This is a genomic window from Methylobacterium sp. E-012 (genome assembly GCF_057836545.1).
The window spans coordinates 3,772,077-3,827,601 of the sequence record NZ_JBYQEY010000001.1 but is presented as its reverse complement, the minus strand read 5'-3'; the positions used below and the strand labels follow the sequence as shown (position 1 = coordinate 3,827,601).

At 72.4% G+C, this 55,525-nt stretch carries 51 protein-coding genes and 1 pseudogene (1 of these 52 running past the window's edge); 30 read left to right on the top strand and 22 right to left on the bottom strand.

Going from position 1 to position 55,525, the window contains the following annotated elements:
• Positions 1–661 precede the first annotated feature (661 nt).
• From AC3IF1_RS18515 to tmk, 3 genes are all read left to right on the top strand, one after another.
• Positions 662–2,002, top strand: coding sequence for a septal ring lytic transglycosylase RlpA family protein (locus AC3IF1_RS18515; RefSeq protein ID WP_489218780.1), 1,341 nt, complete (start codon positions 662–664; stop codon positions 2,000–2,002).
• 169 nt (positions 2,003–2,171) lie between these two features.
• Positions 2,172–3,404 (top strand): D-alanyl-D-alanine carboxypeptidase family protein, encoded by a 1,233-nt coding sequence (locus tag AC3IF1_RS18510; RefSeq protein WP_489218779.1) that lies wholly within the window; start codon positions 2,172–2,174, stop codon positions 3,402–3,404.
• A 10-nt stretch (positions 3,405–3,414) separates the two neighbouring features.
• Positions 3,415–4,119: a dTMP kinase gene (gene tmk, locus AC3IF1_RS18505; protein WP_489218778.1), complete on the top strand. Its 705-nt coding sequence runs from the start codon at positions 3,415–3,417 to the stop codon at positions 4,117–4,119.
• 125 nt (positions 4,120–4,244) lie between these two features.
• On the opposite strand, the gene mfd is transcribed toward tmk, so the two are convergent.
• Positions 4,245–7,853, bottom strand: a complete 3,609-nt coding sequence (gene mfd / locus AC3IF1_RS18500) for a transcription-repair coupling factor (protein WP_489218777.1) — start codon at positions 7,851–7,853, stop codon at positions 4,245–4,247.
• A 325-nt stretch (positions 7,854–8,178) separates the two neighbouring features.
• Here mfd and AC3IF1_RS18495 point away from each other — a divergent pair.
• Positions 8,179–8,292 (top strand): annotated as a pseudogene (locus tag AC3IF1_RS18495) (BrnA antitoxin family protein); the annotation flags it as partial.
• 3 nt (positions 8,293–8,295) lie between these two features.
• Here AC3IF1_RS18495 and AC3IF1_RS18490 read toward each other — a convergent pair.
• Together AC3IF1_RS18490 and AC3IF1_RS18485 are read right to left on the bottom strand one after the other, a co-directional pair.
• Positions 8,296–8,526, bottom strand: a complete 231-nt coding sequence (locus AC3IF1_RS18490) for a hypothetical protein (RefSeq protein ID WP_243970999.1) — start codon at positions 8,524–8,526, stop codon at positions 8,296–8,298.
• Positions 8,527–8,538: 12 nt separating this feature from the next.
• The gene (locus AC3IF1_RS18485) at positions 8,539–8,835 is read right to left on the bottom strand and encodes an FAD assembly factor SdhE (protein ID WP_243970997.1); all 297 of its coding nucleotides are present in this window, start codon (positions 8,833–8,835) and stop codon (positions 8,539–8,541) included.
• A 189-nt stretch (positions 8,836–9,024) separates the two neighbouring features.
• Here AC3IF1_RS18485 and AC3IF1_RS18480 point away from each other — a divergent pair, with 189 nt between their 5' ends.
• The 3 genes from AC3IF1_RS18480 to AC3IF1_RS18470 all read left to right on the top strand — a co-directional run bounded on the left by AC3IF1_RS18480 (position 9,025) and on the right by AC3IF1_RS18470 (position 10,939).
• A complete protein-coding gene (locus AC3IF1_RS18480; RefSeq protein WP_489218776.1) occupies positions 9,025–10,002 on the top strand; it encodes a quinone oxidoreductase family protein in 978 nt (325 codons plus the stop codon).
• A 10-nt stretch (positions 10,003–10,012) separates the two neighbouring features.
• Positions 10,013–10,639: a bifunctional nicotinamidase/pyrazinamidase gene (gene pncA / locus AC3IF1_RS18475; protein ID WP_489218775.1), complete on the top strand. Its 627-nt coding sequence runs from the start codon at positions 10,013–10,015 to the stop codon at positions 10,637–10,639.
• Positions 10,640–10,738: 99 nt separating this feature from the next.
• Positions 10,739–10,939 (top strand): hypothetical protein, encoded by a 201-nt coding sequence (locus AC3IF1_RS18470; RefSeq protein WP_243970991.1) that lies wholly within the window; start codon positions 10,739–10,741, stop codon positions 10,937–10,939.
• Positions 10,940–11,012: 73 nt separating this feature from the next.
• Here AC3IF1_RS18470 and AC3IF1_RS18465 read toward each other — a convergent pair whose 3' ends face one another.
• From AC3IF1_RS18465 to rimO, 3 genes are all read right to left on the bottom strand, one after another.
• Complete coding sequence (locus AC3IF1_RS18465) at positions 11,013–11,270, bottom strand: hypothetical protein (protein WP_489218774.1); 258 nt, start codon at positions 11,268–11,270, stop codon at positions 11,013–11,015.
• A 154-nt stretch (positions 11,271–11,424) separates the two neighbouring features.
• On the bottom strand, positions 11,425–12,507 hold the full coding sequence (gene dinB / locus AC3IF1_RS18460; protein WP_489218773.1) for a DNA polymerase IV: 1,083 nt from the start codon (positions 12,505–12,507) through the stop codon (positions 11,425–11,427).
• A gap of 117 nt (positions 12,508–12,624) precedes the next feature.
• A complete protein-coding gene (gene rimO / locus AC3IF1_RS18455; RefSeq protein ID WP_489218772.1) occupies positions 12,625–13,980 on the bottom strand; it encodes a 30S ribosomal protein S12 methylthiotransferase RimO in 1,356 nt (451 codons plus the stop codon).
• Between the two features lie 727 nt (positions 13,981–14,707).
• Between rimO and pabB the strand changes: the two genes are divergently transcribed.
• From pabB to AC3IF1_RS18425, 6 genes are all read left to right on the top strand, one after another.
• Positions 14,708–16,084: an aminodeoxychorismate synthase component I gene (gene pabB, locus AC3IF1_RS18450; protein ID WP_489218770.1), complete on the top strand. Its 1,377-nt coding sequence runs from the start codon at positions 14,708–14,710 to the stop codon at positions 16,082–16,084.
• The gene (locus AC3IF1_RS18445; protein ID WP_489218768.1) at positions 16,081–16,695 is read left to right on the top strand and encodes an anthranilate synthase component II; all 615 of its coding nucleotides are present in this window, start codon (positions 16,081–16,083) and stop codon (positions 16,693–16,695) included. The genes pabB and AC3IF1_RS18445 overlap by 4 nt, the downstream gene beginning before the upstream one ends.
• The gene (locus AC3IF1_RS18440; RefSeq protein WP_243970981.1) at positions 16,682–17,545 is read left to right on the top strand and encodes an aminotransferase class IV; all 864 of its coding nucleotides are present in this window, start codon (positions 16,682–16,684) and stop codon (positions 17,543–17,545) included. Before AC3IF1_RS18445 ends, AC3IF1_RS18440 begins: the two co-directional genes overlap by 14 nt.
• Positions 17,542–17,982 (top strand): DoxX family protein, encoded by a 441-nt coding sequence (locus tag AC3IF1_RS18435; RefSeq protein WP_243970979.1) that lies wholly within the window; start codon positions 17,542–17,544, stop codon positions 17,980–17,982. The genes AC3IF1_RS18440 and AC3IF1_RS18435 overlap by 4 nt, the downstream gene beginning before the upstream one ends.
• Positions 17,983–18,169: 187 nt before the next feature.
• Positions 18,170–18,718: a YciE/YciF ferroxidase family protein gene (locus AC3IF1_RS18430; protein WP_243970977.1), complete on the top strand. Its 549-nt coding sequence runs from the start codon at positions 18,170–18,172 to the stop codon at positions 18,716–18,718.
• Positions 18,719–19,208: 490 nt separating this feature from the next.
• A complete protein-coding gene (locus AC3IF1_RS18425; protein ID WP_489218767.1) occupies positions 19,209–20,906 on the top strand; it encodes a methyl-accepting chemotaxis protein in 1,698 nt (565 codons plus the stop codon).
• A gap of 26 nt (positions 20,907–20,932) precedes the next feature.
• Here the strand turns inward: AC3IF1_RS18425 and AC3IF1_RS18420 are convergent, their stop codons facing one another.
• From AC3IF1_RS18420 to AC3IF1_RS18405, 4 genes are all read right to left on the bottom strand, one after another.
• The gene (locus AC3IF1_RS18420) at positions 20,933–21,262 is read right to left on the bottom strand and encodes a hypothetical protein (protein WP_243968231.1); all 330 of its coding nucleotides are present in this window, start codon (positions 21,260–21,262) and stop codon (positions 20,933–20,935) included.
• A gap of 191 nt (positions 21,263–21,453) precedes the next feature.
• On the bottom strand, positions 21,454–22,350 hold the full coding sequence (gene mazG / locus AC3IF1_RS18415) for a nucleoside triphosphate pyrophosphohydrolase (protein WP_489218766.1): 897 nt from the start codon (positions 22,348–22,350) through the stop codon (positions 21,454–21,456).
• 112 nt (positions 22,351–22,462) lie between these two features.
• Positions 22,463–22,696 (bottom strand): hypothetical protein, encoded by a 234-nt coding sequence (locus AC3IF1_RS18410; protein WP_243968234.1) that lies wholly within the window; start codon positions 22,694–22,696, stop codon positions 22,463–22,465.
• 123 nt (positions 22,697–22,819) lie between these two features.
• Positions 22,820–24,742 carry a glycosyltransferase family 2 protein gene (locus AC3IF1_RS18405; protein ID WP_489218765.1) on the bottom strand — a complete coding sequence of 641 codons (1,923 nt, stop codon included), beginning with the start codon at positions 24,740–24,742 and terminating at the stop codon, positions 22,820–22,822.
• 44 nt (positions 24,743–24,786) lie between these two features.
• Between AC3IF1_RS18405 and AC3IF1_RS18400 the strand changes: the two genes are divergently transcribed.
• The 5 genes from AC3IF1_RS18400 (at position 24,787) to AC3IF1_RS18380 (ending at position 28,694) form a co-directional block, all read left to right on the top strand.
• A complete protein-coding gene (locus AC3IF1_RS18400) occupies positions 24,787–25,743 on the top strand; it encodes a transporter substrate-binding domain-containing protein (RefSeq protein ID WP_489218763.1) in 957 nt (318 codons plus the stop codon).
• A 63-nt stretch (positions 25,744–25,806) separates the two neighbouring features.
• Positions 25,807–26,034 carry a hypothetical protein gene (locus tag AC3IF1_RS18395; RefSeq protein WP_243968237.1) on the top strand — a complete coding sequence of 76 codons (228 nt, stop codon included), beginning with the start codon at positions 25,807–25,809 and terminating at the stop codon, positions 26,032–26,034.
• Positions 26,031–26,162 (top strand): hypothetical protein, encoded by a 132-nt coding sequence (locus tag AC3IF1_RS18390; protein ID WP_279598349.1) that lies wholly within the window; start codon positions 26,031–26,033, stop codon positions 26,160–26,162. The genes AC3IF1_RS18395 and AC3IF1_RS18390 overlap by 4 nt, the downstream gene beginning before the upstream one ends.
• Before the next feature lie 214 nt (positions 26,163–26,376).
• The gene (locus tag AC3IF1_RS18385) at positions 26,377–28,077 is read left to right on the top strand and encodes a lysine--tRNA ligase (RefSeq protein WP_243968238.1); all 1,701 of its coding nucleotides are present in this window, start codon (positions 26,377–26,379) and stop codon (positions 28,075–28,077) included.
• 5 nt (positions 28,078–28,082) lie between these two features.
• A complete protein-coding gene (locus AC3IF1_RS18380) occupies positions 28,083–28,694 on the top strand; it encodes a pyridoxamine 5'-phosphate oxidase family protein (protein ID WP_243968273.1) in 612 nt (203 codons plus the stop codon).
• A 25-nt stretch (positions 28,695–28,719) separates the two neighbouring features.
• Here AC3IF1_RS18380 and AC3IF1_RS18375 read toward each other — a convergent pair whose 3' ends face one another.
• From AC3IF1_RS18375 to AC3IF1_RS18355, 5 genes are all read right to left on the bottom strand, one after another.
• Positions 28,720–29,043: a type II toxin-antitoxin system PemK/MazF family toxin gene (locus AC3IF1_RS18375; protein WP_243968239.1), complete on the bottom strand. Its 324-nt coding sequence runs from the start codon at positions 29,041–29,043 to the stop codon at positions 28,720–28,722.
• Positions 29,040–29,264, bottom strand: a complete 225-nt coding sequence (locus AC3IF1_RS18370; protein ID WP_243968240.1) for an antitoxin MazE family protein — start codon at positions 29,262–29,264, stop codon at positions 29,040–29,042. Before AC3IF1_RS18370 ends, AC3IF1_RS18375 begins: the two co-directional genes overlap by 4 nt.
• A gap of 109 nt (positions 29,265–29,373) precedes the next feature.
• Positions 29,374–30,273, bottom strand: coding sequence for a transglutaminase family protein (locus tag AC3IF1_RS18365; RefSeq protein ID WP_489218762.1), 900 nt, complete (start codon positions 30,271–30,273; stop codon positions 29,374–29,376).
• A 70-nt stretch (positions 30,274–30,343) separates the two neighbouring features.
• The gene (locus AC3IF1_RS18360; RefSeq protein WP_489220416.1) at positions 30,344–32,881 is read right to left on the bottom strand and encodes a circularly permuted type 2 ATP-grasp protein; all 2,538 of its coding nucleotides are present in this window, start codon (positions 32,879–32,881) and stop codon (positions 30,344–30,346) included.
• Positions 32,882–33,245: 364 nt separating this feature from the next.
• A complete protein-coding gene (locus AC3IF1_RS18355) occupies positions 33,246–36,524 on the bottom strand; it encodes a transglutaminase family protein (protein ID WP_489218761.1) in 3,279 nt (1,092 codons plus the stop codon).
• Between the two features lie 215 nt (positions 36,525–36,739).
• Between AC3IF1_RS18355 and AC3IF1_RS18350 the strand changes: the two genes are divergently transcribed.
• Entirely contained in the window at positions 36,740–37,924 is a 1,185-nt protein-coding gene (locus AC3IF1_RS18350) for a zinc-binding metallopeptidase family protein (protein ID WP_243968243.1), read from the top strand.
• Positions 37,925–37,940: 16 nt separating this feature from the next.
• On the opposite strand, the gene AC3IF1_RS18345 is transcribed toward AC3IF1_RS18350, so the two are convergent.
• From AC3IF1_RS18345 to mntR, 3 genes are all read right to left on the bottom strand, one after another.
• Positions 37,941–38,303 (bottom strand): DUF6883 domain-containing protein, encoded by a 363-nt coding sequence (locus tag AC3IF1_RS18345; protein ID WP_489218760.1) that lies wholly within the window; start codon positions 38,301–38,303, stop codon positions 37,941–37,943.
• A complete protein-coding gene (locus tag AC3IF1_RS18340; RefSeq protein ID WP_489218759.1) occupies positions 38,300–38,536 on the bottom strand; it encodes a DUF4926 domain-containing protein in 237 nt (78 codons plus the stop codon). Before AC3IF1_RS18340 ends, AC3IF1_RS18345 begins: the two co-directional genes overlap by 4 nt.
• A 78-nt stretch (positions 38,537–38,614) precedes the next feature.
• Positions 38,615–39,076, bottom strand: coding sequence for a manganese-binding transcriptional regulator MntR (mntR, locus tag AC3IF1_RS18335; RefSeq protein WP_243968246.1), 462 nt, complete (start codon positions 39,074–39,076; stop codon positions 38,615–38,617).
• Positions 39,077–39,231: 155 nt separating this feature from the next.
• Here mntR and AC3IF1_RS18330 point away from each other — a divergent pair, with 155 nt between their 5' ends.
• Entirely contained in the window at positions 39,232–40,560 is a 1,329-nt protein-coding gene (locus tag AC3IF1_RS18330; protein ID WP_489218757.1) for an Nramp family divalent metal transporter, read from the top strand.
• Between the two features lie 7 nt (positions 40,561–40,567).
• Here the strand turns inward: AC3IF1_RS18330 and AC3IF1_RS18325 are convergent, their stop codons facing one another.
• Positions 40,568–42,256: a thiamine pyrophosphate-binding protein gene (locus AC3IF1_RS18325; RefSeq protein WP_489218756.1), complete on the bottom strand. Its 1,689-nt coding sequence runs from the start codon at positions 42,254–42,256 to the stop codon at positions 40,568–40,570.
• Positions 42,257–42,601: 345 nt separating this feature from the next.
• On the opposite strand from AC3IF1_RS18325, the gene AC3IF1_RS18320 reads away from it, so the two are divergent.
• From AC3IF1_RS18320 to AC3IF1_RS18305, 4 genes are all read left to right on the top strand, one after another.
• The gene (locus AC3IF1_RS18320; protein WP_489218755.1) at positions 42,602–43,750 is read left to right on the top strand and encodes an acyl-CoA dehydrogenase family protein; all 1,149 of its coding nucleotides are present in this window, start codon (positions 42,602–42,604) and stop codon (positions 43,748–43,750) included.
• Complete coding sequence (locus tag AC3IF1_RS18315; protein WP_243968252.1) at positions 43,747–44,322, top strand: cytochrome b; 576 nt, start codon at positions 43,747–43,749, stop codon at positions 44,320–44,322. Before AC3IF1_RS18320 ends, AC3IF1_RS18315 begins: the two co-directional genes overlap by 4 nt.
• Positions 44,323–44,339: 17 nt before the next feature.
• Positions 44,340–44,762 carry an RNA polymerase sigma factor region1.1 domain-containing protein gene (locus AC3IF1_RS18310; protein ID WP_243968253.1) on the top strand — a complete coding sequence of 141 codons (423 nt, stop codon included), beginning with the start codon at positions 44,340–44,342 and terminating at the stop codon, positions 44,760–44,762.
• A gap of 133 nt (positions 44,763–44,895) precedes the next feature.
• The gene (locus AC3IF1_RS18305) at positions 44,896–45,285 is read left to right on the top strand and encodes a phage holin family protein (RefSeq protein WP_243968254.1); all 390 of its coding nucleotides are present in this window, start codon (positions 44,896–44,898) and stop codon (positions 45,283–45,285) included.
• 15 nt (positions 45,286–45,300) lie between these two features.
• Here AC3IF1_RS18305 and AC3IF1_RS18300 read toward each other — a convergent pair whose 3' ends face one another.
• Positions 45,301–45,519, bottom strand: a complete 219-nt coding sequence (locus tag AC3IF1_RS18300; protein WP_243968255.1) for a hypothetical protein — start codon at positions 45,517–45,519, stop codon at positions 45,301–45,303.
• Between the two features lie 264 nt (positions 45,520–45,783).
• On the opposite strand from AC3IF1_RS18300, the gene AC3IF1_RS18295 reads away from it, so the two are divergent.
• The 3 genes from AC3IF1_RS18295 to AC3IF1_RS18285 are packed head-to-tail and all read left to right on the top strand — an operon-like array spanning position 45,784 to position 49,495.
• Positions 45,784–47,031, top strand: a complete 1,248-nt coding sequence (locus AC3IF1_RS18295) for an MFS transporter (protein ID WP_243968256.1) — start codon at positions 45,784–45,786, stop codon at positions 47,029–47,031.
• Complete coding sequence (gene fhuF / locus AC3IF1_RS18290; RefSeq protein WP_243968257.1) at positions 47,028–47,771, top strand: siderophore-iron reductase FhuF; 744 nt, start codon at positions 47,028–47,030, stop codon at positions 47,769–47,771. The genes AC3IF1_RS18295 and fhuF overlap by 4 nt, the downstream gene beginning before the upstream one ends.
• Positions 47,765–49,495 (top strand): ABC transporter ATP-binding protein, encoded by a 1,731-nt coding sequence (locus AC3IF1_RS18285; protein ID WP_243968259.1) that lies wholly within the window; start codon positions 47,765–47,767, stop codon positions 49,493–49,495. The genes fhuF and AC3IF1_RS18285 overlap by 7 nt, the downstream gene beginning before the upstream one ends.
• Positions 49,496–49,687: 192 nt before the next feature.
• Here AC3IF1_RS18285 and AC3IF1_RS18280 read toward each other — a convergent pair whose 3' ends face one another.
• The gene (locus AC3IF1_RS18280) at positions 49,688–50,551 is read right to left on the bottom strand and encodes an SMP-30/gluconolactonase/LRE family protein (protein ID WP_489218754.1); all 864 of its coding nucleotides are present in this window, start codon (positions 50,549–50,551) and stop codon (positions 49,688–49,690) included.
• Positions 50,552–50,567: 16 nt separating this feature from the next.
• The gene (locus tag AC3IF1_RS18275; protein WP_489218753.1) at positions 50,568–51,872 is read right to left on the bottom strand and encodes a sugar MFS transporter; all 1,305 of its coding nucleotides are present in this window, start codon (positions 51,870–51,872) and stop codon (positions 50,568–50,570) included.
• A gap of 275 nt (positions 51,873–52,147) precedes the next feature.
• Between AC3IF1_RS18275 and AC3IF1_RS18270 the strand changes: the two genes are divergently transcribed.
• From AC3IF1_RS18270 to AC3IF1_RS18260, 3 genes are all read left to right on the top strand, one after another.
• Positions 52,148–52,363 carry a hypothetical protein gene (locus tag AC3IF1_RS18270; protein ID WP_489218752.1) on the top strand — a complete coding sequence of 72 codons (216 nt, stop codon included), beginning with the start codon at positions 52,148–52,150 and terminating at the stop codon, positions 52,361–52,363.
• Positions 52,364–52,599: 236 nt separating this feature from the next.
• Positions 52,600–53,751, top strand: a complete 1,152-nt coding sequence (locus AC3IF1_RS18265) for an aldose epimerase family protein (protein WP_489218751.1) — start codon at positions 52,600–52,602, stop codon at positions 53,749–53,751.
• A protein-coding gene (locus AC3IF1_RS18260; protein ID WP_489218750.1) for an IlvD/Edd family dehydratase crosses the window boundary here: on the top strand, positions 53,748–55,525 show its 5' portion. Its footprint extends 22 nt past the window's final position; the window shows 1,778 of its 1,800 coding nt (coding positions 1–1,778); it begins with the start codon at positions 53,748–53,750; its stop codon lies off the right edge, out of view. The genes AC3IF1_RS18265 and AC3IF1_RS18260 overlap by 4 nt, the downstream gene beginning before the upstream one ends.

The window sequence follows — 55,525 nt, the reverse complement described above, 5'->3', positions numbered from 1 at the left end:
CGGGGGAGGGTGGCCCCCGAAGGGGGTCGGGAGAGGGGCAGCGCGACGGTGCAGAATTGGGCCGTGCCCGTCATGCGGGTCGCGCAATTTCCTGAAGCCGCGCTCCCCTCTCCCGACCCCTGCTGAAGCAGGGGCCACCCTCCCCCGCAGAGGGGGGAGGGAGGGCGCGTGGGAAGTCGGGACCGCCCCTTCGAGAGACCGAACGATGGCCCCCGAGCCAGCTATGTGACTCCGCAGACCGGCACGGGAGAGTGCCCCCGTGCCTCCTCAAGCGGACAGGCGAGCCCGCTCAAACCTGTGTCGCCCATAGCCCTGCGGGCCGGGGAAAGGCGCGCTTTTCTCCAAGTGCTGGTGCCACACCGGGACGTGTGAATCCGATAGCCTCAGCGGGGAAAGATGTCCGCAGAGGCGGAAGGCACGCGCGCTGCACCGTGTCAATTTTTTTCCTTCCAAGATGAAGACTTGTCCGTCGATCTTGAGATCGCGCGCGAAGCGTTCGGCACCGCCGCGCCCCCCCCCTGAACCCCCGCCGCCGGCAGCGTTCAGGCTTCCTTTACGCGATCGCTACAATTCTGGGTGGACCCGGTCGCGAGCCTCTTGGCGCGGCCGGGTTCGGTCCGGTCCGGACCCCGGTCACGCGTAGAGTTTGGTGAAGTCCACGATGGTGCGCACGACCCTTTCCCGGCCTGCGCGCGTCGCCCTGCGGCTGCTGGCCGTCTCGGGCGTGGCCCTGGCCACGGCCAATTGCGCCACCGCGCCCCAGCAGAAGCTCGCAGCCGGCAACGGGGTCGACCCGAAATACGGGGTCAAGGCGAGCCCGCGCCTCTACAACGAGGGCGACGTCATCCCGAAGGGCGGCGGCCGCCGCTACACCGGCAAGCCCTACGTGGTCGCCGGCCAGACCTACGTACCCAAGGAGAACCCGCAGGGCTACGTGCGCGAGGGCCTCGCCTCCTGGTACGGCTCCGCCTTCCACGGGCGCATGACCGCCAACGGCGAGGTGTTCGACCGCCACTCGATCGCGGCCGCCCACCCGACCCTGCCGCTGCCCAGCTACGCCCGGGTGACCAACCTCGACAACGGCTCCTCGATGGTGGTGCGCGTCAACGACCGCGGCCCCTACCATGCGGGCCGGGTCATGGACGTGTCGGAGGAGGCCGCCGACGCGCTGGGCTTCCACCGCCAGGGCACCGCGCATGTCCGCGTCGAGTATGTCGGCAAGGCCTCGGTCGCCGGCAGCGACGACCGCAAGCTGCTGGCCAGCCTGCGCACCGACGGGCGCCCGGCCGGCCGCTCGGCCGTGATGATGGCCGATCTCGGCCCCTCCGAGGAGCCGGAGCGCTACGAACGCTCCGCCCCCGCGCCCCTCGCCTTCAAGCCCGCCCCCGAGCCCGAGGAGCCCGCCGCGTCTCCGGCGCCGCGGCCCGCGCCGGTCCGGGCCCCGATCGTGCTCGCCGCGGCCGCCGTGACGGTCCCGGCGGCGGTGCAGCCCACGGCCCCGCGGGTGCGGGAGTTCCACCCGGCCCCGATCGCCGCCAGAGGCGCGAACCTGAAGGTCGCGGGGCTCAACCCGGCCGCCATCGAGGCCGCCCCGCAGGCGGCCGGGCATGGCGCCTCCCCGAAGGCCGCGGCACCGGGCCGCCTCGCCCTGGCCGAGGCCGGCCGGCGGCCGTCCGCGGTCTCCGGCCCGGCCCGGACCCCGGTTCCGACGCGGCTCGCCCAGGCGGCACCGGCGGCGATGCCGGGTCCGGCCAAGCAGGCCATGGCACGCCTCGCCTCCGCGGCGGCGCCGGGCAAGGGTACGACCGTCAAGATCGCGATGGTGAAGGACGCGGCGGTCAAGGCCGGCGCGGCGCCGCGCGGGGCGGCGGTGCATGCGGCCGCCCCGCAGGCCGCCCCGGCCGTCAAGGCGGCGGCGATCAAAGCCACGCCGGCCAACACGGCGCCGACCCGGACGGCCGCCGCCGGAACCCGGCCGTCCCGGATGGCCGGGATCTACTGACGCCCCGGCGGCGTCCGACCGCCCGGGGGAGGAGCCCGGGGGCGGATCCGGCCGCCGATGAGACATTTCGCATTCGATCCGGCGCCGAAACCGTAATATGGTTACGCTTGTTATTGGGATAGGGCCGGGGTCTCCTCCGGCCGGACGACAGGCGCGGGACGGAGCGGCGATGCGCAGGACCCTTCTCACCCTTCTCGCGGCCGCCTGCGCGCTCGGCGCGGGCCTCGCCGGCGCCGCCGCGCAGGGCTTCCAGACCGCGGCCCCGCACGCGATCCTGATCGACGCGGATTCCGGCTCGGTCCTGTTCGAGAAGGCCGCCGACGAGCGGTTCTCGCCGGCCAGCATGGCCAAGCTGATGACCACCGACATCGTGTTCGAGGCGCTGAAATCCGGCCGCCTGTCGATGGACACGGAGTTCACCGTCACCGAGGACGCGTGGAAGCGCGGCGGGGCCGGGGGCGGCGGCTCGTCGATGTTCGCGCAGGTCAACAGCCGCATCAGGATGTCGGACCTGCTGCGCGGCCTGATCGTGCAGTCGGGCAACGACGCGGCGATCACCATCGCCGAGAACATGGCCGGCTCCGAGGAGGCGTTCTCTGGGCTGATGAACCAGCGCGCCAAGGAGATCGGGCTGACCAACTCGACCTTCCGCAACGCCACCGGCTACGCGGCCCCCGACCAGAAGGTCACGGCCCGGGACATGGCCAAGCTCGCGCTGCACATCATCGACACCTACCCGGACTACTACAAGATTTTCTCCGAGAAGGAGTTCACCTGGAACAAGATCCGCCAGCAGAACCGGAACCCGCTGCTGACCCTCGACATCGGCGCGGACGGGCTCAAGACCGGCTACCTGGAGGAATCCGGCTACGCGCTCACGGGCTCGGCGGTGCAGAACGGCCAGCGGCTGGTGCTGGTGGTGTCGGGCCTCAAGACCGCCCGGGACCGCGCCTCCGAGGCGCGCAAGCTGATGGAATGGGGTTTCCGCGCGTTCGAGACGCGGCAGATCTTCGGGGCCGGCGAGACCGTGGCCGAGGCCTCCGTGTATGGCGGCCAGGCGGGCTCCGTGCCGCTGGTGGCGAAGAAGCCGGTGCGGGTGCTGCTGCCCCGCGGCTCCAGCGACCGGGTCAGCGCCAAGGCGATCTATACCGGGCCGCTCGTCGCCCCCGTGGCGGAGGGCCAGCCGGTCGGCGCCCTGCGCATCCAGCGCGGGGACACGGTCGCCCTCGACCAGCCGCTCTACGCCGGGGCGGCGGTGGAGCCCGGCACGCTGCCGCAGCGGGCCATGGACGCCGCGCTGGAATTCGGCACCGGCCTCGTGCGCAAGGCCCTCGACCGGGCCGGCAAGGGTGGCGACAAGAGCAGCGACAAGGCCGGGGCCGGGGCCGCCAACCCGTCGTGACCGCGCAGCCGTGATCGTGCCACGCTTCGGGGATCCCGCGGAGGCGCGGGGCGCCTTCGTCACCTTCGAGGGCGGGGAGGGGGCCGGCAAGTCGACCCAGATCGCCCGCCTCGCCGAGACCCTGCGGGCGCGGTCCGGACGGGGCGTCTGCGTGACCCGCGAGCCGGGGGGCTCGCCCCGGGCGGAGGAGATCCGCGCCGCCCTGCTCGGCGGCGTCGCCAAGCCCTACGGCCCCTTCGCCGAGGCCCTTTTATTCTGCGCCGCCCGGATCGACCACCTCGACCGGCTGATCCGCCCCGCGCTCCAGCGGGGCGAGACGGTGCTGTGCGACCGGTTCATCGACTCGACCCGGGCCTATCAGGGCGCGGCCGGGGGCCTCGATCCGGACGTCCTCACCGCCCTGGAGCGGGTCGTGGTCGGCCCGACCCGGCCGGACCTGACCCTGATCCTCGACCTGCCCCCCGAGGTCGGGCTCGCCCGGGCGGCGGTGCGCGGCGGCGGGCAGGGGGCCGACCGGTTCGAGGCCGAGGCCCTCGACTTCCACGTCCGGCTGCGGGAGGCCTTTCTGGCCATCGCCCGGGCGGAGCCCGAGCGCTGCGCGGTGATCGACGCGGCCCGCGACCCCGACGCGGTGGAGGCCGCGATCCGCGCCGCCGTCGCGACCCGGCTGCCGGACCTGCTCCCGGGGGAGGGCAGCCGCGGCGATGCGGCGTGAGGGCGCCGCCGAGGTCAGGGCTCCCGGGGATCGCGCGATCCCTGGAGGCCTCCTTCGCGGCGGCTTCGCCGCACTTCAGGAGGAGGGGGATTGTCGGGCGGGATGTTGCACCGCCCCCCGCCCCCTCAGGCGGCCTTCTTCCCCCGCTCGGCGATCTTGACCAGGCTGCGCAGCACCTCGGTGGCGGTCTTGAGCCGGGCCGGGACCGTGGTCAGCTCGCGCACGAACACCACGCTCATGTCGGGCCGCACCTTCGCGAAGGAGGCCTGCTCGGCGACGTAGGCCACCAGCCCCTGCGGGTTGGCGTAGGACCGGTCGCGGAAATGGACCACCACGCCCTTCGGCCCGGCCTCGACCTTCTCGACATTGGCCTTGCGGCACAGGATCTTGATCGTGCCGATCTTGAGGAGCTGCTCCACCTCCGGCGGCAGCGGCCCGAACCGGTCGATCAGCTCGGCCCCGAAGCTCTCCATTTCGGCGTCGTCCTGGAGGGTGGCGAGCCGCCGGTACAGGGCGAGGCGCACGCCCAGATCCTCGACGTAATCCTCCGGGATGGTGACCGGCGCGCCGAGCGCGATGGTCGGCGACCACGCCTCCTCGGGCAGGTCCTCGATGCCGGCCTTCAGCGCGGTGACCGCGTCCTCCAGCATCTGCTGGTAGAGCTCGTAGCCGACCTCCTTGATGTGGCCGGACTGGGCGTCGCCCAAGAGGTTGCCGGCGCCGCGGATGTCGAGGTCGTGGGAGGCGAGCTGGAAGCCCGCCCCCAGGGTGTCGAGGCTCTGCAGCACCTTGAGCCGCTGCTCGGCCTGGGCGGTGAGCTGGCGGTTGGCCGGCGTCGTGAACAGGGCGTAGGCCCGGGCCTTGGAGCGCCCGACCCGGCCGCGCAGCTGGTAGAGCTGGGCCAGCCCGAACATGTCGGCCCGGTGCACGATCAGCGTGTTGGCGGTGGGGATGTCGAGGCCCGATTCCACGATCGTGGTCGAGAGCAGCACGTCGAACTTGCCCTCGTAGAAGGCCGTCATCACGTCCTCCAGCTGCCCGGCCGCCATCTGGCCGTGGGCCACCGCGACCTTGATCTCCGGCATCTCGGCGTCGAGGAATTTCTTGACCTCGGCCAGGTCCTCGATCCGGGGCACCACGTAGAAGGCCTGGCCGCCGCGGTAGCGCTCGCGCAGCAGGGCCTCCCGGATGGTCAGCGGGTCGAACGGCGTCACGAAGGTGCGCACCACCAGCCGGTCCACCGGGGGCGTGGCGATGATCGAGAGCTCGCGCACCCCCGTCATGGCGAGCTGGAGCGTGCGCGGGATCGGGGTCGCCGAGAGGGTCAGTACGTGGACGTCGGCCTGGAGCGCCTTCAGCCGCTCCTTGTGGGCCACGCCGAAATGCTGCTCCTCGTCCACGATGATCAGGCCGAGATCCTTGAAGGCGATGTTCTTGGCGAGCAGCGCGTGGGTGCCGACCACGATGTCGAGGGTCCCGTCGGCCAGACCCGCGCGGGCCTGCTTCATCTCCCCGGCGCTGGCGAAGCGCGAGAGCTGGGCGACCTGAACCGGCAGCCCCTTGAACCGCTCGGCGAAGGTCCGGAAATGCTGGCGGGCGAGCAGGGTGGTGGGCACGATCACCGCCACCTGCTTGCCGGAGATCGCCGCCGCGAAGGCCGCGCGGAGCGCCACCTCGGTCTTGCCGAAGCCGACATCGCCGCAGACCAGCCGGTCCATCGGCCGGCCGGCATTGAGGTCGTCCAGCACCGCGTCGATGGCGTTGGCCTGGTCCTCGGTCTCCTCGAACGGGAAGCGGGCGGCGAATTCTTCGTACAGGCCCTCGGGCGCCTTGAGGGACGGGGCCTTCCGGACGAAGCGCTGGGCCGCGACCTTGATCAATTCGCCCGCCATCTCGAGGATGCGGCGCTTCATCTTGGCCTTGCGGGCCTGCCACGATCCGCCGCCGAGCCGGTCGAGGGCGACCTCCGAATCCTCCGAGCCGTAGCGGGTCAGGAGCTCGATGTTCTCCACCGGCAGGAGCAGCAGGCCGCCGGTATAGGCGAGTTCCAGGCAATCGTGCGGGGCGCCGGCGGCGTGGATCGTCTTCAGGCCGGAGAACCGGCCGATGCCGTGGTCGGCGTGGACCACGAGGTCGCCGGGCTGGAGCGCCTGGACCTCCAGGATCACGTCCTGGGGCCGCTTGGCCTTGCGCTTCTGGCGCACCAGCCGGTCGCCCAGGATGTCGCCCTCGGACACCACCGCGAGGTCGCCCGCGACGAAACCCGCCTCCAGGCCCCAGACCGCCACGGCCGAATCCGCGCCGCGCTTCAGCGCGTAGACGTCGGTCAGCCGGGTGATCGCCACGGGCTTCCTGAGGCCGTGATCGGTGAGCACGCCGCAGAGCCGGTCGCGGGAGCCGTCGGACCAGGCTCCCAGGATCACGTGATGACCGGATCCCTGGAGGTCGCGGATATGGGCCACCGCCGCGTCGAACACGCTGGCGTTCTCGTCGGCCCGCTCCGGCGCAAAAGTCCGTCCGGCCCTGGCGCCGCAATCGATCACCGCGCGCTCAGGCGATTCGGGCTGCGCGAAGGGCGTCAGCCGCGCCACGGTGGCGGTGCCGATCCGCTCCTTCAGCTCGTTCGGCGTCAGGTAGAGGGCCCGGGGCGGCAGCGGCTTGTAGGGGGCGACGCCCGATTGCGGCGTCTTCATCGCGCCCTCGCGGGCCTGGTAATAGTCCTGGACCAAGCTGATCCGCTCGGCGGCGGCGTCCTCCACCTGCGGATCGAACACCAGCGGCACGCCGGGCAGATAGTCGAACAGCGTGTCGAGGTGGTCGTAGAACAGCGGCATCCAGTGCTCGAGGCCGGCGTAGCGCCGCCCCTCGCTCACGGTCTCGTAGAGCCGGTCGTCCCGGGTCGCGGCGCCGAAACTCTGGATGTAGCCCTGGCGGAAGCGCCGGATCGTCTCGGTGGTGAGCTGGACCTCGCTCATGGGCATCAGGTCGAGCGAGCGGAGCTGGCCGGTGGTGCGCTGCGTCTCCGGGTCGAAGGCGCGGATCGATTCCAGCGTGTCACCGAAGAAGTCGAGGCGGATCGGCGCCGGCAGGCCCGGCGGCGACAGGTCGAGGATGCCGCCGCGGACCGCGTACTCGCCGGTGTCCCGCACCGTCCCCGTGCGCAGGAAGCCGTTGGCCTCCACCCAGGCGACCACGTCGTCCATGGCGATGACGTTGCCGATCGCCGCCGAGAGCGCCTCCCGGGCGATGTGGGCCCGGGGCGGCACCCGCTGCACCAGGGCGTTGACCGTGGTGCAGAGGATGCGCGGGCGGTCCTCGGCGGAGCGGGTCCGGGCCAGGCGGGCCAGAGCGGTCATCCGGGCGGCGGCCGTGGCCGTGGTCGGCGAGACCCGGTCGTAGGGCTGGCAGTCCCAGGCCGGCAGGTTCATCACGTCCATCTCGGGCGCGACGAAGCCGAGCGCCGCCTGGAACGACGCCGAGCGCCCGGAATCCCGGGCGACGTGGACCAGCACCGCGGGGGCGTCGACGGTCGGCGCCAGGGCGCGGGCGAGGTCGGCCAGCGCCAGGGCGTCGAACCCTTCGGGGGCGCTCGCCAGGACCGGGCTGTCGCCGCGCTTCAGGGCGTCGATCGCCTGGGCGAGCGCCGAGGATTTCGGGAGGGCGAAGCGCGCGACCTGCGGCTTGGCGGCGGGGGCAGGGGGCTTCGGGGACGATTTCGGCTGGGGCTTGGCCATCGGGTCTTTCGCGGGGAGTCCCGCCGGGCACAGGGAGGGCTGACGCGGGCCGGCGTTAGCCCATTGAGCCGTCGTGATAAAGCATCCCGCCGGCGGCGTTGGGGTGGCTGACGGTGCCCTATATGGCGGCGACGCTCCAGCATGGAACGCGTGTTTGGCTGCAATTCGGGACAGCGTGCGCTGCTGCTGGAGGCGCGGCACTTCGACCTGTTGGATATGGCCGAGGTTTTCGCCGACGACGCGCGGCTCGATCTGTTGGACGATCGACGCGAGTACGGCGGGGAACGCCGCGTGACCGTCGGCCGGGCGCTGGGAAGCCGTCTCGCTCAAGCTCGACAGCGACGTGCTACAGGACTTCCGAAAAGCCGGCCGCGGCTATCAGGCCCGGATCAACGCCGTGCTGCGGCACCACATGCGGGCGGCCGGCAAGGGGCGCTGAGCCCTACGCGTCGGGCCCGACGATCTCGGCCAGCGCCGCCTCGACCCGGCCGCGGAAGAAATCCGCGTTGGGCATGTGCGCGGTCATCGCGGCGGCCCGGTCGGTCGCCTGCCGCAGGATCGCGCCGCGCAGCGCCGGATCCGAGCGCTCCATCATCTCCAGCATGATGCGCACCACAAGCTCGGTGGCGATCGAACGGGCGGGGTGGTCGTAATTGGGCTTCGGTTCGTCCATGGCCGCCTCGCGTCAGGAATGGATCGGCGCGTCGTGCCGGTGGAACGCCCGCACGCGCTGCCAGACCGACGTGTCGTAGTTCGAGGGCGTCTCGGCCTCGCCGGTGAGCCACTTGAACAGGTCGCGGTCCGGCACCTCGATCAGCGCCTCGAACTGGTCGAGTTCCGTCTCCGTCAGGGTGCCGATCTCGGCATCGGCGAAGCGGCCCATGATCAGGTCCATCTCGCGGATGCCCCGGTGCCAGGACCGGAAGAGCAGGCGGCGGCGGCGCGGATCGAGATCGGCGCTGGTGCGGGTGGTGCCGGACATTGTTTGGGGCTTTTGCGTCGGAGGGGCGGGCAGGACCAAGATAGGCGGCCGGGGGCGCGGGATCCAGGATCCGGGCCCGGATCGGGCCACAACCGCAGGGCGAACGGCAAAAAGAAATTGCCTCCGGCGGCCGCTCCGTTATCTGCGGCTGCAACGCCCCCGAACGGGGCGGCGAGCGGGAGTACGACGATGCCGAAGGCAATCCGGGTCTACGCGTATGGCGGCCCCGAGGTGATGCAGTTCGAGGACGTGCCCCTGGCCGAGCCGGGCCCCGGGCAGATCCGCGTCAGGCAGGCGGCCATCGGCGTCAACTTCATCGACATCTACTTCCGCACCGGCGCCTACAAGTCCCCGCACCTGCCCTACACCCCCGGCAAGGAGGGCGCCGGCACCGTCACGGCCGTGGGCGAGGGGGTCACGCAGTTCAAGCCGGGCGACCGGGTGGCCTACGGCTCGGTGGCGGACGGCTGCTACGCGCAGGAGCCGGTGATCCCGGCCTCGGCGGCCGTGCCGATCCCGGAGGGCGTCGACGCGACGACCGCCGCCGCGATGATGCTGAAGGGCCTCACGGTCGAGTACCTGCTGCACCGGACCTACGCGGTGAAGCCCGGCGACACGATCCTGTGGCAGGCGGCGGCCGGCGGCGTCGGCTTGATCGCCTGCCAATGGGCCAAGCACCTCGGCGCCACGGTGATCGGCACCGCCGGCAGCCCCGAGAAGGCGGAACTCGCCAAGCGGAACGGCTGCGACCACGTCATCCTCTACCGCGAGGAGGACGTGGCCAAGCGCGTGCGCGAGATCACCGGCGGCAAGGGCGTCCCGGTGGTCTATGACGGCGTCGGGCAGGCGACCCTGATGGGCTCGCTGGACAGCCTCGCGCCGCTCGGCCTGCTGGCGAGCTTCGGCTCGGCCTCCGGGGCGATCACCGGGCTCGACCTGGGGCTGCTGGCGCCGCGCGGCTCGCTCTACGTGACGCGCCCGACGCTGGCGACCTTCTCGTCGAACCGCGCGACCCTGGAGGAGGCGGCCGCCCGCCTGTTCAAGGTGGTTGGCGACGGCGCGGTGAAGATCGCCGTCAACGCCACCTACCCGCTCTCCGAGGCGCAGCAGGTGCACCGCGACCTCGCGGGCCGGGAGACCACCGGCTCGATCGTGATGCTGCCGTAGGGCTCAAGCCGTGACTCCCGGCGGCGGCGACCTGCTCCTCGTGATCGACGTGCAGGTCGATTTCCTGCCGGGCGGGGCGCTGCCCGTCCCGGAGGGCGACGCGGTGGTGGGCCCGGTCAACGCGCTCCAGCAACAGTTCCGGCACGTCGCCCTGACGCAGGACTGGCACCCGGCCGACCACGTCTCCTTCGCCGACAATCATCCGGGACGGGCAAGCTTCGAGACCGTGGCTCTGCCCTACGGTCCGCAGGTGCTGTGGCCCCGGCACTGCGTCCAGGGCAGCAAGGGGGCGGGTTTCGCGCCGGGCCTCGACACCGACCGGGCCGGGCTGGTGATCCGCAAGGGGCTGGATCCCCGGGTCGACAGCTATTCGGCCTTCCTGGAGGCCGACCGCACCACCCGCACCGGCCTCGCCGGGGCGCTCCGGGAGCGCGGGATCACCCGCCTCGTCCTGTGCGGGCTGGCCACCGACTTCTGCGTCGCCTGGAGCGCGCTCGATGCCCGCGACGCGGGCTTCGACGTCTGGGTGGTGGACGATGCCGTCCGCGGGATCGACGTCGACGGAGCCCTCGCGCAGGCCTGGGCGCGGATGCGGGCGGCGGGGGTGCACCGGATCGCGGCGGCGGAGATCGGCTGAGCGCCCGCACGGCCCCGGAGGCGAACCGCCGCACGGGCCCCGGGCGACCGCATCGGCCCCGACGCGTTGGCCTCGCTCCGGAACGCGACAGGAGCCAGCATGTCAGGCAAGCACCCCAAGACCGAGACGCCCACCGACGCCGACCTCAAGGGCAATCCCGGCATCGGCACCTCGAAGGGCATGAGCGGCGCCGACCCCGCCGATCTGCAGGCGGATTCGACCTTCGAGGGCGACGTGGACAACGAGACCAAGCTCGACGGCGGCATCGACCCGAACCACCGGCCGCGCAAGAACGCCTGAGCCAAGAACGCCCGAACGATGCAAACCTCACGTTGTCCCGGACGTCGAGCGGGCGCCCGGGCCTGCGGCTCGTTCAGCGGGCCGGCATGCGGGCCGGCGCCTTCTGCCCATGCGGAGCGGCGGCAGGGGCGGGGGCGGCGATGGAGCTGGTGATGAGCCGGTCCTCGTCGCTCTCAGTCGGCACATAGAGGCGGCCGGGGCTCGCGGTGTTGCCCATCAGCAGCGCCGTGTTGGAGGCGCTGAAGGCGGAATTGCCGTCCGCGAGGGCAGCGCCGGCCGACAGGGCCAGCGTCAGGGCAGCGGTCGCGACCAGCGCAGTGGGCTTCGTCATGGACGGGGGTCCTTCTCTCTCGGCGGCGCCCGTCCGTACGGTGCGGCACGCCGTGCCGCCAATCTGGTGTTGCCCTGCCGAACCGAAAGTGCGGCATCGCACGATGGGCGCTGCGTCGCAGCATAGGACCTGTAACCTAAAATTGATCGCCTCTCTATAGCTCTAACCCGAGTTGCATCGGCCCCTCGATCTCCCCCTGCGCGAAGCCCGACAGCGAGACGCCGACCAGCCGCGCGCTGCGCCGGAGGGGAAACAGGCCGGCGAGCAGGTCGAGGCCGATCCGATCCAGGCTCGCCCGGTCGGCGACCGGCGCGGCGAGCGACTTCGCCCGGGTGACCTGGGCGAAATCCGAGAACTTGAGCTTCAGGGTCACGGTCCGGGCGCGCATGCCCTTGGCGTCGGCCCCGGCCCAGACCTTGTCGAACAGCGGGGCGAGGCGGGCGGCCAGGACCGCGAAGGCGGCGGTGTCCTCCGAGAACGTGGTCTCCGCCCCGATCGACTTGCGCACCCGGTGGGCGCGCACCGGCCTGTGATCGATGCCGCGGGCGACCGCGTGGTAGTAGGCGGCCGACGAGCCGAAGATCTCGCGCAGGCGCTCCAACGTCCAGGCGCGCAGATCCGCCCCGGTGTGGATCCCGAGGCGCTTCATCTTGGCCTCGGTGACCGGGCCGACCCCGTGGAACCGGCCGATCGGCAGATCCGCCACGAAGTCGGGACCCATGGCGGGGGTGATCACGAACAGGGCGTCGGGCTTGCGGTGATCGGAGGCGACCTTGGCCAGGAACTTGTTGTACGAGACCCCAGCCGAGGCGACGAGCCCGGTGCGCTCTAGGATCTCGGCCCGGATCGCCTTCGCCACCGCCGTGGCGGTCGGCAGCCCCAAGAAATTCTCGGTGACGTCGAGATAGGCCTCGTCCAGCGCCACCGGCTCGATGAGCGCCGTGTGCCGGGCGAAGACCGCCCGGATCTCCTCAGAGACCGCCCGGTAGACCTCGAAGCGCGGCTTCACGAACAGCAGGTCCGGGCAGAGCCGCCGGGCGGTGGCCGACGGCATGGCCGAGCGCACGCCGAACGTCCGCGCCTCGTAGCTCGCCGCCGCCACGACGCCGCGCTCCCGCGAGCCGCCCACCGCCAGCGGCTTCCCGCGCAGGGCCGGGTCGTCGCGCTGCTCCACGGAGGCGTAGAACGCGTCCATGTCGATGTGGATGATCTTTCGGAGCGCGACCTCCGGATCCATCGCCGCCTCGGGTGCCGGGCTTGAGTTCCTGTTATGTTCCAAACACACAGGACTGGAGGTCCGGGTCAACCGGCCCGGTCCCGTAGCGCACAGGGGATCGCGTGAAGTCCGAAAAAATCAGGCCACGCTGCCGTACAGATCGTACGCCTCGGCCCGGTCGACCTTCACGGTGACGATGTCGCCGACCCGGACCGGGCGCCGGAAGGCGGCGTGGACGGTGCCGTCGATCTCCGGTGCGTCGGCCTTCGACCGGCCCCGGGCGACGCCGCCCTCGACGGCATCGACGATCATGGCCAGCCGCTTGCCGACCTTGGCCCGCTGCAGCCGGAGCGCGATCCCGTTCTGCGTCTCCATGAACCGGCGTTTGCGCTCGGCCTTCAGCGCCGGCGGGACGAGGTCGCCCAGCGCGTTGGCGGTGGCGCCCGCCACCGGCTCGTATTCGAAGCAGCCGACGCGATCGAGCTTGGCCTCCTGGAGCCAGGCCAGCAACTCCTCGAACTCGGCCTCGGTCTCGCCGGGGAAGCCGACGATGAAGGTCGAGCGGATCGCCAGATCCGGGCAGACCTGCCGCCAGCTGCGGATCCGGTCGAGCTGGCGCTCCTGGTTGCCGGGCCGGCGCATGCGCTTGAGCACCGAGGGGCTCGCGTGCTGGAGCGGCATGTCGAGGTAGGGGAGCACCCTGCCCTCGGCCATCAGCGGGATGACCTCGTCCACGTGCGGATACGGGTAGACGTAGTGCAGCCGCACCCAGGCCCCGAGTTCGCCGAGCTCCTTGGTGAGATCGTAGAACTTCGCCCGCACGCTCCGGTCGCGCCAGGGGCTCTCGGCGTAGCGGATGTCGACCCCGTAGGCGCTGGTATCCTGCGAGACCACCAGCAGCTCCTTGACGCCGGCGGTGACCAGTTTTTCCGCTTCCCGCAGCACATCGGCGGCGGGGCGGCTGACGAGGTTCCCGCGTAACGATGGGATGATGCAGAAGCTGCAGCGGTTGCTGCACCCCTCCGAGATCTTCAGGTAGGCGTAGTGGCGCGGGGTGAGCTTGATCCCCTGCGGCGGCACGAGGTCGAGGAACGGGTCGTGGGCCGGGGGCACCGCCTCGTGGACGGCGGCCACCACCGACTCGTAGGCCTGGGGCCCGGTCACCGCCAGGAGGTCGGGATATTTCTCGCGGATCTCCTCCGGCTGGGCGCCCATGCAGCCGGTGACGATCACCCGGCCGTTCTCCGCCATGGCCTCGCCGATGGCCGCGAGCGATTCCGCCTTGGCCGAATCCAGGAAGCCGCAGGTGTTGACGATCACCACGTCGGCCCCGTCGTGGCGGCGGGCCAATTCGTAGCCCTCCGCGCGCAGGTGCGTGAGGATCCGCTCGGAATCGACCAGCGCCTTCGGGCAGCCGAGCGACACGAACGAGATCTTCGGAGCCGAGGCCTTGGGGGCGGATCCGCTGGGGGCGGGCGTGGCGGTGGCGGTCATGGGCGCATTCGACGGGTCGGACGCCGCCCGCGTGTGGCCGGTGGGGCAGCCACACGGAGCGCGGGGACGAGAATTCGGGGTCGCATCCCTATAGCGGTTCCAGCCCGCCCGCGCGAGACCGTCCGCCGCAGGGGTGGCCGGCCCGGGGCGCGAGGCTACGATAAATCAAAAAACCCTTTTCTCTTGCAGAAGGTTCTAAATGATTCCTCAGAGATCACATGAGCGTTTGCCCTGTGTCTCGCATCCTGCCGGAGGCACACAAAGCTCGCGGCTAAGCGCAACCGCCTGACACACCCACGTCTCCCTCCCCCCTCTGCGGGGGAGGGTGGCCCCCGAAGGGGGTCGGGAGAGGGGAGCGACAGTGCAGAACGAGGCTTATGCCCGTCTTGAAGGCCCCCGTCTCATTCTGAAGCCGGGTTCCCCTCTCCCGACCCCTGCCGATGCAGGGGCCACCCTCCCCCGCAGAGGGGGGAGGGAGAGACCCGGAGCCCTTCGCGCCTGTTATCCGACGGAAAAATATGAGGTCATTGGCCTGCATGGAGGAGCGGGCCGGTCGCGCTCGACCGTCAGCGTCGGTGTCCGCCTCAGGGTGTATCCTGCGCCGCGGACACGTCCTGCCCGCACCGAGCGGCGGTGCCTGCGTGGAACTGCCGCTTCCCCCGCGGCATCGCCTGTGCGACGGCAGCGGATGACGCATAGCCAGAGGATAGCGGCCCCGAACCCGGCCATGTGGACCCGAGAGATCCCCTTCATCGACCCGGTGGCGGCAGCGGCCCGGCTGCGGTCCCTGCCCGGGCTCGCCTTCCTCGACAGCGCCATGCGGCACGAGTCCCTGGGACGCCAGTCGATCGTGGCCGCCGACCCGTTCGCCCGCTTCCGCTACCGCGACGGGCGCGCGACCCTCGACGGGCGCCCGGTGCCGGGCGGTCCCTTCGCGGCCCTGCGCGCCTGCCTCGCGCCCTACCGGATCGCGCCCGACCCCGAAAACCCCTACCCGGGCGGGGCGATCGGCTATCTCGCCTACGATCTCGGCGCGGCCCTGGAGCGCGTCGCGGCACCGGCCCGGCGGGCCGGGCTCACCGACGACATCGCCCTGAACCTCTACGACACGGCCCTGGTGATCGACCACGCCGCCGGCACCGGCCGGCTCGTCGCCACCGGCTTTCCCGAGCGCGACCCGGAGGCCCGCCAGGCCCGGGCGGCGGCGCGGCTCGCCGGCTTCGCCGACCGGCTCGGCAGCGCCGAGCCCGCGGATGCGGCACCGGACCGGCCGGGCACACCGCTCGCGTGGCGCTCGAACTTCGACCGGCAGCGCTATGAGCTGGCTGTCGAAAAGGTCCGTGATTACATCCGCGCCGGCGACATCTATCAGGCCAACATCGCCCAGCGCTTCACCGCCGATCTGCCGGCCGGGTTCGATCCGTTCGGCCTCTATCGGCGCCTGCGCGCCACCAACCCGGCGACCTTCGGGGCCTATCTCGAGCTGGAGGGGCTGCGCGTCGCCTCCTCCTCCCCCGAGCGCTTCATCCGCCTCGACGGCCGGCAGGTGGAGACGCGCCCGATCAAGGGCACCGCCCGCCGCCTCGACGATCCGGAGGCCGACCGGGCGGCGGCCGCCGCGCTCCAGGCCTCCGTCAAAGAGCGGGCCGAGAACGTCATGATCGTCGACCTGCTGCGCAACGACCTGTCCCGGGTCTGCGCGCCGGGCAGCGTCGCCGTGCCCACGCTCTGCGGGCTGGAGACCTACGCCAACGTCCACCATCTGGTGTCGGTGGTGACCGGGCAACTCCGCGACGGGCTCGACGCCCTCGACCTCCTGGAGGGCACCTTCCCCGGGGGCTCGATCACCGGCGCCCCGAAGATCCGGGCCATGGACATCATCACGGAGATCGAGGGCGACGCGAGGGAGCTCTATTGCGGCGCCATCGGCCGGATCGGCTTCGACGGGGCGCTGGACACATCCATCGCGATCCGGACCGTGTTCATGGACGACAGGCAGGCGGTGCTGCAGGCCGGCGGCGGCGTGACCCTGCTGTCGGAGCCCGGGCCGGAATACGACGAGACCCTGGCCAAGGCCGCCCGGGTGTTCGAGGCCTTCGCATGATCCTCGTCCTCGACAATTACGATTCCTTCGTCTTCAACGTGGTCCGCTACCTGGAGGAACTCGGCGAGGAGGTCCGGGTCGTGCGCAACGACGCGCTGGACGTCCCCGGCATCCGGGCGCTCGCCCCCGAGGCCCTGGTGGTCTCGCCCGGTCCCTGCACCCCGGCGGAGGCCGGAATTTCCCTGCCGGCGATCCGGGAGCTGTCGGGTGCGGTGCCGATCCTCGGGGTCTGCCTCGGCCACCAGGCCATCGGCGCGGCCTTCGGCGGCCGGGTCGCGCGGGCGCAGCGCCCGCTCCACGGGCAGGCGACGCCGATCGCCCATACCGGCGAGCGGCTGTTCTCCGGGCTGCCGGCGCCGATGCCGGTCGGGCGCTACCACTCGCTGGTGGTGACACCGGAGCCCGGCATGGAGAAGCACCTCACCGTCGACGCGGTCTCGCCGGAGGGGGAGGTGATGGCGCTCTCGCACCGGACCCACCCGACCTACGGCATCCAGTTCCACCCGGAATCGGTCCTGACCGAGGGCGGCCACGCCCTGTTCGCCAATTTCCTGGGCCTGGCCCGCGCCTGGCGCGCGCAGCCGGAGGGACGCCGCGATGCTGTGGCGTGACGGGGCGATCGTCCCGGGGACGCACGCGCCCCTCGACCACACCGACCGCGGCCTGACGCTCGGCGACGGCCTGTTCGACACGGCGCTGGCGCTCGGCGGCCGCGTCGCCTTCGAGGACGCCCATGTCGACCGGCTCGTCGCCTCCGCGGCGACGCTCGGGATCCCGGCCGAGCCGGAGCGGATCCGCGCCGCCATGCGGTCGCTCGCCGGGCAGGGCAGGGGGGAGACGGACAGGCTGGCGATCCGCACCACCCTCACCCGCGGCTCCGGCCCGCGGGGCCTGAAGCCCCCGGAGGATCCGCACCCGACCCTGTTCGCCACCGCGGCGCCGAGCGCCCGGAGCGCGGCCTTCGCGCCCCTGCGCCTGTGGCCCACGGCCATCGCCCGCAACGACACGGCGCCCACCGCCCGGCTGAAGACGCTGGGCTACCTCGACGCGGTGCTGGCCGCCCGGGAGGCCGCCGCCGCGGGCTTCGACGAGGCTCTGTTCCGCAACACACGGGGCCGCGTCGCCTGCGCGGGCACCGGCAACCTGTTCGCGCTGTTCGGGCAGACCCTGGCGACGCCGCCGCTGACCGACGGGGTGCTGGCCGGGATCGTGCGGGCGGAGGTTCTGGGGCTCGCCGCCGGCTGCGGCCTGCGCGCGGAGGAACGGTCCCTGAGCCTGCCCGACCTCCTCGGCGCCGAGGCCGTGTTCCTGACCAACTCCCTGCGGCTGCTGGCGCCCGTGACGGCCATCGGCGACAGGGCGTTTCCCGGCGCCGGCCACCCGGCCTCGGCCCGGCTCATGACGGCGCTGCGCGCCCGGGTGGCCCGGGCCTGCGGCGTACCGGAGGACGGGGTTGCATGACCGATCAGGCGATCGAGACGGGGCGGCGGCGTCTGCGCTACGGGCTCGCGGCCGTCTACCTGTTCATCGGCGTCGTCCACCTCGTGGCCACCGACGCGATGCTGCCGCTGATGCCCGACTGGGTGCCGGCGCCGCGCCTCGTCCTCCAGGCCACCGGCCTGTGCGAGATCGCCGGCGCGGTCGGCCTCCTCACCGGGCGGTTCCGCCGGGCGGCGGCGATCGGCCTCGCCCTCTACGCGGTCTGCGTCTACCCGGCGAACCTCAAGCACGCCTTCGACCATGTCCACGTCGACGGCATCCCGGATTCCTGGTGGTACCACGGCCCGCGGCTCGCCTTTCAGCCGGTCTTCGTCTGGGCGGCGCTCTGGGCCGGCGGCCTGATCGACTGGCCGTTCCGCCGATCCCGCAGACCGGCCGGGATCGCCCGAAAACCGTGATCCCGGGATCCCAGGATCCTGGCAGGCCCTGATCCCGGGATCCCGGGCCGGGGACAGGACCCGGTGCCGCCGGGCGAAAAATTCCTCCGGCGGGGGACGAGATCGGCCGGATACGCTTGGCCGGACCGGCGTTGCCCGTCCGGTGGCCGCCGATCCGAGGGTGGCGCCGCAACGGAGACAGACCGCCATGGCCAAGCAGAAGACGCTGCACGACGCCTTCTACGAGACCCTGAAGGACGTCTACTACGCCGAGAAGCAGTCGGTGAAAGCCCTCAAGAAATCCGCCAAGGCGGCGGAGCACGGGGAGTTGGCCCAGGCCTTCGAGACCCATGCCGAGGAGAGCGCCCAGCAGGTGGAGCGCCTGACGCAGGTGTTCGAGATCATCGGCAAGCCCGCCCGCGCCAAGACCTGCGAGGCGATGCAGGGCATCGTCTCCGAGATGGAGGAGGATCTCGAGGATTTCGAGGGCAGCCCCGCCGCCGACGCGGTGCTGGCCGCCTGCGCCCAGGCGGTGGAGCATTACGAGATCGCCCGCTACGGCACCCTGAAGACCTGGGCGTCCCAGCTCGGCTACGCGGACGCCGCCAAGCTCCTGGACGAGACCCTGCAGGAGGAGAAGAAGACCGACGCCCTGCTGTCGAAGATCGCCACGTCGATCAACACCGCCGGCACGCCCGGCGACGATGCCGAGCCGCCGGCCGAGCCGCCGAAGGCCAAGGGCAAGAAGGCCGCCTAGGCCACGGACGAGAAGGCCGCCTGAGCGCTCCCAAGAGAAGGCGCTGCTCCCGCGCATCATCCCGAGCGGTGCGTTCCGGCTTTCGAAAAGAGATGGCGCCAAACCAAGGGCCTAGCGCCGCGTCCTGGTTCCAATATCCAGGACGCGGCGCTAGGCGCCGCCGGCCCCGCCCGTCCTGCGCCGCCGGGACGCGCCGCCGGCGAGAAGACCGATTAACGACAGACTCGATCTTCCGACGGGGACGAATAACGCGATCGATCCGCCGAATACCCAAAATATTTAAATCGATACTCGAATATATCTCCTACCTGTCGGATGATGCCAACTGCATTCGTCCGAGATTGGAATCCGTTCTGCAGACTCGATCATGCTAATTCATTGAGCAGAGAGAGTCAGCGTGCTAGGGCGACGCCAACCGCGACAGCGGCCAGACCGGCGCAGGCAGCATTGACCGCGCGCCCGATGACCAACACCGCTGGATTGGCTTCCGATGAGACTCCTCGACGACATCAAGATTCTTACGAAGATCGTCGCGCCCCTGGCGATCACGACCCTGATCAGCGCGATCACCGTCTTCTACGCGCTCAGCACGATGTCCTCGATCCAGGCACGCAGCAGCTACGTCGGGGATTATCTGGCCGGTCGCCTGACGGGGCTCCAGAACACCCGGATCCATCTGGGCGACGCCGCCCTCATGAACCGCAACATGATCATCGGAAAACCGGAGGCCGACCTCGTCGCGTTCAAGAGCCGCTACGACGAGGCCGCCAAGGCGACGCTCGACGACCTCGACCGTCTCATCGCCGCATCGAAGACCGATGCGGAGAAGGCGAAGATCGAGACCATTCGCGCGGCCGCCGCTTCGGTGTTCGAGATCGTCGCGCGCAGCAACCTCGCGGCCCTCAAGGGCGACCGGGACGGGGCCATCCAGATCTCGGTGAAGGACGCGCAGGCGATGCGTCAGGCGTTCCACACGGCGATGCAGGGCCACATGCAGGAGGTGGAACGGCAGATCGACGACGGCAAGCGCGCCACCCAGGCCGAGGTCGAGCGCGCGGGCACCATCCTGATCGTCACCGCCGTGGTCGGGCTGCTGGCCGCGCTCGGCGTCGCCTGCGGGATCGCGGTGCTCGGGGTCACGCGCCCCCTCGACAGCCTGGTGGCCGCCCTGCAGCGCATGGCGGGCGGCGAGAGCGGCACCGCCCTCGCGGTGGCGGCCCGCCGGGACGAGATCGGCGCGGTCGGCCGCGCGGTCGAGGGCATCAAGGCCATGGTCGCCCGCAGCGCCGCCGAGGAGGCGGAGCGCAGGCACGCGGACGAGGCCGCCGCCGCCGCGCAGCGCAAGCGCTCCATGATGGACCTCGCCGACGCCTTCGAGCGGGCGGTGGCCGGCATCGTCGGGCTGGTCTCGTCCGCGGCCGCCACCCTGCAGGAGACCGCCCGTCGGATGTCGGCGACCGCCCAGGAGACCGCCGAACAATCCACGGCCGTGGCCGTGGCCGCCGAGCAGGCCGCCGCCAACGTCAACACGGTGGCGGCGGCCACCGAGGAACTCGGCAGCTCGATCCAGGAGATCAGCCGGCAGGTGACCGGCTCGACCGACCTCGCCCAGAAGGCCGTCGGCGAGGCCGATCAGACCGCGGCGCTGGTGGGCGCGCTGAGCGAGGCGGCCACCCGGGTCGGCGACGTGGTGCAGCTGATCTCCGGCATCGCGGCCCAGACCAACCTGCTGGCGCTCAACGCCACGATCGAGGCGGCGCGGGCCGGCGAGGCGGGGCGCGGCTTCGCGGTCGTCGCCGCCGAGGTGAAGGAACTGGCGAACCAGACCGCCAAGGCCACCGGGGAGATCGCCGGGCAGATGTCCCAGATCCAGGGCGTGACCGGCGAGGCGGTGGGGGCCATCGGCACGATCATGGGCCGCATCCGCGAGATCAACGCGGTCGCGGCGACGATCGCGGCGGCGGTGGAGCAGCAGGGCGCGGCCACCCAGGAGATCGTGCGCAATGTCGGCCAGGCGACGGCCGGAACGCAGCAGGTCACCGGCAACATCGCCGGCGTCGCGCAGGCCTCGGAGCAGACCGGCCGGGCGGCCGACCACGTTCTCACGGCGGCCACGGACCTGTCGCGCCACGCCGAGCAGCTCTCGGCCGAGGTCGAAAGGTTCCTCAGCACCGTGCGGGCGGCCTGAGGGACCGGGTTCCGGCCCCGGCGATCTCAGTTCGGCGTCGCGATCGCGCTCAGCGGCGTCCAGTAGCAGCGGTCCTGCGCGCCCTCCGGGGCGAGGCAGCCGTAGCTCATCGTCCGGGATTCGAGCCGGACCGCCTCTCCGGGCTTCCAGGACCGGCACTCGCCGCTGGCGAGACTGCCCCGCAGGAGTTGCCCGAAGCCCGACTCGTCGCCGGCCATGACCAGCTTGAACAGGCGGTCCGTGACCTCCTGGCTGTGGCAGCCGAACCGCCCCTGGACGATCGTCTCGGCTGCGGCGGGCCGGGACAGGGACGCGGCGAGCGCGAGGGCGGCGAAGGCGGGGAGGGCGAGACGCATGGGCGGAACATATCCGCCGGTCGGGGCCTGTCGAGCCCTCGGGGATGGCCGCGCCCCGCGCAGGATCGTCGCGCCGGCCCGGCCCATCGTCCCCTCCGGAAGCCGGAAGCCGCCTCTCGGGACGATGCGCTCGCTTTTTGATCCGCATCGTCTCGTTCCGAAAGCCGGCCTCCACCTTTCGGGACGATGCGCTACCTGATCCGATGATCCCCCTCGTCGCGCTTCGCCGCCTGCCAGGCGGCCTCCATGGCGGGCAGGTCCGACCGGCCGAGGTCCCCGCCGGCCGCCCGCAGATGCGCGGCCATGGCGGCGAAGCGGCGCTCGAACTTGGCGGTGCCGTCGCGCAGGGCCGCCTCCGGATCGATCCCGGCATGGCGGGCGAGATTGGCCACCGAAAACAGGAGGTCGCCGATCTCTTCGGCGACGGCCGTCCGGTCGGCCGCCGCCAGGGCCTCGGCGACCTCGTCGGTCTCCTCCCGGACCTTGCCGACCACCTGGGCGGCGTCGTCCCAGTCGAAGCCGTAGGTGGCCGCCCGCCGGGAGATCTTTTCCGCCCGGGCCAGAGCCGGGAGCGCGCGGGCGACCCCGTCCAGCGGGTCCGGCGCGGAGTCCGCCGCCGCCCGGGCCGCCCGCTCCTGCGCCTTGATCGCCGCCCATTGCGCCTCGACCTGCGCCGGATCGCGCAGCGGCGACCCCGCCGGCAGCAGCGTCCCGTCCGGCGCGAACACATGCGGATGGCGGCGCACCAGCTTGTCGCCGATCGCCCGGGCCACGTCGTCGAACGCGAAGGCGCCCTGCTCCTCGGCCATGCGGGCGTGGAACACCACCTGCAGGAGCAGGTCGCCGAGTTCGTCGCGCAGGTCGTCCCGGTCGCCGCGCGCCACCGCGTCGGCGACCTCGTAGGCCTCCTCGATCGTGTAGGGCACGATGCTGGCCGGGGTCTGCGCCACGTCCCAGGCGCAGCCGCGGACGGGGTCGCGCAGCACCGCCATCAGGCCCAGGAGCCTGCCCAGGGGGGTCTCCGCCGGCGCCCCCCCGGTGGGCGCCCCGGCGCCACCGGATCGGCCCGTCTCGCGTGTCTCGCTCATGCCGGTGGCGTTAGCGCATCGCCCCGGAAACCGGAACCGGAACGATGGGCGGATGTCGCGACGGGCATCGCGTCCGTCGAACGCCGACGACCGCAGGATACCCGCGCACGCGTCAGGTCCGGACGGCGCGCTCGCGCACCTGCTCAGCCTGCAGGGCGTTGAGATAGCCGGTGAGGCGTCCGCTGACCGCCGGGTCGGCGCATTGCACCCAGAGCGGGGCCGGCAGCGCCCGGACGGGCAGGCGCAGCAGGAACGCCTCGGCCGACAGGGCCGCCTCCCGCTCGGAGGCGGCGGCCAGCAGCCGGGCCCCTGCCTGCGTGCCGATCAGGATCGCGATCGTGGCCATTGGTGATCATCCGCTTTCGGACGACAACGGCACGAGAGCCGCAAGTGTTGCGCGGCAAGTGTTACGCGGCAAGTGTTACGCTGGAAGTGTCGCGCCGGATTCAGCGCGCCGGGCGGATGCAGATCATGAGAACGCGCGATCCCGCGCCGGGGGCTGCCCGCGGGTGTGACCCGGGGCCTCGTCCCGAAGGACGGTTGCCGGGACGGCGCGCACGGGTCGCAGCCGGCCGCTCCGGGACGTGCGCGCCAGGCCGTGCGGGGTCTTGTTCCAGCGCTCGGGGGCGCGGACCAGCTCGATCAGCGCCAGCCACGCCGCCACGCTGACCAGGAGGAAATAGGCGGGCATCAACGGGACCGATTGGGCGAGGTCGCCCCAGCCGCGCCGGGCGCAGCCGAGCAGGGCCGGGAGGATCAGGGCGACGAGCCCGGTCCCGAACAGGGTGATCGCGAGCCCCGTGGCGAGATTGTCGAGGAAGACGGGGGCGGCCGGGATCTCGCGGACCAGGAAGGCCCAAGCCGCCGCGGCGAGGCACACCGGATAGGCCAGCGCCGAGGCCACGGTGCCCGGAACCAGGGCCACGGCGCAGAGCATGTCCAACGCCCCGAGGCGGCGCGCATTGGCCAGCGGATGGCGCCCGTGGGTGAGGCTGGTCTGGACCAGGCCCTTCAGCCAGCGGGTGCGCTGGGCGAGCCATGGCCCGAACCGGGCGGGCGCCTCCTCGATGGTCGCGCTCGGCAGGTCGCCGACCGTGTAGCCCGCGAGCGCCAGCCGGATCCCGAGATCGGCGTCCTCGGTCACGTTCGCGGGGTCCCAGCCGCGCAGGGCCCGCAGCACCCGGGTGCGCAGGTGCATCGAGGTGCCGCCGAGGGGGACCGGCAGGCCGCACCGCGCGAGCGCCGGGTTCAGCACGTCGAACAGGCCGGCATATTCCAGGGCGAAGGCGCGGCTGAGCCAGGAATCGCCGGCATTGTCGATCACGAGCCGGCCCTGGAGGCAGGCGGTCCGCTCGGGCAGGCGCGCGAACAGCGCGGCGGCCAGCCGCAGCTGCCCGGGATCGGGGGCGTCCTCGGCGTCGTAGACGGTGAGCAGGTCCCCGCGGGCGAGCGGCAGGGCGGCGTTGAGCGCCCGCGGCTTGGTGCGCGGGCCGCCCGGCGGCACCGTGATCACCTCGAACCGGGCGGGCAGGGGCACGCGGGCGAGCGCCGCCCGGGTCTCCCGGTCGCCGGCCTCCAGCAGCAGCTTGATGTCGAGCTTGGCCGGGGGATAGTCGAGGGCCGCCAGCGCCCGGAGCAGGGCCGGCACCACCGCCGCCTCCCGGTGGAGGGGGACGAGGATCGTGTAGACTGGGAGGTCGGCGTCGGCGAGGGGCGGCGCCTCGGCCGTCACCGGGGCTGCGATCACCAGGGCGGCGATGCGGAAGGTCGTCATGGCCAGGAACAGGCTCTGCCCGGCCAGCAGCACCGCGCGGGCGAGGGGCGCCGGGAGCGCCGCGCACAGGCAGAGCCCCGCGGCGAGGGCGAGGGCGAGGACCAGCAGCCCCCAGTAGGCCGGCTCCCGCGCGGTCGCGCGCTCGGGCGCGTGCCGCGCCAGGTCGTTGGCCGCGTGATCCGCCACCTGCCCGGGGATCGCGGCGAACACGGCCTCGCGCAGGTGGGTCGGGCTGGTCAGGGCCAGCAGGCCGGTCCGGCGCGGGCGATCGAGCAGGTCGGCGATCACCCGGCCGCGGGGCGCCAGCACGCAGGGGACAACCGACGGGACAACCGACCCGAGCGCCAGGGGCGCGAGACCGGCGACCAGGCTCTCGGGGAAGCGCAGGCCCGGGCCGAACGGGATCGGCCCGTCGAGGTAGGGGGTGCCGAGCGCCCGGGCCAGGGCCCGATAATACGCCGCCTCGTCCATCAGGCCGGCATTCAGGAGCGCGGTCGCCGCGTCGGTGCCGGCCGCGGCCGCGTCGGCGGCCGCCCGGTCCAGCAACCGCCCGTCCACGCCCTCGGCGCGCAGGAACGCGATCTCCGGCGGCAACGCGTGGGGAGGCTGGAACGGCACGCCGGCGCTCCCCCGGTGGCCCCAGGTCGTGATAGAGGAGGGGGGTGAGCCAGTCCCCAGCCCCGCGCTCCGAGAGGAGCACCGCCCCCGCCCCGCCGTCAAGAGGCGGGCGGACAGGATTCCCATGGCGGGTCGCGGCGGTCGTGGTCGCCGCCGCCCTCTGCACCGGACCGCGCCCCGCCGCCGCCGCGCCGCCGGAGCCGGAGCCGCAGAGTGCCACCCCTGGCACCCCCGCCGTCACGGTCCCGGATTTCTGGAACCCGCGCAGCCGCGGCGAGCGGGTGGAGGCGCCCCAGACCGGCCGGGCGGTCCGCTTCCTCACCGACGACGAGTTCCCGCCGCTGCACTTCGCCGGCCCCGACGGCAACCCGACGGGTTTCGTGGTCGAGCTCGCCCGGGCCGTCTGCGAGAAGCTGACGATCCCCTGCACGGTGCAGGCGCGCCGCTTCGACACCCTGCTCGACGCGCTGGACGGCAAGCAGGGCGACGTGGTCGCGGCGGCGATCCCCCTGACGGCGAAGCTGCGGGAGAAATTCCTGACGACCCGGCCGTATTTCCGGTGGCCGGCCCGCTTCGCCGCCCGGGCCGACAGGGGCCTGCCGCTCCCCTCGGCGGCGGCGCTCGCCGGCCGGAGCGTCGGCGTGATCGACAACAGCGCCCACGCGGCCTACCTCAAGGCGTTCTTCCCGAAGGCCGTCCCGAAGGACTTCACCGATCTTGCGGCGGCCGAGGGCGCGCTCAAGCGCGGCGAGATCGACTACCTCTTCGCCGACGGCCTCAACCTCGCCCTCTATGTCGGCGGCCAGGAGGCGGACGCGTGCTGCGCGCTCACCGGCGGCGACTACCTGGAGAACCGCTATTTCGGCGAGGGGATCGGCCTGATCACCCGCCAGGAGGACGCGGCCCTGTCCCGGGCGCTGGACGACGCGCTGCAGCGGGTCTGGGACGACGGGAAGTACACCGAACTGTACCTGCGGTTCTTCCCGGTGAGCCCGTTCTGAGGGCTTTCATCGCGGCGGGGAATCGGGAACCCTGCCCGCCGGGCTTCGGCTGTCGGAGGCACCATGACGGATCTTCTCGAACAGGCCGTGGCGAAGGCGCGCGACCTGTCTCCGGACCTGGAGGACGCGATCGCGCGCCTGATGCTGGCCTTCGTGGGGGATGAGGACTCGGTCTACCAGTTCACCCCGGAGGAGGCGGCGGAGCAGGACGAAGCCGACGCCGAGGAGGCCCGCGGCGAATATGCCACCGATGCGGAAGTCCGCGCCATCTGGGCGAAGTATGGCCTGTGAGGCTGCGGCTGACCCGCACCGCCGCGCGCCAGCTCGATCACGTGCTGGCCGATATCACGCGCCATCATCCGGCGGGTGCCGACGCCGCCAGACGACTGACCGGCGTGGCATTCGGCGCATCGTCGTGACACCTTACCCCTACATCAGACCTATCGCGTCGGTTCCGATGAAGTCATCGTGCGCAGCATCCGGCACACGGCGCGGCGGCCGATAGCTTGAGCGACACGCCCGCAACAGGGCGCCTGCGGGTGAGCGGGTCTTCGCATTGCACCGCCGGGCGTTCCGCTCCGGTGCGAACCGCTCTAGGGTGCGCGCGTCCACATCGCGTTCATCCCAAAAGACATGCAAGCCGCGCCCCCAGCCCTGACCCTCGACCCCGACACCATCGAGGCCGCCGCCAACGCCGCCGCCTGGCCCTTCGAGGAGGCGCGCAAGCTCGTGGCGCGGCTGGAGAAATCGGGCAAGACCGAGGTGCTGTTCGAGACCGGCTACGGCCCCTCGGGGCTGCCGCATATCGGCACCTTCGGGGAGGTCGCCCGCACCTCCATGGTGCGGCACGCCTTCCGGGTTCTGACCCGCGACGCGGTGCCGACCCGGCTGCTCGCCTTCTCGGACGACATGGACGGGCTGCGTAAGGTCCCCGACAACGTCCCGAACCGGGCGATGCTCACCGCCCATCTCAACCAGCCGCTGACCCGGGTGCCGGACCCGTTTTCCACCCATGACAGCTTCGGGGCGCACAACAACGCCGAGCTGCGCCGCTTCCTCGACGCCTTCGGCTTCGCCTACGAATTCGCCTCGGCCACCGACTACTACAGGGCGGGCCGGTTCGACGCGGTGCTACTGCGGGTGCTGGAGCGCTACGATTCCGTGATGGAGATCATGCTGCCGTCCCTGCGCGCCGAGCGCTCGGCGAGCTACTCCCCGTTCCTGCCGCTCCACCCGGTCACCGGCCACGTGATGCAGGTGCCGATCGACGCGGTGAAGGCGCAGAGCGGCACCATCGTGTGGCGTGATCCCGCCACGGGCGAGCGCTACGAGACCCCGGTGACCGGCGGCCACGCCAAGCTGCAATGGAAGCCCGACTGGGCGATGCGCTGGGTGGCGCTGGGCGTCGATTACGAAATGGCCGGCAAGGACCTGATCGATTCGGTCAAGCTCTCCGGCAGGATCGCCCGGGCGCTCGGCGGCGAGCCCCCGGAGGGCTTCAACTACGAACTCTTCCTCGACGAGAAGGGCCAGAAGATCTCGAAGTCGAAGGGCAACGGCCTGACCATCGACGACTGGCTGAAATACGGCACGCCGGACTCGCTCGCCCTGTTCATGTACAACAAGCCCCGCGAGGCCAAGCGGCTGTTCTTCGACGTGATCCCGCGTCACGTGGACGAGTATATCGGCTTCCTCGACCGCTATGCCGGCCAGGACGCCAAGCTCCGGCTCGGCAACCCGGTCTGGCACCTGCACGCCGGCAAACCGCCCGAGCCCGAGCGGGTCGAGGGCGCGAGCCTGACCTTCGCGATGCTGCTCAACCTCGCCGCGGTGGCCAACACCGAGGATCCGGCCGTGCTGTGGGGCTTCATCCGCCGCTACGCGCCGCAGACCGGGCCGGAGACCCATCCGGGCCTCGACCGGCTGGTGGTCCACGCGCTGAAGTACTTTTCGGATTTCGTGCGGCCCGCCAAGACCTACCGGGAACCGACGCCCGAGGAGCGGGCGGCCCTGGCGGATCTCTCGGAGACGCTCGAGGGCCATGCCGGCTCCACCGATCCGGAGGCCCTGCAGGCGGCGGTCTACGAGGTCGGGCGGCGCCACTTCCCCGACACGTCCGGCAAGGCCAAGAGCCCGGACGGGCGGCCCGGCGTGTCGCAGGCGTGGTTCACGAGCCTGTACAACGTGCTGTTCGGCGAGGCCCGGGGCCCGCGCTTCGGCTCCTTCGTGGCGCTCTACGGGGTGGCGGAAACCCGCGCGCTGATCGACGCCGCCCTGTCCGGCGCCCTGGTGGCCGAGCACGAAGCCTTCGCGGCCGGCGGGACGGTCGCGTGAGCGGGGTGATCATCGACAGCCTCGCGGCGCTGGAGGCGATCTACCACACGCCCCCGGCGCCCGCCTCCACCGCCAAGGTGGCGGCCACGGTCACACCGGATTACGCGGCGCTGATCGCCGCCTCGCCCTTCGCGGTGCTGGCGACGAGCGGTCCCGAGGGACTCGATTGCAGCCCGCGCGGGGACGGCCCGGGCTTCGTGCGGGTCGCCGATCCGCGCACGCTGATCCTGCCCGACCGGCGCGGCAACAACCGGATCGATTCCCTGCGCAACATCGTGCGCGATCCCCGGGTGGCGCTGCTGTTCCTGATCCCCGGCTCGGGCACGACCCTGCGGGTGAACGGCACGGCCCTGATCTCGGCCGATCCGGATCTGCTGGCGTCCTTCAGCGTCGACGGCCACGCGCCGCGCACGGCCCTCGTGATCACGGTGAACGAGATCTACTTCCAGTGCGCAAGGGCAATCATCCGGGCGCGACTCTGGGATCCGGACGCCCACGTCGATCCGGCACGCCTGCCGAGCCCGGGGGCGATCCTTGCGGCGCTCACCGCCGGAGAGATCGGCGGCCAGCGCTACGACGCGGAATGGCCGGAGCGGGCGGCGAAGACGATGTGGTGAGGACTGGGTTCGGCAGCCGCCGACGCTATGCGACGCCGAGAAATAGCGCGAGTAACCGCGTCACGGCCAACAGGGTCACGTCATCGAGCCGCCCGATCGGCGGCCCGACTTTCGCCCGCCTGACCGTCATGACCTTGTCGATCTGGACCTGAGACGGCCTTTTCAAGCCGTTTTGGGGTGTTGGCTGCACGGACAGCCGGATCAGCGGGGCATCCACTTGCGTCGACGAGAGCAGCAGGACCGTCACCGAGTTGGTCTGCACGAAGGTGTCAGCCTGGATCACGAGTGCCGGACGCGGCTTTCCGAAATCCCCCGCCATGGCGACGGTGACGAGATCGCCGCGTTTCACGGCTCGGCCGGATCGTCGAGATCGGCGAGCGCGGCGTCGAGGAAGGCGTTCAGTTCGTCATCGGCCGCATCGGCCTCCGCCACCAGCAACGACTGGCGCCGGCATTCCTCGGCGAAACCTGGCTGGCTCGAGTCCGGAACCCAGATCTGCACCGGCCGAAGCCCGGCCGCGCGCAATGCCTCTCGACGCTTCCGAACTCTCTCGACGACCGGCGTGCCCATCCGAGTCTCGCATCCAGTTACATGTAACATGTAAGAACGCGGGTCGAACTCCGTCAAGGCGAGGAGGGCGAAGACGCGGCCCGTCGCGTTTTCGTAGCCGGACGCCGTCTCACCCCACCAGCGCGAGATCCTGCGTCTCGGTATCCGGGATCACGTCGACCTCGACCTTGAGGCGCTGCTTGCCCGAGCCGCTGACGATGCCGTCGACGGGGGCGACGTCGCCGTAATCGCGGCCCCGCGCCACCACGATGTGGTCGTCGCGCACGGCCACGCCGTTGGTCGGGTCGAGGCCGAGCCAGCCCGCGCCGCACCAGACCGCCACCCAGGCGTGGCTCGCATCCGCCCCGCGCAGGCGCGGGCGGCCCGGCGGCGGCACGGTGCGCAGGTAGCCGCTGACATAGGCGGACGGCAGGCCCATGCCCCGCAGGGCGGCGATCATCACGTGGGCGAAGTCCTGGCAGACCCCGGCCCGTAGGGCGAAGGATTCGGCGAGCGGCGTGTAGACGGTGGTGGCCTTGGAATCGAAGCGGAAATCGGCGCCGATCCGCAGCATCAGGTCGTGGGCCGCCCCGTAGGCGCTGCGGCCGGGCGCGAAACTCGGCCTGGCATAGTCGGTCACCGCAGGCAGCAGCGGCACCCGGCCGGTCGGGAACAGGAAGTGCACCGGCGCCCGGCCGCCGAGCTCGCGCCCGGCCACCACGGCGTCGCGGACCCGCTCCCAGGCCATCCCGGATTCCGGCGGCGGCGGGGTCGGGCGCTCGACCCGCACGGTGGAGAGCGCCTCGACGCTGAAGGTGGTGTGGGGCACCTCCAGGGTGATCGCCATCGCGTCGATCCCGAAATAGTCCCGGCGCATCACCGCCGTGGTCGGGCTCGGGTCGATGGTGACGGCGCTCGCCAGCACGCTCTGCCCCTCGCCGTCCTGCGGCTTGAGCCGCAGGGCGCAGCGGGCGAAGCGCACCGCCCTGCCGTAGCGGTAGGTGGTGCGGTGGCGCAGCGTGTAGATCATCCCGGCGGCCGCGCGGCGCGGCAGGGGCTGCAGACCGTCCCCGTGGCGAGGGCGTTGCCGGCGCAGGTCATCAAGCCAGTCCCGTCAGCTTCTCGGGGCGCAGGGCATTCGGCCCGGTGGGGAAGTAGCGCGCCGCGATGCCGTCGGCGAGGCGCTCCAGGTCGGTCTCCAGGGCGGTGAGGCGCACGGCGTCGAAATCGGCGGCCTCGCCGCTGCGCAGCTCCGCCAGGATCCGGGAGGCGAGGCGGCGATGCGGCTCGGGGATGCCGTCGGCCGAGAGCGCCGGCAGGTCGTCGAGGTGCCGGGCGATCGCCTCCGCCTGGAAGGCGATCGAGCGCGGGTTGTAGGGGTCGAGCACCACCATGTCGCGCACCGGGTCGAGGGCCGCCCCCTGCAGGTAGCGCCGCCCGTAGCTGATCTGCGAATCGCAGAGCGACAGCATCACCCCGAGGCAGCCCGGGGTCGCCTCGTCGTTGGCGAAGGCCAGCGCGAAGGTGCAGGTGTTGATCGCCCGCTCGATCCGCCGGCCGAGTTCGACGAAGTGCCAGCCCTCCGCCCGGCTCATGTTCTCGTGGGTGAGGCCGGAGAGCGCCGCGAGGTGGCTCAGCGCCCGCTCGGCGCGGCCGGCGAGCTGCGATTCGGTCAGCGCCCGATCGGGATCGAGGGACAGGAGCTCGTTCAGGTCGGCGAGCACCCGCCAGGCCTCGCCGGAGAGCCGGGCGCGCAGGGCGGCGACGTTGCGGCGGGCCGAGACGATGTGGGCGCGGGCCGAGCCCGCGCGCTCGCGCCCGGCCAGGGCCTCCTGGGCGAGGCGGGCGGTGGGCAGGTCGGCCGCGCCGGTGGCGCCCCATTCGTGCAGGAGGGCGCGCAGCGCCAGGGCCGCCGGGGTGTCGAGGGCGCCGGAGATGTCGGCCCCGACCGCGTCGCCGACGCTGCGCAGATGGGCCAGCACCAGCCGCATCACCGCCTCGGCGCGCTCCAGGTAGCGGCCGAGCCAGAACAGGCCGTCGGCGGCCCGGGCGGGCAGGTGGCCGCCGACCCGCCGCACCCGCGGGGCCGCGTGCGATCCGATCAGGGGCGCGGCGACCGGCTTCTCCGACAGCACCCAGACATCCGCGGAGCGGATGCCGAGCCGCATCTCGATCGGGTCGACATCCGCCCCCTCCGAGACGCGGCAGAAGCCCCCCGGCATCACCTGCCAGCCGAGCGGCGTCCGGGTGGCGAAGACGCGGACCACGAAGGGGCGGGGCACGAGGGTGAGGCCGTCCGCCCCGCGCTCCCAGCCCGGCATGGTCGAGAGCGGCGCCGCCTCCTGGGCGACGTAGTCGAAGGGCCGGTCGCGCAGGGCCGCCACGACCTGCGCGCGCTCCGCCGCCAGGGCCGGGCCCGCCAGGATCGCGTCGCGCCCCGCCCCCCGCTGGGGCGTGGCGGCCGGGCGCAGGATCAGGCTGTCGAGATTGGCCTGCGCGTGGGCGAGGCCCTCCAGGTCGCCGCACCACCACGCCCGGGGGTGGCCGAGCCGCAGGGGCTCGCCCCGCAGCCGGCGGGCGATGCCGTCGAGATACGGGGCGAGCGCCGCCGACTCGACCAGCCCCGAGCCCGGCATGTTGGCCATCACCAGGGAGCCGTTGCGCAGGGCGTCGAGGATGCCCGGCACGCCGAGCCGCGAGGCCGGGTTCAGCTCCAGGGGATCGAGGAAGTCGGCGTCGATCCGCCGCCACAGGGCGTCGGCCCGCTTCAGGCCCGAGACGGTGCGCACGTGCAGGCGGCCGTCCTGCATGACGAGGTCGTCCCCCTCCACCAGCATCAGGCCGAGATAGCGGGCGAGCGCCGCCTGCTCGACATAGGTGCTGCTGTAGGGGCCCGAGGTCAGCAGGCAGATCCGCGGGTCCGCGCGCTCGGCCCCGAGCGCCAGCCCGTCGCGGAACGCCTGGAAGAAGGCCGGCAGGCGCTCGACATGGAGATCCTGGAAGAAGTCCGGGAAGGTCCGGGCCAGGACCATGCGGTTCTCCAGCGCCCAGCCGAGGCCCGAGGGCGCCTGAGTGCGGTCGGCCAGCACCTGCCAGCGCCCGTCCGGACCCCGGCCGAGATCGGCGGCGTAGAGCTTCAGGTAATGGCCCCCCGGGGGGACGACGCCGTGGAGCGGGTGCAGGAACTCGGGGGTGCCGGCCACGATCGCGGCGGGCAGGAGCCCCTCCTCGACCAGCCGGCCCGGGCCGTAGACGTCGGCGAGGATCGCCTCCATCAGTTCCGCGCGCTGGACGATGCCGGCGCTCAGCGCCTCCCACTCCGCCCCCTCGATCACCAGGGGCAGGCAGCCGAGCGGCCAGGGGTGCTCGCGCTGGTCCCCGGCGATGCGGAAGGAGATGCCCGCGTCCCGGATGTGCCGCTCCGCCGCGACGAAGCGGGCCGTGATCTCCGGCTCCGTGAGGCCGCCGAGCTGGTCGAGCAGGCGCGGCCACGCCCCGCGGGGCTGGCCGTCCGGGCCCAAAAACTCGTCCGGCCGGCCCGGGGCGGGGCGGTAATCCGCCGTCCAGCGGGCGACGCGCGCCCGCGGGTCCTCCGCCGGCTCGGCCCGGGCGAGGCTTGCCGCGAGCGCCGCCTCCATCACGGCCCCCCGGTCATTGCGGCTCGCGGATCCACACACCGGGTTCGGGAGCGCAGTCCGCTCATCGTTGAGGCGGTCCGGAGCCCCCACGCGCCCTCCTTCCCCCCTGTGCGGGGGAGGGAGGCCCCCGAAGGGAGTCGGGTCGGGACGAAGTCCCGCAAGGGGGGAGCGACGCTGCAGAACGAGGCACCGGCCTGCATGAAGGTTGCGCCCTCTTCGGAAGCCGGGTTGCCCTCTCCCGACCCGGCCTGACGGCCGGGCCATCCTCCCCCGCAGACGGGGGAGGGAGGGCGCGTAGGAGGTCTGGTCTGCCCCCTCCATCGACCGGACCACGATCCCGACCCGGATGCCTGAACATCGGGGATCATTGCGGGACCGGTGTCCGCAGGTCGAGGGTCAGCGGGAACTCGGCGCTGGCCTCGGCACGCGGCATCTCGACCCGTCCCGGCGTGTGGCCGAGGGGCTCGAAGCGGGCGAGGCGCCTTCCCTCCGCCTCGTAGGCGTTGACCGGGTGGGTCTCGTAGTTCCGGCCGCCCGGATGGGCGACGTGGTAGCGGCAGCCGCCGAGGGACCGCCCGCTCCAGGCATCCAGGATGTCGAAGGTCAGGGGCGAATGGGCCGGGATCGTCGGGTGCAGGGAGGAGGCCGGCTGCCACGCCTTGAAGCGCAGGCCCGCCACGGCCTCGCCGCCGCGGCCGGTGCCGGCCATGGGCAGGCGGCGGCCGTTGCAGGCGATGACGTGCCGCCCGGGCACGAAGCCCTCGACCTTGACCTGCAGTCGCTCGACCGAGCTGTCGACGAAGCGCACGGTGCCCCCGCTGGTCCCTTCCTCGCCCATCACGTGCCAGGGCTCCAGCGCCTGGCGCAGCTCCATCCGGACCCCGCCCTGCTCGACCGTGCCGAAGACGGGGAAGCGGAACAGGGCCTGCGCCTCGAAGGCGACCGGATCGAAAGCGTAGCCCGCCACCCGCAGATCCTCCAGCACCGAGAGGAAGTCGGACCAGAGGAAATGCGGGAGCATGAAGCGATCGTGGAGGTTCGTGCCCCAGCGGACACAACCCCCGGTCTGCGGCTCGCGCCACAGCCACGCCACCAGCGCCCGCAGCAGCAGCTGCTGGGCGAGGCTCATGCGGGCGTCCGGGGGCATCTCGAAGGCCCGGAACTCCAGCAGGCCGAGGCGGCCGGTGGGCCCATCCGGGGAGTAGAGCTTGTCGATGCAGATCTCGGACCGGTGGGTGTTGCCGGTGACGTCGACCAGGATGTTGCGGAACACCCGGTCGACCAGCCAGCGCGGGATGTTGGGCGTGTCGGGGGCCGGGATCTGGGCCAGCGCGATCTCGAGCTCGTAGAGCCCGTCGTGGCGGGCCTCGTCCATGCGCGGGGCCTGGCTGGTCGGGCCGATATAGAGGCCCGAGAACAGGTACGAGAGCGCCGGGTGGCGCTGCCAGTAGAGCACGAGGCTCTTCAGCAGGTCGGGCCGGCGCAGGAACGGCGAATCGTCTGGGGTGACGCCGCCCATGACCACGTGGTTGCCGCCGCCGGTGCCGGTATGGCGCCCGTCGACCATGAATTTTTCCGCGCCGAGCCGGGTCTGCCGGGCCTCGGCGTAGAGGTCGGTGGTGATCGCCACCGCCTCGCGCCAGGAGGCGGCCGGGTGGACGTTGACCTCGATCACGCCCGGATCGGGGGTGACCTTGATCAGGCCGATGCGCGGGTCGTAGGGCGGCTCGTAGCCCTCGATGTGGATCGGCAGCTTCAATCCGGCGGCGGCCGCCTCGAGATGGGCGGCGAGTTCGAGATACTCGTCGGCCCGCTGGGTCGGCGGCATGAACACCCGCACGATCCCGTCCCGGGGCTCGATCGCCAGCGCGGTGCGCACCGCGACGCCGGTGATGCCGGCCCCGTTGACGACGGTCCTGGCCATCGGGTCACCGGCGAGCGGGCCGCGGGGCTCCAGGGGGTCCTGGGGCTGGTAGTAGGGATAGTGCTCGGGCGGCACGTAGGGCAGGGACGACAGGGGCAGCCGGAAGCCGAGGGGCGAATCGCCCGGCACCAGGAAGGCCTGGCCCCGGCGGAAGTCCCACATCTCCGAGATCCAGACCCGGTCGGCATCGCCGTCCTTGCCGGTGGGCAGGCTCGCCAGCGGCAGGACGTAGCCCGCCGGCTCCCCGAGGCCGCGGGCATAGACCCGCTGGATCCGCGCGTCGAACTCCACCGAGCCGGACCGGGCCGCGGCCGGCGTGACGTTGACCGGCAGTTCGGCGGTCTTTTTCTCCCAGAGGTCGCCGTCCTCGAAGGCCGGGATCACGTAGTCCGACAGGCCGAGGCGGCGGGCCAGCGCGTCGGCGAGCGCCCGGGCCTGCGCGATGGTGGCGGTGCCCGCCTCCCCCGCGGCCATCTCGGGGGCGATCAGGGCCGGGTCCGTCCAGATCGGCTTGCCGTCCTTGCGCCAGTACAGGGCGAAGGCCCAGCGGGGCAGGCTCTCGCCGGGATACCACTTGCCCTGGCCGTAATGGAGCAGGCCGCCCGGGCCGAACCGGTCGCGCAGGCGCCGGATCAGCTGGTCGGCGCGGCCGCGCTTGGTCGGGCCGACGGCGGCGATGGTCCATTCGGGCGATTCGAAATCGTCCACCGACACGAAGGTCGGCTCGCCGCCCATGGTCAGGCGCACGTCCTGCGCCGCGAGGTCGGCGTCGACCCGCTCGCCGAGCGCGTCCATGGACGCCCAGACCGCCTCCGAGAACGGCTTGGTGATCCGCGGCGTCTCGGCGACCCGGGTGATGCGCATCGCGAAGTCGAAGGTGGTCTCGGCCGGCTCCATCGCCCCCGAGATCGGCGCCGCCGAGCGGTAATGCGGCGTGGCGGCCAGCGGGATGTGGCCCTCGCCGGTGAGCAGCCCCGAGGTGGCGTCCAGGCCGACCCAGCCGGCGCCCGGCAGGTAGACCTCCGCCCAGGCGTGCAGGTCGGTGAAGTCCGCCGACGCGCCGGTCGGGCCGTCGACCGCGGTGGTGTCGGGGACGAGCTGGAGCAGGTAGCCGGAGACGAACCGGGCGGCGAGGCCGATCCGGCGCAGCACCTGCACGAGCAGCCAGGCCGAGTCCCGGCAGGAGCCGCTCTTGAGGCGCAGGGTCTCGGCTGGCGTCTGGACGCCCGGCTCCATGCGGACGCCGTAGGCGATCTCGCCGGCGATCAGGCCGTTGAGCGCCACCAGGAACAGGACGGTGTTGGGCTCCTCCGGGAGCCGGGCGAGGAGCGCCTCCATCTCGGGGCCGTCCGCGTCGACCAGGGCGCGGTAGGGCGCCAGTTCCTCCGCGAGGTCGGGATCGTAGGCGAAGGGGTGGGTCTGGGCGTAATCCTCGACGAAGAAGTCGAACGGGTTGATCACCGCCATGTCGGCGGTGAGATCGACCTCGATCTTGAGCTCGTCGGCCTTCTCCGGGAAGACGAGGCGGGCGAGCCAGTTGCCGCTCGGGTCCTGCTGCCAGTTCAGGAAGTGGTTGGCGGGGGTCACCTTGAGCGCGTAGGCCGGGACCTTGGTGCGCGCGTGCGGGGCCGGGCGCAGGCGGATCACCTGGGGACCGAGGCTGATCGGCCGGTCGTAGCGGTAATGGGTGACGTGGTGCAGGGCAGCTTTGATCGACACGATGGCTCCATCGGAAGGATCGAACGCGGTCTCGTCGCCGGTCCCGGGCGCCGCGGCGGGCCGAACGCCGGCCCCCGCCGGGCGGTTATGCGACACAGACCGCGTGACAAGCAATTTCCATGCGGCGCCCTTCCGCCGCCGCGCGCCGGCCGGAACTTTGCTGCCCGGCCCCGCTTGACCGCCCAGTGGGCCCGCTGCCGGCCCGGGACCGCACGATGAAGATCTTCCAGTGCCAGGCTTGCGACCAGCCGGTCACCTTCGAGGCGACCGCCTGCGAGAGCTGCGCCCGGCGTCTGGGCTATGTCTGCGCGGTCCACGAAGTCTCGGCCCTGGAGCCGCAGGGCCACTCGGCCCATCCGCTCATGGGCGGCGCCCCGGTGTTCCACGCCTACGCGGATCCCGGCCGGCGCTACCGGTTGTGCAACAACGCCCTCTCGGGGGCCTGCAACTGGCTGGTGCCGGAGGACGACCCCGACATCTACTGCACCGCCTGCCGCCACAACCGGGTGGTGCCGGACCTGGCGCAGCCCTGGAACCTCGCCCGCTGGCGCCCGGTCGAGGCCGCCAAGCACCGGCTGTTCTACTCGCTGCTGCGCCTAAACCTGCCGCTGGCCACCCGCGCCCAGTACACGGACGGGCTGGCCTTCGATTTCCTGGTCGACCCGTCCGAGAGCTTTTCCGGCGGGCCGCCGGTGCTGACGGGCCACATCAACGGCCTGATCACCATGAACATCGCCGAGGCCGACGACGTCGAGCGGGAGCGCCGCCGGATCCTGTTCGGCGAGCATTACCGCACCCTGCTCGGCCATTTCCGCCACGAGATCGGGCATTATTTTTGGTATTTGCTGGTCATGAACGGCCCCACGATGGGGGCCTTCCGGGCTTTGTTCGGCGACGAGAGCCGGAACTACGTCCTGGCCCTGCAGGACCACTACGCGAAGGGTGCGCCGGCCGACTGGGACGAATCCTACGTCTCGGCCTACGCCACCGCCCATCCCTGGGAGGATTTCGCCGAGACCTTCGCGCATTACCTGCACATCGTCGACACGGTGGAGACCGCCTCGACCTTCGAGTTGCACGTGCGCCCGCGCCTGCGCCACGGGCGGCAGGCGCCGACCGTGATCGACTTCGACCCCTACAACAACGCCGATCTCGACCGGCTGATCGCCGCGTGGCTGCCGCTGACCTACGCGATCAACTCGCTCTCCCACAGCATGGGCCAGCCGGCGCTCTACCCGTTCAAGCTGACGCCGACGGTAATCGCAAAGCTCGCCTTCGTGCACGAGCGGATCTACGCCTCCCGCACCGGGATCCTGCCGGATGACGGCGAGTCCGGGGCCGAGATGCTGCGCGCGGTGATTTTGGGTTTGCGCCAGAAGGTGGCGGCGGCGACGGGGTGAAGCTCGCGGAGCACCGTCAGGGGCGGGGACGCGGAAGGGGCTTCAGCGTGATGAACCGGGCCGTTCTGGACGGGTCGCCATCGTCGATCTGCCAGACGGTCCTGACCTGCGGGCTCACGCCGATCAGCGCTGCGAGCGGCCCCTCGAAATAGAGCTTGATCGCCTGATAGCCCGGGAGGACGCCCCGGAAATACGCCCGGCGGCAATGCCCGAGCAGCGCCTGCCTGAGGTCGTCCGGGTTGTGTGCCGTGAACCCGAACGCGGCGAGGAAGCGGCATTTTGCAGCGCCGTCCTTGTGATTCGCGTTGAGTAAATAAGCCGTGATCTTGGCGGGGGCGACGTGAAAGCGGTTCGGCCAATTCTCTTGGTCCGCGGTCACCTGAGTGCGCGCTCGACGAGGCACACTGTGGCGGCATCGACCGTCGCCAGCGTGTCGACGGGTTCCGTGAACTCGACCTCGAACGCCGCACCGTCAGCATAGATCCCCACGACGGTGCCGGTCGCGCCCGCTGGAACCGTCAGATCATCGTCGCCGATCACGGACCGCAGAACCCGGACACGATCGAGTTCACGGACCGGCTCATCCGCGTCAGCCCCGGTCGGCGACGGCACGCCCGATTTCGGAAGTTGGGCTCGCATGGCACACACGATAATCTCCTCTCCCACGATCACAACGCGGCCCGTCGCCCGTCACGCCCCCCCGTGCCCCTCCACGAAGGCGCGGAAGGCCGCGAGGGTCTCGGCGCTGACATGGTGCTCGATGCCCTCCGCGTCCCGCCGGGCCGTCTCGGGGCTCACCCCCAGCGCCCGCAGGAAGCGCTCGACGATACGGTGGCGCTCCCGCGCCTGGGCGGCGAGCCGGCGGCCGGCCTCGGTCAGGAACACGCCGCGATAGGGCCGCTGCTGGACGAACCCGTCCTCGCACAGGCGCTTGAGCATCTTGGCGACGGTCGGCTGCGCCACGCCGAGGCGGGCCGCGATGTCCACCTGCCGCGCCTCGCCGCCATCGCCGATCAGGTCGTCGATCAGCTCGACGTAATCCTCGACGAGTTCCGAGCGCCGCGCCTCGCGGGCCTGGCGAAAACTCTCCACGTGCTGCTCGGGATCGACCAGAACGGTCTCGGGCGCGCCCTGCTCGGACGGTTCCTGCATCGGCTCTCCCCCCTCGGCACGCGCGCCGCCCCGCCCCTGTCTAGCAAGAACCGGCCATGGGAGGGGAGTCCCACGGGCTCGGCAAATGCCCCCTTGAATCCAGCTCGGCCAACCCTGATTATAGCTTGGGCTATATCTTTGACGAGAGGGTGAGCATGGAGGCGCCGAACGCCGCGACGGTCCCGGGGGGCGCCGCCCCGGGGACGATGAGCGGGCGGGCGGAGGGCGCGATCCGCGACGTCCTCGACGGACGGCCGGGGGGAAGGGGCCGGTTTCTGCTGTTCGCGGGCCCCGCCGTGACGGCGTCGATCGCCTACATGGACCCCGGCAACTTCGCCACCAACATCCAGGCCGGCGCCCGCTACGGCTACGGCCTGCTCTGGGTGGTGCTGCTCGCCAATCTCACGGCGATGCTGTTCCAGGCGCTCTCGGCCAAGCTCGGGATCGTCACCGGAAAAAACCTCGCGGAGCATTGCCGGGACGCGACGACCCGCCCGGTGCGCCTCGGCCTGTGGGGCATCAGCGAGGTCGCCGCCATGGCCACCGACCTCGCGGAGTTCCTAGGCGGCGCCATCGGCCTGTCGCTGCTCACCGGCCTGCCGCTGATGGCCGGGATGGCGGTCACCGCGGTGATCACCTACGCGATCCTGCTCCTGGAGAACGGCGGCTTCCGGCCGCTCGAGATCGCCATCGGCGCGATGGTCGGCACGATCGGCCTCTGCTACGCGGTCGAGCTGCTGGTGGCGCCGGTGGCCTGGGGCGAGGCCGCCCGGGGCCTCGTCACCCCAAGGATCCCGGACGCGGAGGCGCTGACCATCGCGGTCGGGATCATCGGCGCCACCGTGATGCCGCACGCCCTGTTCCTGCATTCCGGCCTGACCCAGGGGCGGGGCAGCCCCCGCAACGATTCCGACCGGCGCCTGCTGGTGCGCTACTCGAACCGCGAGGTGGTGGTGGCGCTGCTGCTGGCCGGCCTCGTCAACATCGCCATGGTGATCATGGCGGCGGCGGCATTCCATCTCGGCCACAGCGCGGTCGCCGAGATCGGCGAGGCCTACCGGACCCTGACGCCGCTGCTCGGCCCCGCCGCCGGGGCGGCCTTCCTGGTGTCGCTCCTGGCTTCGGGGATCTCGTCCTCGGTGGTGGGCACGCTCGCCGGCCAGATGGTGATGCAGGGCTTCACCGGCTGGCACATCCCGCTCCTCGTCCGCCGGCTCGCGACCATGCTGCCGGCCTTCGTGGTGGTGGCGATCGGGGTCGATCCGACCCGGGCGCTGGTCCTGTCGCAGGTGGTGCTGTCGCTGGCCCTGCCGGTGCCGATGGTGGCCCTGGTGGTGTTCACCCGCCGCCGCAGCGTGATGGGGGCCTTCGCCAACGGTCCGCTCACCCAGGCGGCCGCGGTGGCGGGGGCGGCCGTCGTGCTCGGCCTCAACGCGGTGCTGCTGGCGGCGGCGTTCGGGGTGCCGGTGCCGGGGTTGGACTAGCCGCCCCTCACGTCGCCCGCACCACCACCTCCACCAGATTGGCGCCCCCCGACCGGATCCCGGCCTCGATCGCCGGGGCGATGTCGGCGGCCTGGGTCACCCGGCGCGCCGGCACCCCCATCGAGGCCGCCAGCGCCAGAAAGTCGATCCGCGGGTCGGTGAGGTCCATGGCGATGAAGCGGTTGGCGCGCACCGAGGCGTAGTGCGCCTGGCCCTTCATGAAGGTCTTGAGGATGTTGTACTCGGCGTTGTTGATCACCACGAAGGTGACCGGCAGTTTTTCGTGCGCGGCGGTCCACAGGGCCTGGGGCGAGTACAGCGCGGCCCCGTCGCCGACCACGCAGACGACCGGCGCGCGGTCGAGGCCTAAGGAAAATCCCACCGCGGCCGGCATGCCCCAGCCGAGCACGCCGCCGCGCATCGCCGCGTATTGATGGGCCGAGGGGCTGTCGAGGAAGGTGCGCAGGTGGGTCAGCGTCGCGGGCGCCTCGTCCACGATGGTGGTCTGCGCCCCCACCGCCCGGGCGACCTCCCGGGCGGCGACCAGCGGGGCGATCACCGGATCCGCAAAGGCCGCGTCGGCGGCGGCGGCGAGCGCCGCCCGGCGCTCGGCCCGGGCGGTCACGGCTTTGGCGCGCAGGTCCGCGAACGTCGCGGCCCGGTCGACGAGGCGGGGGCCGAGCAGCGGCAGCAGGGCGTCGAGCGAGGCGCGGATGTCGCCCACCGTCGACAGGCCGGTGGCGTAGGTCCGCCCGAGGTCGCGGACATCCGCAGAGAGCTGGAACACCCGCACCCCCGGCGGCACCGCCGAGACCTCCGAGTAGAGCACGGTGATCAGCGACTTGCCGCCGAGCGCGAACACCGCGTCGTAGCGCCCGAGGATCTCGGCGATGGAATCGGCCCGGGTCGGCAGGTTGCCGGCCCAGAGCGGGTGCGCGGTCGGGAAGGGGATGTGGGCCGGCCAGGACGAGCCGTAGACCGGTGCCGCCAGCAGGTCGGCCAGCGCCACCATCTGGGCCGAGGCGTCCGAGGCGTCGATCTCGTCGCCGGCGATCAGGGCGAGGCGGCCCGGCGCGATCGCGGCGAGTTTTTCGGCCAGCCGGTCGAGGGAGCCCGCCACCGCCCGCTGGTCGATGGTCGAGGTCTCCCCCGCCGGCACCGCGGTCAGGGCGTCCATCACGTCCATGGGCAGCGACAGGAAGACCGGGCCGGAGGGGGCGGCGGCGCAATCGTGGAAGGCCCGGCGCAGCAGGATCGGGATCTGGTCCGGGCTCGTCACCTCCCGGGCCCATTTCATCACCGGGTCGGCGATGGCCACGAGGTCGCCCATCAGCAGCGGGTCGGTGAGCGCGTGGCGCAGGTCCTGCTGCCCGGCGGTGACCACCAGCGGCGTGCCCGAGACCTGCGAGTTCACCAGCCCGCCCATGGCGTGGCCGAGGCCGCCCGCCGTGTGCAGGTTGAGGAAGGCGGGCCGGCGCGCGCCCTGCGCGTAGCCGTCCGCCATGGCCACCGCGGTCGCCTCCTGCAGGGCGAGGATGTAGGCGATGTCCGGCGCCTCGGTGAGGGCGTCGATGAGCGGCAATTCGGTGGTGCCGGGATTGCCAAAAATGTAGCGCACGCCCTCCGAGCGCAGCACCTCCACCAGGAGGTCGGCGCCCCGGCGTCGGCCGGCGGCCTCCACGGTCTCGATCGCCATGCCCGGCCCCCGATGGAATCGGCCCGCAGGCTAGCCCATGGGCGCCCCGGGGCAAGGCCCGGCGACCCGCGCGTCGGGCGGCTGCGGGAGCGGGGCCCCGTCTTGGCTTTCGTCCCCCGGACCGCGCCGATCCCGACCCCGGGACGGGATCGGTCAGACTTGGTATAAGTCCTTGATGTGATGCGCGCGTTCACGCCGGACCGGTCTCCCCGTCGGCGGCGTGCGCTCTGGCCGCAGAGCACGAGGGACCCGACCCCCTGGGATGCGCGTATACCCCGAGCAGCAGGCGCTGGTGGTCGACCGCACGGTCGGGATGCACCCTGCCGCGGCCGTCGGAAGGACACCATGGACCAGCGGACGCCGCCCGATCTGATCCGCGACGCCGAGGCCGCGGCGCGCGCGGTCTCCCTGTCGGCGGCGTTGCGCGCCGGCGCCGAGGATTGCGACGACGGGTTCCCGCGCGCGGACGTCGCCGACCTCGCCCGCCTGGGCCTGCTCGCCGCGCCGGTCCCGGCCGCGATGGGCGGGGCGGGCCTCGGCGCGGAGCCGGGCGCCGGGACGCTGTCCGAGGTGCTGCGCCTGATCGGCTACGGCAGCCTCGCCCTCGGACGGCTCTACGAGGGTCACGTCAACGCGCTCCAGCTCATCGCCCAGCACGGCGCGGCCGGCCAGCGCGCGCGCCTGTTCGCCGACGCCCGGGCGGGCCACCTGTTCGGCGTCTGGAACACCGAACCGGCCGGGGCCGGCCTCGCCCTCGAGGCGGACGCGGAGAGCCTGCACCTGAGCGGCGCGAAGTCCTTCGCCTCGGGCGCGGGCTTCGTGACCCGCGCCCTTGTCACGGCGCGGTGTCCGCAGGGAAGCGGCACGCTCATGCTGGTGGTGCCGCTGGAGCCGGGCACCCGGGCCGACCTCTCGGCGTGGCGGGCCCACGGCATGCGGGCCTCGGCCACCGGGACCCTCGATTTCGGCGGGATCACCCTCGGGCCCGAGGCCGTCCTCGGCGATCCGGACGCGTATTTCGGCCAGCCGGCCTTCTCGGGGGGCGCGTGGCGGTTCACGGCGGTGCAGCTCGGCGGTATCGAGGCCGTGTTCGACGTGTGGCGGGCGCATCTCGTCCGGACCGGGCGCGGGACCGACCCGCATCAGCTCGCGCGTCTCGGCGAGGGCGCCATCGCGGTCGAAGGCGCCAGGCACTGGGTGACGCGGGCGGCCGCAGTGGCCGCGGGGGGAACAGTGCCGCCCGCGCGCGTCGTCGCCTTCGTCAACCTCGCCCGGCTCGCCGTGGAGAAGGCCGGGCTCGACGTGCTGCAGCTCGCCCAGCGCTCCGTCGGCCTGCAGGGCTTCCTGCGCGGGCATCCCCTGGAGCAGCGCGCCCGCGACCTCGCCACCTACCTGCGGCAGCCCGGGCCGGATCGGGCGCTCACCAGCGCGGCGGAGGAAATCCTGGCGGCCGGGGACCGGGTCTCCGACCTCTGGGACGGAGGCGCCCCGTGAGCCGGAGCCCGGCCGACCGCGCCGGACCGGTCCGGGCCGTCTGGCGCGACACGCCGCAGGGCTACGGCCGCGTCAGCCGCGGATTCCACTGGCTGATGGCGGCGCTGTTCGCCTGGCAGTTCGCGGGGGCGCTGCTCTATGTCGGCCTTGGCGACACGGCACTCACGCGCTTTGTCGGCGGCAGCCACTTCACCCTGGGCTTCACGCTGTTCGCCCTCGTGCTGCTGCGCGGGGCCTGGGGCCTCGCCAACCTTACCCGGCGCCCGCCGCATGCGGGGCGCCTGGGCCGTGCCGCGGTGGCAGGCCATGCCGTGATCTACGCCCTGATGATCGTCGTGCCCGGCCTCGCCCTGCTGCGCCAATACGGGTCGGGGAAGCCGTTTTCGCCCTACGGCCTCCCGGTCATGGCGGCGCGGGACGGCAAGATCGACTGGATGGTGGCGCCCGGCGACCTGCTCCACCATTGGCTGGCCTTCCTCCTGCTGGCGGTGCTGCTCGGCCACATCGCCATGGCCGTGCTGCACCGCGTACTCTGGAACGACGCGGTCCTGACGCGGATGGTCCGGGGCTGAGCGGGGCGGATCAGGGCATGTCCCAGACCATCGATCGCGGCACCCTCGACCGGCTCGTCGCCCTCGGCCGGGCCCGGGGGGAACTCTCGGCGGACGACCTGCGGGCCGCGCTGCCGGTGGCGCACATGGAGGTCGACGCCCTCGTCCTAGTGATGCTGGAACTCGAGGCCGCGGGAATCAGCGTCGAGCCGGACGCCTTCGGCCCCCCCGCCGACCGGCCGATCCCGGCCCCGGCGATCCCCCCGGCGCGGGATCCCGGGCTCGCCCCGCCGGTCCGGCCGGCCGAGCGCGCGGACGCGGCGGTCTCCGGGGCGGAATCCGGATCGCGGCCGGCGGCACCGGGGGCGGAGCCGGACGACCGGGCGGGGGTCAACCGGGCCGTCGCCCTGGCGGGCCTCGCGACGCTGCTCGTGCTCGCGGCCGTGCTGCTGCTGTGGTGAGGGCCGGGGGCGGGGAACGCTTCCCCCGGCGGCTCCGTTGGCCCGGCGCCGCGTCGGGACCCAGCCCTCCGACAGGCCCGGTCCGACCCGATCCGCCGCCTCGCGGACGCGCCCCAGAGGAAGATCCCGCCCCATGCGCCAAAGCCCCGACGGAACCCTGGCCCTGCTGGTCGCGGCCCTGCGCGAAGGCGCGGCCCATGTCGAGGCGGTGCTGACGCTCGCGCGGATCGAGGTCGACGGCAACATCCGGACCCTGGCGTCGCTGATCGCGATCGTGGGAACGATCCCGGTGCTCCTGATCGTGACCTTCTTCCTCGGCCTCGACGGCGTGGTGAAGCTGCTGGCGCTGCCGCTGGGCTCCGAGGCGCCGGCGGCGCTGATCGTCGCCGCGCCCTTCCTGGCCATGGCGCTGTGGCTCGGCTGGCTCGGGGCGCGCCGGATGGCGCTCTCGAACCTGGAACCCTGGCGGACCTGGCGGCAGGTGAAGCGGGACGCCCGGGCCGTGGCGCGGACCGAAGCCTGACGCCGGAGCCGGTCCTCAGCGTCCCCGGGCGGCCCGCGCCTCCGGGCGCAGGTGCAGGAAGCTGCGCTCGCCCGTGGCCGCCTCGGCGACGTGCTGGATCGTATCGAGCAGCTCGGCCACCGCCTGCGGCGCGACCGGCCGGAATTCGGCCTTCGGCGCGACCCAGCGCTTCCGCGTGCGTCCCGTGGCGATCTGCGCCTCGCTCAGCGCGTCGAAATCCCGGCGTCGGGTCATGGATCTTCCCTCCAAGCTGGGCCTGCGATGGGAAAATCTGCCCGGAACATGGTTGATGGATGGTTAACAGTTGGCCCGGTTCCCCCGTTCGGTCCCCGATCCGATACGGCGCGCGCACCGTCGCGGCGCCGTCCGGAAGGCGACTCGATGCTGTCGGCTTGATCCCCGGACGGGATCCCTCTAAGCAGTAAAAACCTTGGTATATCAATAGATTGGTGTGATTATAAACTGCAGCCTCCGGGCCGCCGCCGGATCCCCGCCGCGGTGACCGGACCCGCCGGACTCGCGCTCGGCACCCGGGTCGCCGGCTCTCTGGCCGGCCTGCGGCCGCTGGCGCCGTTCGTCTGCCTGTACGTGACCTTCGGGGCCACGCTCGGCTTCCTGTCGGGCGGGGCGCCCCTGATCCTGCGGGCGCGGGGGGTGGAACTGGCCGAGGTCGGCCTGCTCCAGCTGATCAACCTTCCGGTCGGGCTCACATTCCTGTGGGCTCCCCTCCTCGACCGCCTGCGCCTGCCGGTCCTGACGCACCGCATCGGCTGGATCGCGGCCGCGCAGGGGGCGACGATCCTCCTGCTCGCCGTCCTCAGCCTCGGCGAGCACTGGCCGCTCCCGCTGCTCCTCGCCCTGGCGGTGGCGGCCTGCACCGGCGTGGCCACCATGGACATCGCCCTCGAAGCCCTGGTGGTCGAGACCGTGCCGGCGGACCGGCGCGCCGCGGTGGCCTCCGCCAAGCTGGCCGGGGCCTCCCTGGGCGGCATCCTGGGGGTCGGCGTGCTGGTCGGCTCCTACGACCGGATCGGCTGGCACGGGGCGGTCCTGGCCTGCGCGGCCCTCGACGCCCTCTGCCTCCTGCCGATCCTGGGCTACCCGGAGGCGCGCCTCCGCGGGATCGGGAACCGGCCGGAGCGATGGTCGGGCTCCCTGTCCCGCCTGCGCGTCCTCGGGGGGCGGGTGCTGGTGCTCGGGGCCTACTTCGCCGCCGCCTACCTGCTCTCCGGGCCCAACGCCCTGGCCCTGCTCGATCTCGGCGTCCCGCTCGGGCCGGTGGGCTTCCTGACCGGCACCGTCCTGCCGGCGGTCAATCTGGTCATGGCGCTGGCGGCGGGCGGCCTCGCCGCCCGGTTCGGCACGGTCCGGCTGATCGCCCTGGGCGCCGCCGGAATCCTCGCCTCCGGGGGGCTGATGGCCGTCGCCTGCGCGGGCGGGATGGCGGACCTCGCGGTCGCCGCCACGGTCCTGAACTTCGTCGCCGGCGGGTTCCTCGGCGTCCCGGTGTTCAACATGATCTACCGCTGGGCCCAGGGGCCGAAGCCCGCCACCGACTACGCGCTGCTGTTCGGGGCGGCCTTCTTCGCCGCGATGCCCCTGCGGGTCGCCGCCCCGGCGCTGGCCGGCTGGATCGGCTGGCCGGGCTACTTCGCCGCCGCCCTGGCGCCCTACGCGGTCGCGGTGGCCTGGCTCGCCGTCGCGGTGAACCGGACCCTGCGGGCCGACCGGGCGGGGCTGCGATGACCGCCCGACTGATCGCCGAACTGGCCGCCCGGGTCCCCGACGCCCTCGCGGCCTACCGGGACGGCGTCGCGGCCGGCCCCGGCGGCCCGGCGGCGACGCCGCTCCGCGCCCTGCGCGATCCCGGCGTGTTCGACGCGACCCTCGCGGCCTTCGCGGCGGGGCTCGGCCCGGATGCGGGCCGCGACCGGCGCGTCCTGGTCTCGTACTGGAGCCAGTTCTACCTCGCGGCCCTCGCGACCCCGGCGCTGACCGCCCTGGTGCGCCTCGGCCGGCCGCTGCCGCTCGCCTTCGACGCCGTGAGCCTCGAATGCGACGGGGCCGGCCGGCCCTGCCGCTTCCGCCTCCCCGCGGACGCGCCCGGCCGCACAGCCTGCCCGGCCCCCGGCCTCGCCGGGCTGGTGGAGGCGCACCTGCGCCCCTTCGTGGACCTGTGCCACACCCGGTGCGGGATCGCCCCGCGGATCCTGTGGGGCAACGCCGCAGTGATCCTCGACCACGTCGCCCGGGAACTCGGCGCCCCGGAGGCCTCGTCCTGTGACGACGTCGCGTCCGGCCTCGGATGGCGCGGCGGGCCGGGCTGCTCTATGAGCCCCCTGGCCCAGGCGCTCTGCCCGGGGGACTCGGGCTGCCGGCGCCGGCGTGTCTGCTGCCTGCGCCACCGCCTGCCGGGGGTGCCGTCCTGCGGCGCGCTCTGCCCCGTCGACTGCGCCGCGAAACGCCGATCCGAGCCGCGATGCTGAAGGCCTTCCTCGCCTATTACCGGCCGCACCGGACCCTGTTCCTGGTCGATTTCGGCTGCGCCGTGCTGTCCGGCCTTCTGGAGCTCGGCTTCCCCATCGCCGTGAAGGGCTTCATCGATTCCCTGCTGCCCCGGCAGGATTGGGGGCTGATCGTGCTCGCGGCCGCCGGGCTGGCGCTGATCTACGTGGCCAATGCCGGGCTGATGGTGGTGGTCACCTACTGGGGCCACGTGCTCGGCATCAACATCGAGACGACGATGCGGGAACGGGCCTTCGACCACCTGCAGAAGCTGTCCTTCCGCTTCTACGATGCCCAGAAGACCGGCCACCTCGTCGCCCGGGTGACCAAGGACCTGGAGGAGATCGGCGAGGTCGCCCATCACGGGCCCGAGGACCTGTTCATCGCGGTGATGACCCTGGCCGGCGCCTTCGCGCTGATGCTCATGGTCCACGCCCCGCTGGCCCTGATCACCGGGGCGATCCTGCCGGTGATCGCCTTCGTGTCGATCCGCTACGGCGGCCGCATGACCCGCAACTGGCAGGCGCAGTACGGCCGGGTCGGCGCCTTCAACGCCCGGATCGAGGAGAATGTCGGCGGGATGCGGGTCGTCCAGGCCTTCGCCAACGAGGCCCACGAGCGCGCCCTGTTCGCCCGCGACAACGCCCGCTACCGGGACACCAAGCTCGAGGCCTACCGGCTCATGGCGGCGGGCCTGTCGATCAACTATCTCGGCCTGCGCCTCGTGCAGATCGCGGTGCTGCTCGGCGGCGCCGCCTTCGTGGTCCGGGGCGACCTGACGCCCGGCGGCTTCGTCGGCTTCCTGCTGCTCGTCGGGGTGTTCTACCGGCCGCTGGAGAAGATCGGCGCGGTGGTCGAGACTTATCCGAAGGGCGTTGCGGGCTTCCGCCGCTACCAGGCGCTGCTGGCCACCGAACCCGACATCACCGACCGGCCGGGCGCCCGCGCGGTGGAGGCCTTGCGCGGCGACATCCGCTTCGCGGGGGTCGGCTTCGGCTACGGCCCCGGCCGGCCGGTCTTCACCGGCCTCGACCTCGCAGTGGCGGCCGGGGAGACCGTGGCGTTCGTCGGGCCCTCGGGCGTCGGCAAGACCACGCTCTGCGCCCTGCTGCCGCGCTTCTACGAGGTCGAGTCCGGCCGGATCACGATCGACGGGATCGACATCCGCGATCTGACGCTGGCTTCCCTGCGCCGCCAGATCGGCATCGTGCAGCAGGACGTGTTCCTGTTCGCCGGGACGATCCGGGAGAACATCGCCTACGGCCGCCTCGACGCCACGGAGGCGGAGATCGACGCCGCCGCCCGGCGCGCCCGGCTCGGATCGATGATCGACGCCCTGCCCGAGGGGCTCGGCACGGTGGTGGGCGAGCGCGGGGTGCGGCTGTCGGGCGGCCAGAAGCAGCGCATCGCCATCGCCCGGGTGTTCCTGAAGAACCCGCCGATCCTGATCCTCGACGAGGCGACCTCGGCGCTGGACACGCAGACCGAGCGGGAGATCCAGCGGGCGCTGGCCGATCTGGCCAGCGGGCGCACGACCCTGGTGATCGCCCACCGCCTCGCCACGATCCGGGACGCCGACCGGATCGTGGTGCTGGGGGCGGGGGGCGTCGTCGAACAGGGCCGGCACGCGGCGCTGCTGGCCGCGGACGGCCCCTATGGCCGCCTGCATGCGGCCCAGTTCGGGGGCGTCCGCGCGGCGGAGTGAGGCCGCCGGCCGCCGCGGCGGCCCACCCGCCCCGACAAAAAAGCCCGCCGCGGCACGGGCCGGGCGGGCTTTGAGGTGATCTCGTCTCGGAGACCTTCTTCGTAGAGACCGAACCGGGGCGATGCATCCCCTATCCGGGTGAGGCCGGCACACGATCCTGCGACCGCACGCGCGATCCGGGCCGCGGCGCTCTCAGCCCCCGAGGGCGCGGGGCGGCAGGCCCCGGACGCCGACGTCGAGCTCGAACAGGGCCCCGGCCTCCGGCACGGACTCGGCGCCCCGGGACGCCGAGGTGACGAACAGGCGGTCGAGCCCGTCGCCCGCGAAGGCGCAGCTCGTGATGTTGGGGGCGGGGAGGGGGATCGCCCGGATCAGGCGCCCGTCCGGATCCACCCGGCTCAGCCGGGCGCCGCCCCAATGGGCGATCCAGAGGCAGCCCTCCTCATCCGTGGTCATCCCGTCGGGCCAGCCCCAATCCTCCGGGAAGCGCAGGAAGGCCCGCTTGCCCGAGAGCGTCCCGTCCGCGGCGAGGTCGAAGGCGTAGACCGTCCGGGCGGCGCTGTCGCTGTGGAAGATGATCCGGCCGTCGAGGCTGAAGGTCGGCCCGTTGGCGACGCCGTAATCGCCGTCCATCCGCTGCCAGGTCAGGTCGGGGTCGAGCCGGTGCAGGGACCCCGAGACCGCGGTCTCGGCCTGGTGCATGCTCCCGGCCCAGATCCGGCCGGCGAAATCGACCTTGGCGTCGTTCAGGCGGTTGTCCGGATGGTCCGGCTCGGGGTCGCCGATCGACGTGAGCCGGCCGGATTCCAGGTCGAAGGTCGCGAAGCCGCTCTTCAACCCGACGATGAAGTCCCGCCGTCCGGCCCGGGGGATGATCCAGCCCAGCGGCTCCGGGAACGGGCGCGTGCCGGTCCCGCCGCCGGCGAGGTCGAGCCAGTTCAGGGCCGGCGCCTCGATGTCGACCCAGAACAGCCGCGCCCGCTCCGGCACCCAGATGGGCCCCTCGCCCAGCCGGTCGCGCCCGGCACGGGGGACGATGCGGATGTTCGGATCCATGGATTCCCCCTTCCGGTCAGGCCGACGGGGCGGGGCCGGGCCGGCAGCCCCACAGGGCGTAGGCCAGGACGTAGAGTTCACAGGCGGCCGTGATCAGGAAGGAGCGCTGCAGCCCGAACCGGTCCGCCGCCCAGCCCTGCACCACCACCAGGGCTCCGCCCGCGATCGCCATGATCAGCAGCCCGGCCCCCGCCTCGGTGAGCGGCCCCAGGCCGCGGATGCCCAGGGTGAAGATCGTCGGGAACATGATCGCGTGGAACAGCCCGACCGAGATCAGCGCCCACAGCGCCACCGGGCCGGTGGCGAAGGCCGCCACCAGCATCACCGCGCAGGCGCCGACCGCCGCCGCGGCCAGCACGGTCTCGGCCGGACGGCTCTGCATCAGGTAGCTGCCGGCGAAGCGGCCGACCATCATCCCGCCCCAGAGCAGGAACAGGTAGCGCGACGCCTGGGCATGGGTCAGGTCGCCGATCTCCGGCTGCGACGCGAAGCTGATGAACAGGTTCGACACCCCGATCTCGGCGATCAGGTAGATGAAGATCGCCGGCACGCCGAGCACGAGGTTGCGGTGGCGCCAGAGCGATCGGCCGGCGCGCGCGGCCCCGGCGGCCCGGCGGGCGGTGCCGCCGTCCCCCATGGCGGGGAGCGGGAAGCGGGCGATCACCACGGCGAGCCCGATCAGGATCGCCGCCACGATCAGGTAGGGGAGCTGCACCGACTGCGCGTCCGCCAGGCGCTCGGCGGGGGTCAGGACGGAGCCCGCCGCGGCGTTGCCCGAGGTCGAGCGGCCGAGGATCAGGTAGCCGCCGAACAGCGGCGCCAGGGTGGTGCCGAGGGAATTGAAGGCCTGGACGAGGTTCAGCCGCGCCGGGGCGCTCTCCGGAGGGTCGACCACCGCCACGTAGGGGTTGGCGGCGACCTGGAGCAGGGTGATGCCGCTCGCGATCACGAGCAGAGCCGTGAGCGTGACCGCGAAGGAGACCCAGTGGGACGCCAGCACCATGCCGAGGGTGCCGGCCGCCATGATGCCGAGGCCGATCACCAGGGCGCGCTGATAGCCGACGCGGGCGATCAGCGCCGCCGCGGGCATCGAGGCGACGAAATAGGCGATGAACCAGACCGACTCGATCAGCGTGGTCTGGGTGTAGTCGAGGTCGAACACGCTGCGCAGGTGCGGCAGCAGGGTGTTGTTGATGACCGTGATGAAGCCCCACATGAAGAACAGGCTGGCCAGCAGCGACAGGGCCGGGCGGGCGCTCACCTGCTCCTGCGCGCCGGTCCCGGCTGCAGCCGGCCCGGCGCTCGCGATGGGTGCTGCCATCGAGCGGTTCCTCTCTCGGCGGGCCGCCTTACCCCGGGCCCGCTTGCCCAGGGCCAGCTTGGCTCCGCTCATTTGTCCGAGTATCGCTCGGTGTCGCGGGCGTCAACCGGGACAGCGCCGACGCGCCCGACCATCGCAGCGGCGGGCGAGACCTGGACGGGGCGATGCGGCATCCTCAGCCTGCCCCGGCAGCGACACCCCGCGAGTCTCGGGCTGGATTGCCCCGCATCGTATCGGTCGCAGGCCCATCGAGGCTCGTCACCGGAGGCCTCGGCATGGGCGGCCCCACCACCCGTGCGGTCACCGATGGTCCTCTCGTCGGCGCGGCCGGCTACGATACCTCCGGCCTCAGGGTCTTGTACGATGGCCGGTACGAGGCCCGAGATCCGGATGCCATGAAGCAGATCTCTTCCGCGGTCTTGCAGGAACCGGGCAATCGCTCCAGCGACGCCCGCACTGATCGGATCCTGGCCTTCAGCAAGACCGACTGAGAGAGGGCCCGGCGGCTCGGGACGCGCAGCGGGGCGCGACCGCCATATTGAGAAAAGCCCTGACCGGCCCGTCGCGGCGAAGAGCGCCAACGGCGACGTTGCGGTCTGTCGGGGCGCCGTGTTGTCCATTTTATTTGTAGGAGTATATGATCGGATTCGCGGAGATCAACCGCGGCCCCCGTCGCGAACCGGCGCATGATCGCCGGGACGGGGGATCCACAACAGGGGAGGAAGCGATGCGTGGAGTCGGACTCGTGGCCGTGTGCGCCGGTGTAGCCATCCCGGCCCTGGCTCAGGCCGGGGCGCCGTCCAGGACCGTGTTCGGCACGCTCCCGGACGGGCGGACGGTGGAGGAAGTGACGCTGACCAACGGGAAGGGGGTCACCGCCCGGATCCTCTCCTGGGGGGCGCTCCTGCGGTGTCTCGACGTGCCGGATCGCGCGGGCAAACCGGCGGACGTGGTGCTCGGCTACAACGACCTCGCCGGCTACATGGCCAAGCCCAACTATTTCGGCGTGAGCGTCGGGCGCTACGCCAACCGCATCCGGGCGGGCCGCTTCACCCTGGACGGGCAGGCCTACACGCTGGCCACCAACGACGGCCCGAACGCCCTGCACGGCGGCGCGGCCGGCTTCGACAAGCGGCTCTGGACCATCACCGGCGTGACCGGCGGCGCGGCCCCGTCGGTCACCCTGCGCTACGTCAGCCCGGACGGCGAGGAGGGCTATCCCGGCACGCTGACGGCGACCGCCACCTACAGGCTGGACGACACGAACACCCTCACGGTCACCTACGAGGCCACCACCGACAAGCCGACGATCGTCAACCTGACCAACCACAGCTTCTTCAACCTCGCGGGGGAGGGCTCGGGCCGGTCGATCCTCGACCAGACGCTGACCATCCCGGCGGAGCGCTACACGCCGGTCGACGCCACCCTGATCCCCACCGGGGAGCACCTGCCGGTGGCGGGCACGCCCTTCGACTTCCGCACCCCCACGGTGATCGGCGCGCGCATCCGCGACGGCCGGGACGTCCAGATCGCCCGCGGGCGCGGCTACGACCACAACTGGGTGGTGACCGGCGCCCCCACCGCCGAGCCGCACCTCGTGGCGCGGGTGGAGGAACCGGGATCCGGCCGCGTGCTGGAGATTGCCAGCACCCAGCCGGGGGTGCAGTTTTATGCCGGAAACTTCCTCGACGCGACCGCGGTGGGCAAATCCGGCCTCGCCTACCGGCAGTCGGACGCCCTCGCCCTTGAGCCGGAACTCTTCCCCGACACGCCGAACCAGCCGGCCTTCGGGTCCGCCCGGCTCGACCCCGGCCAGACCTACCGGAACGTGATCACCTACCGCTTCTCGACCAGCCCCGCTCACCGGACCCGCCAATGACCGACCGACCGATTGCACGCCCCCTGCGCTCGCGCGCCTGGTTCGACAACCCCGACAACATCGACATGACGGCGCTCTACCTGGAGCGCTACCTGAACTTCGGCCTCAGCCTGGAGGAGCTGCGCTCGGGCAAGCCGATCATCGGCATCGCCCAGACCGGGTCCGACCTGTCGCCGTGCAATCGGCACCACCTCGTCCTCGCGGAGCGGATCCGCGAGGGCATCCGCGAGGCCGGCGGCATCGTGCTGGAATTCCCGGTCCACCCGATCCAGGAGACCGGCAAGCGGCCGACCGCGGGCCTCGACCGCAACCTCGCCTATCTCGGCCTCGTGGAGCTGCTCTACGGCTATCCGCTGGACGGGGTGGTGCTGACCACGGGCTGCGACAAGACCACCCCGGCCTGCTTGATGGCGGCCGCCACCGTGAACATCCCGGCCATCGCGCTCTCGGTGGGGCCGATGCTGAACGGCTGGTTCAAGGGCCAGCGCACCGGCTCCGGCACCATCGTGTGGCGGGCGCGCGAGATGCTGGCGGCGGGCGAGATCGACCACGAGGGCTTCATCAAGCTGGTCACCTCGTCGGCGCCCTCCACCGGCTTCTGCAACACGATGGGCACGGCCACGACCATGAACACCCTCGCCGAGGCCCTGGGCATGATGCTGCCCGGCTCGGCGGCGATCCCCGCCCCCTACCGCGACCGGCAGGAGGTCGCCTACCTGACCGGCAAGCGCATCGTCGCGATGGTGGCCGAGGACCTGAAGCCCTCCGAGATCCTGACCCGCGACGCCTTCCTCAACGCCATCGTGGTCAATTCGGCGATCGGCGGCTCGACCAACGCGCCGATCCACCTGGCGGCGATCGCCCGGCACATGGGGGTCGAACTCGACATCGCCGACTGGCAGACCTACGGGCTCGACGTGCCGCTGCTCGTGAACCTGCAGCCGGCCGGCGCCTATCTCGGCGAGGATTACTACCGCGCCGGCAGCCTTCCGGCGGTGGTGGCGCAGCTCATGAGCCGCGGCCTGATCCGCGAGGGCGCCCTGACGGTGAACGGGCGCACCATCGGCGAGAATTGCCGCGGCGCGACGATCGAGGACGCGGACGTGATCCGGCCGATCGACACCCCCCTGATGGAATCGGCCGGCTTCCTGGTGCTGCGCGGCAACCTGTTCGAGGCCGCGGTGATGAAGACCAGCGTGATCGGGGAGGAGTTCCGCAACCGCTACCTGTCGAACCCGGAGGATCCGGACGCCTTCGAGGGTCCGGTCGTGGTGTTCGACGGGCCCGAGGATTACCACCACCGGATCGACGATCCGAGCCTCGGCATCACAGCGGAGACCCTGCTGGTGATGCGGGGCGCCGGGCCGGTGGGCTATCCCGGGGCCGCCGAGGTGGTGAACATGCGCCCGCCCGCGGATCTGATCCGGGCCGGAATCCACGCGCTGCCCTGCCTCGGCGACGGGCGCCAGTCCGGCACCTCGGCCTCGCCGTCGATCCTCAACGCCTCCCCGGAGGCGGCGGCCGGCGGCGGCCTCGCGCTGCTGCGGACCGGCGACCGGGTGCGGGTGGACCTGCGCCGCGGCACCGCCGACATGCTGGTCGACGCGGACGAACTCGCCCGCCGCCGCCGCGCCCTGGAGGAGGCCGGCGGCTACGCCTACCCGGCCTCGCAGACCCCCTGGCAGGCGATGCAGCGCGCCGCGGTGGGGCAGATGCATACGGGCGCGATCCTGGAGGGTGCCGAGCGCTTCCAGCGGATCGCGCAGACCAGCGG

What these genes read in the sequence shown, in the direction of transcription:
- AC3IF1_RS18515 (WP_489218780.1), top strand. Translation starts at nt 662, where the DNA reads ATGGTGCGCACGACCCTTTCCCGGCCTGCGCGCGTCGCCCTGCGGCTG.
- AC3IF1_RS18510 (WP_489218779.1), top strand. Translation starts at nt 2,172, where the DNA reads ATGCGCAGGACCCTTCTCACCCTTCTCGCGGCCGCCTGCGCGCTCGGC.
- mfd (WP_489218777.1), bottom strand. Translation starts at nt 7,853, where the DNA reads ATGGCCAAGCCCCAGCCGAAATCGTCCCCGAAGCCCCCTGCCCCCGCC.
- AC3IF1_RS18490 (WP_243970999.1), bottom strand. Translation starts at nt 8,526, where the DNA reads ATGGACGAACCGAAGCCCAATTACGACCACCCCGCCCGTTCGATCGCC.
- AC3IF1_RS18485 (WP_243970997.1), bottom strand. Translation starts at nt 8,835, where the DNA reads ATGTCCGGCACCACCCGCACCAGCGCCGATCTCGATCCGCGCCGCCGC.
- AC3IF1_RS18480 (WP_489218776.1), top strand. Translation starts at nt 9,025, where the DNA reads ATGCCGAAGGCAATCCGGGTCTACGCGTATGGCGGCCCCGAGGTGATG.
- AC3IF1_RS18470 (WP_243970991.1), top strand. Translation starts at nt 10,739, where the DNA reads ATGTCAGGCAAGCACCCCAAGACCGAGACGCCCACCGACGCCGACCTC.
- AC3IF1_RS18465 (WP_489218774.1), bottom strand. Translation starts at nt 11,270, where the DNA reads ATGACGAAGCCCACTGCGCTGGTCGCGACCGCTGCCCTGACGCTGGCC.
- dinB (WP_489218773.1), bottom strand. Translation starts at nt 12,507, where the DNA reads ATGGATCCGGAGGTCGCGCTCCGAAAGATCATCCACATCGACATGGAC.
- rimO (WP_489218772.1), bottom strand. Translation starts at nt 13,980, where the DNA reads ATGACCGCCACCGCCACGCCCGCCCCCAGCGGATCCGCCCCCAAGGCC.
- pabB (WP_489218770.1), top strand. Translation starts at nt 14,708, where the DNA reads ATGTGGACCCGAGAGATCCCCTTCATCGACCCGGTGGCGGCAGCGGCC.
- AC3IF1_RS18445 (WP_489218768.1), top strand. Translation starts at nt 16,081, where the DNA reads ATGATCCTCGTCCTCGACAATTACGATTCCTTCGTCTTCAACGTGGTC.
- AC3IF1_RS18440 (WP_243970981.1), top strand. Translation starts at nt 16,682, where the DNA reads ATGCTGTGGCGTGACGGGGCGATCGTCCCGGGGACGCACGCGCCCCTC.
- AC3IF1_RS18435 (WP_243970979.1), top strand. Translation starts at nt 17,542, where the DNA reads ATGACCGATCAGGCGATCGAGACGGGGCGGCGGCGTCTGCGCTACGGG.
- AC3IF1_RS18430 (WP_243970977.1), top strand. Translation starts at nt 18,170, where the DNA reads ATGGCCAAGCAGAAGACGCTGCACGACGCCTTCTACGAGACCCTGAAG.
- AC3IF1_RS18425 (WP_489218767.1), top strand. Translation starts at nt 19,209, where the DNA reads ATGAGACTCCTCGACGACATCAAGATTCTTACGAAGATCGTCGCGCCC.
- AC3IF1_RS18420 (WP_243968231.1), bottom strand. Translation starts at nt 21,262, where the DNA reads ATGCGTCTCGCCCTCCCCGCCTTCGCCGCCCTCGCGCTCGCCGCGTCC.
- mazG (WP_489218766.1), bottom strand. Translation starts at nt 22,350, where the DNA reads ATGAGCGAGACACGCGAGACGGGCCGATCCGGTGGCGCCGGGGCGCCC.
- AC3IF1_RS18410 (WP_243968234.1), bottom strand. Translation starts at nt 22,696, where the DNA reads ATGGCCACGATCGCGATCCTGATCGGCACGCAGGCAGGGGCCCGGCTG.
- AC3IF1_RS18395 (WP_243968237.1), top strand. Translation starts at nt 25,807, where the DNA reads ATGACGGATCTTCTCGAACAGGCCGTGGCGAAGGCGCGCGACCTGTCT.
- AC3IF1_RS18385 (WP_243968238.1), top strand. Translation starts at nt 26,377, where the DNA reads ATGCAAGCCGCGCCCCCAGCCCTGACCCTCGACCCCGACACCATCGAG.
- AC3IF1_RS18370 (WP_243968240.1), bottom strand. Translation starts at nt 29,264, where the DNA reads ATGGGCACGCCGGTCGTCGAGAGAGTTCGGAAGCGTCGAGAGGCATTG.
- AC3IF1_RS18365 (WP_489218762.1), bottom strand. Translation starts at nt 30,273, where the DNA reads ATGATCTACACGCTGCGCCACCGCACCACCTACCGCTACGGCAGGGCG.
- AC3IF1_RS18360 (WP_489220416.1), bottom strand. Translation starts at nt 32,881, where the DNA reads ATGGAGGCGGCGCTCGCGGCAAGCCTCGCCCGGGCCGAGCCGGCGGAG.
- AC3IF1_RS18350 (WP_243968243.1), top strand. Translation starts at nt 36,740, where the DNA reads ATGAAGATCTTCCAGTGCCAGGCTTGCGACCAGCCGGTCACCTTCGAG.
- mntR (WP_243968246.1), bottom strand. Translation starts at nt 39,076, where the DNA reads ATGCAGGAACCGTCCGAGCAGGGCGCGCCCGAGACCGTTCTGGTCGAT.
- AC3IF1_RS18330 (WP_489218757.1), top strand. Translation starts at nt 39,232, where the DNA reads ATGGAGGCGCCGAACGCCGCGACGGTCCCGGGGGGCGCCGCCCCGGGG.
- AC3IF1_RS18325 (WP_489218756.1), bottom strand. Translation starts at nt 42,256, where the DNA reads ATGGCGATCGAGACCGTGGAGGCCGCCGGCCGACGCCGGGGCGCCGAC.
- AC3IF1_RS18320 (WP_489218755.1), top strand. Translation starts at nt 42,602, where the DNA reads ATGGACCAGCGGACGCCGCCCGATCTGATCCGCGACGCCGAGGCCGCG.
- AC3IF1_RS18310 (WP_243968253.1), top strand. Translation starts at nt 44,340, where the DNA reads ATGTCCCAGACCATCGATCGCGGCACCCTCGACCGGCTCGTCGCCCTC.
- AC3IF1_RS18305 (WP_243968254.1), top strand. Translation starts at nt 44,896, where the DNA reads ATGCGCCAAAGCCCCGACGGAACCCTGGCCCTGCTGGTCGCGGCCCTG.
- AC3IF1_RS18300 (WP_243968255.1), bottom strand. Translation starts at nt 45,519, where the DNA reads ATGACCCGACGCCGGGATTTCGACGCGCTGAGCGAGGCGCAGATCGCC.
- fhuF (WP_243968257.1), top strand. Translation starts at nt 47,028, where the DNA reads ATGACCGCCCGACTGATCGCCGAACTGGCCGCCCGGGTCCCCGACGCC.
- AC3IF1_RS18285 (WP_243968259.1), top strand. Translation starts at nt 47,765, where the DNA reads ATGCTGAAGGCCTTCCTCGCCTATTACCGGCCGCACCGGACCCTGTTC.
- AC3IF1_RS18280 (WP_489218754.1), bottom strand. Translation starts at nt 50,551, where the DNA reads ATGGATCCGAACATCCGCATCGTCCCCCGTGCCGGGCGCGACCGGCTG.
- AC3IF1_RS18275 (WP_489218753.1), bottom strand. Translation starts at nt 51,872, where the DNA reads ATGGCAGCACCCATCGCGAGCGCCGGGCCGGCTGCAGCCGGGACCGGC.
- AC3IF1_RS18270 (WP_489218752.1), top strand. Translation starts at nt 52,148, where the DNA reads ATGGGCGGCCCCACCACCCGTGCGGTCACCGATGGTCCTCTCGTCGGC.
- AC3IF1_RS18265 (WP_489218751.1), top strand. Translation starts at nt 52,600, where the DNA reads ATGCGTGGAGTCGGACTCGTGGCCGTGTGCGCCGGTGTAGCCATCCCG.